This is a genomic window from Actinomycetota bacterium, from assembly GCA_018333515.1.
Lineage (GTDB): Bacteria > Actinomycetota > Aquicultoria > Aquicultorales > Aquicultoraceae > Aquicultor.
Genome location: JAGXSZ010000023.1, coordinates 56,520 through 114,190, shown reverse-complemented (window position 1 = coordinate 114,190; position 57,671 = coordinate 56,520). Strand labels below are relative to the sequence as shown.

The 57,671-nt window shown below is 50.4% G+C and carries 58 protein-coding genes (2 of these 58 cut by a window edge); 53 read left to right on the top strand and 5 right to left on the bottom strand.

The window, feature by feature from the left end; translation table 11 throughout:
- The 4 genes from KGZ93_06100 to KGZ93_06085 all read left to right on the top strand — a co-directional run.
- Positions 1–343: the final stretch of a class I SAM-dependent methyltransferase gene (locus KGZ93_06100; GenBank protein MBS3909181.1), read on the top strand. Its footprint begins 521 nt before the window's first position; only the last 343 of its 864 coding nucleotides appear in the window; the start codon falls outside the window, past its left edge; its stop codon occupies positions 341–343.
- A gap of 215 nt (positions 344–558) precedes the next feature.
- Positions 559–1,770 (top strand): glycosyltransferase family 4 protein, encoded by a 1,212-nt coding sequence (locus KGZ93_06095; GenBank protein MBS3909180.1) that lies wholly within the window; start codon positions 559–561, stop codon positions 1,768–1,770.
- 1 nt (position 1,771) lies between these two features.
- Positions 1,772–2,686, top strand: a complete 915-nt coding sequence (locus KGZ93_06090) for a glycosyltransferase (protein MBS3909179.1) — start codon at positions 1,772–1,774, stop codon at positions 2,684–2,686.
- 53 nt (positions 2,687–2,739) lie between these two features.
- Positions 2,740–3,876: a glycosyltransferase family 4 protein gene (locus KGZ93_06085; protein ID MBS3909178.1), complete on the top strand. Its 1,137-nt coding sequence runs from the start codon at positions 2,740–2,742 to the stop codon at positions 3,874–3,876.
- A gap of 258 nt (positions 3,877–4,134) precedes the next feature.
- Here the strand turns inward: KGZ93_06085 and KGZ93_06080 are convergent, their stop codons facing one another.
- Positions 4,135–6,336, bottom strand: a complete 2,202-nt coding sequence (locus KGZ93_06080) for a hypothetical protein (protein ID MBS3909177.1) — start codon at positions 6,334–6,336, stop codon at positions 4,135–4,137.
- Between the two features lie 639 nt (positions 6,337–6,975).
- Here KGZ93_06080 and KGZ93_06075 point away from each other — a divergent pair.
- The 10 genes from KGZ93_06075 (at position 6,976) to KGZ93_06030 (ending at position 17,066) form a co-directional block, all read left to right on the top strand.
- The gene (locus KGZ93_06075) at positions 6,976–7,989 is read left to right on the top strand and encodes a kinase (GenBank protein MBS3909176.1); all 1,014 of its coding nucleotides are present in this window, start codon (positions 6,976–6,978) and stop codon (positions 7,987–7,989) included.
- Positions 7,986–9,146 (top strand): DegT/DnrJ/EryC1/StrS family aminotransferase, encoded by a 1,161-nt coding sequence (locus KGZ93_06070; protein ID MBS3909175.1) that lies wholly within the window; start codon positions 7,986–7,988, stop codon positions 9,144–9,146. The genes KGZ93_06075 and KGZ93_06070 overlap by 4 nt, the downstream gene beginning before the upstream one ends.
- A 15-nt stretch (positions 9,147–9,161) precedes the next feature.
- Positions 9,162–10,100: an NAD-dependent epimerase/dehydratase gene (locus KGZ93_06065; GenBank protein ID MBS3909174.1), complete on the top strand. Its 939-nt coding sequence runs from the start codon at positions 9,162–9,164 to the stop codon at positions 10,098–10,100.
- Complete coding sequence (locus KGZ93_06060; GenBank protein ID MBS3909173.1) at positions 10,093–11,037, top strand: GDP-L-fucose synthase; 945 nt, start codon at positions 10,093–10,095, stop codon at positions 11,035–11,037. The genes KGZ93_06065 and KGZ93_06060 overlap by 8 nt, the downstream gene beginning before the upstream one ends.
- Before the next feature lie 10 nt (positions 11,038–11,047).
- Entirely contained in the window at positions 11,048–11,881 is an 834-nt protein-coding gene (locus KGZ93_06055; GenBank protein MBS3909172.1) for a transketolase, read from the top strand.
- Positions 11,878–12,846 (top strand): transketolase, encoded by a 969-nt coding sequence (locus KGZ93_06050; protein MBS3909171.1) that lies wholly within the window; start codon positions 11,878–11,880, stop codon positions 12,844–12,846. Before KGZ93_06055 ends, KGZ93_06050 begins: the two co-directional genes overlap by 4 nt.
- A gap of 5 nt (positions 12,847–12,851) precedes the next feature.
- Positions 12,852–14,324, top strand: a complete 1,473-nt coding sequence (locus KGZ93_06045) for a cobalamin-dependent protein (GenBank protein MBS3909170.1) — start codon at positions 12,852–12,854, stop codon at positions 14,322–14,324.
- 7 nt (positions 14,325–14,331) lie between these two features.
- On the top strand, positions 14,332–15,216 hold the full coding sequence (locus KGZ93_06040; GenBank protein ID MBS3909169.1) for a hypothetical protein: 885 nt from the start codon (positions 14,332–14,334) through the stop codon (positions 15,214–15,216).
- A 214-nt stretch (positions 15,217–15,430) separates the two neighbouring features.
- A complete protein-coding gene (locus KGZ93_06035; GenBank protein MBS3909168.1) occupies positions 15,431–16,396 on the top strand; it encodes a glycosyltransferase family 2 protein in 966 nt (321 codons plus the stop codon).
- Between the two features lie 139 nt (positions 16,397–16,535).
- A complete protein-coding gene (locus tag KGZ93_06030) occupies positions 16,536–17,066 on the top strand; it encodes a TVP38/TMEM64 family protein (GenBank protein ID MBS3909167.1) in 531 nt (176 codons plus the stop codon).
- A 74-nt stretch (positions 17,067–17,140) separates the two neighbouring features.
- On the opposite strand, the gene KGZ93_06025 is transcribed toward KGZ93_06030, so the two are convergent.
- From KGZ93_06025 to KGZ93_06015, 3 genes are read right to left on the bottom strand one after another with little or no spacing between them, the layout of a single operon-like run.
- The gene (locus KGZ93_06025) at positions 17,141–18,082 is read right to left on the bottom strand and encodes a GDP-L-fucose synthase (protein MBS3909166.1); all 942 of its coding nucleotides are present in this window, start codon (positions 18,080–18,082) and stop codon (positions 17,141–17,143) included.
- A 32-nt stretch (positions 18,083–18,114) separates the two neighbouring features.
- Positions 18,115–19,047: a GDP-mannose 4,6-dehydratase gene (locus KGZ93_06020; protein ID MBS3909165.1), complete on the bottom strand. Its 933-nt coding sequence runs from the start codon at positions 19,045–19,047 to the stop codon at positions 18,115–18,117.
- Positions 19,048–19,084: 37 nt separating this feature from the next.
- Complete coding sequence (locus tag KGZ93_06015; protein MBS3909164.1) at positions 19,085–20,059, bottom strand: GDP-mannose 4,6-dehydratase; 975 nt, start codon at positions 20,057–20,059, stop codon at positions 19,085–19,087.
- Between the two features lie 148 nt (positions 20,060–20,207).
- Here KGZ93_06015 and KGZ93_06010 point away from each other — a divergent pair, with 148 nt between their 5' ends.
- The 24 genes from KGZ93_06010 to KGZ93_05895 all read left to right on the top strand — a co-directional run bounded on the left by KGZ93_06010 (position 20,208) and on the right by KGZ93_05895 (position 46,103).
- Entirely contained in the window at positions 20,208–21,344 is a 1,137-nt protein-coding gene (locus tag KGZ93_06010) for a glycosyltransferase family 4 protein (GenBank protein MBS3909163.1), read from the top strand.
- A gap of 532 nt (positions 21,345–21,876) precedes the next feature.
- Positions 21,877–23,319, top strand: a complete 1,443-nt coding sequence (locus tag KGZ93_06005) for a mannose-1-phosphate guanylyltransferase/mannose-6-phosphate isomerase (GenBank protein MBS3909162.1) — start codon at positions 21,877–21,879, stop codon at positions 23,317–23,319.
- Positions 23,320–23,623: 304 nt separating this feature from the next.
- On the top strand, positions 23,624–23,833 hold the full coding sequence (locus KGZ93_06000) for a type II toxin-antitoxin system HicB family antitoxin (protein ID MBS3909161.1): 210 nt from the start codon (positions 23,624–23,626) through the stop codon (positions 23,831–23,833).
- 70 nt (positions 23,834–23,903) lie between these two features.
- On the top strand, positions 23,904–24,086 hold the full coding sequence (locus KGZ93_05995; GenBank protein MBS3909160.1) for a hypothetical protein: 183 nt from the start codon (positions 23,904–23,906) through the stop codon (positions 24,084–24,086).
- Between the two features lie 116 nt (positions 24,087–24,202).
- Positions 24,203–25,336 (top strand): glycosyltransferase family 4 protein, encoded by a 1,134-nt coding sequence (locus KGZ93_05990; protein ID MBS3909159.1) that lies wholly within the window; start codon positions 24,203–24,205, stop codon positions 25,334–25,336.
- 21 nt (positions 25,337–25,357) lie between these two features.
- On the top strand, positions 25,358–26,044 hold the full coding sequence (locus KGZ93_05985) for a nucleotidyltransferase family protein (protein MBS3909158.1): 687 nt from the start codon (positions 25,358–25,360) through the stop codon (positions 26,042–26,044).
- A 309-nt stretch (positions 26,045–26,353) separates the two neighbouring features.
- Positions 26,354–26,989, top strand: coding sequence for a D-sedoheptulose 7-phosphate isomerase (locus KGZ93_05980; protein ID MBS3909157.1), 636 nt, complete (start codon positions 26,354–26,356; stop codon positions 26,987–26,989).
- Positions 26,958–27,551 carry a D-glycero-beta-D-manno-heptose 1,7-bisphosphate 7-phosphatase gene (gmhB, locus tag KGZ93_05975; GenBank protein MBS3909156.1) on the top strand — a complete coding sequence of 198 codons (594 nt, stop codon included), beginning with the start codon at positions 26,958–26,960 and terminating at the stop codon, positions 27,549–27,551. Before KGZ93_05980 ends, gmhB begins: the two co-directional genes overlap by 32 nt.
- Before the next feature lie 215 nt (positions 27,552–27,766).
- Positions 27,767–29,032, top strand: coding sequence for a glycosyltransferase family 4 protein (locus KGZ93_05970; GenBank protein ID MBS3909155.1), 1,266 nt, complete (start codon positions 27,767–27,769; stop codon positions 29,030–29,032).
- A 19-nt stretch (positions 29,033–29,051) separates the two neighbouring features.
- Entirely contained in the window at positions 29,052–30,461 is a 1,410-nt protein-coding gene (locus tag KGZ93_05965; GenBank protein ID MBS3909154.1) for a phosphomannomutase/phosphoglucomutase, read from the top strand.
- 297 nt (positions 30,462–30,758) lie between these two features.
- Positions 30,759–31,577, top strand: coding sequence for an FkbM family methyltransferase (locus KGZ93_05960; protein MBS3909153.1), 819 nt, complete (start codon positions 30,759–30,761; stop codon positions 31,575–31,577).
- Between the two features lie 185 nt (positions 31,578–31,762).
- Complete coding sequence (locus tag KGZ93_05955) at positions 31,763–33,790, top strand: hypothetical protein (GenBank protein MBS3909152.1); 2,028 nt, start codon at positions 31,763–31,765, stop codon at positions 33,788–33,790.
- A gap of 173 nt (positions 33,791–33,963) precedes the next feature.
- On the top strand, positions 33,964–34,254 hold the full coding sequence (locus KGZ93_05950) for a type II toxin-antitoxin system prevent-host-death family antitoxin (GenBank protein MBS3909151.1): 291 nt from the start codon (positions 33,964–33,966) through the stop codon (positions 34,252–34,254).
- Positions 34,251–34,685 carry a type II toxin-antitoxin system VapC family toxin gene (locus KGZ93_05945; GenBank protein MBS3909150.1) on the top strand — a complete coding sequence of 145 codons (435 nt, stop codon included), beginning with the start codon at positions 34,251–34,253 and terminating at the stop codon, positions 34,683–34,685. The genes KGZ93_05950 and KGZ93_05945 overlap by 4 nt, the downstream gene beginning before the upstream one ends.
- A gap of 220 nt (positions 34,686–34,905) precedes the next feature.
- On the top strand, positions 34,906–36,033 hold the full coding sequence (locus KGZ93_05940) for a glycosyltransferase (protein MBS3909149.1): 1,128 nt from the start codon (positions 34,906–34,908) through the stop codon (positions 36,031–36,033).
- A gap of 60 nt (positions 36,034–36,093) precedes the next feature.
- Positions 36,094–37,455: a sugar transferase gene (locus KGZ93_05935; protein MBS3909148.1), complete on the top strand. Its 1,362-nt coding sequence runs from the start codon at positions 36,094–36,096 to the stop codon at positions 37,453–37,455.
- A gap of 147 nt (positions 37,456–37,602) precedes the next feature.
- Entirely contained in the window at positions 37,603–39,624 is a 2,022-nt protein-coding gene (locus KGZ93_05930; GenBank protein MBS3909147.1) for an O-antigen ligase family protein, read from the top strand.
- Positions 39,625–39,838: 214 nt separating this feature from the next.
- On the top strand, positions 39,839–40,471 hold the full coding sequence (locus KGZ93_05925) for a redox-sensing transcriptional repressor Rex (protein MBS3909146.1): 633 nt from the start codon (positions 39,839–39,841) through the stop codon (positions 40,469–40,471).
- 127 nt (positions 40,472–40,598) lie between these two features.
- On the top strand, positions 40,599–41,315 hold the full coding sequence (locus tag KGZ93_05920) for a hypothetical protein (protein MBS3909145.1): 717 nt from the start codon (positions 40,599–40,601) through the stop codon (positions 41,313–41,315).
- On the top strand, positions 41,308–42,273 hold the full coding sequence (locus KGZ93_05915) for a polyprenyl synthetase family protein (protein ID MBS3909144.1): 966 nt from the start codon (positions 41,308–41,310) through the stop codon (positions 42,271–42,273). The genes KGZ93_05920 and KGZ93_05915 overlap by 8 nt, the downstream gene beginning before the upstream one ends.
- A 121-nt stretch (positions 42,274–42,394) precedes the next feature.
- Positions 42,395–43,753 carry an amidohydrolase gene (locus tag KGZ93_05910; GenBank protein MBS3909143.1) on the top strand — a complete coding sequence of 453 codons (1,359 nt, stop codon included), beginning with the start codon at positions 42,395–42,397 and terminating at the stop codon, positions 43,751–43,753.
- Positions 43,754–44,035: 282 nt separating this feature from the next.
- Entirely contained in the window at positions 44,036–44,584 is a 549-nt protein-coding gene (locus tag KGZ93_05905) for a hypothetical protein (protein ID MBS3909142.1), read from the top strand.
- A gap of 196 nt (positions 44,585–44,780) precedes the next feature.
- Complete coding sequence (locus KGZ93_05900; GenBank protein ID MBS3909141.1) at positions 44,781–45,350, top strand: tetratricopeptide repeat protein; 570 nt, start codon at positions 44,781–44,783, stop codon at positions 45,348–45,350.
- Positions 45,351–45,353: 3 nt separating this feature from the next.
- Positions 45,354–46,103, top strand: a complete 750-nt coding sequence (locus KGZ93_05895) for an N-acyl homoserine lactonase family protein (GenBank protein MBS3909140.1) — start codon at positions 45,354–45,356, stop codon at positions 46,101–46,103.
- A gap of 54 nt (positions 46,104–46,157) precedes the next feature.
- On the opposite strand, the gene KGZ93_05890 is transcribed toward KGZ93_05895, so the two are convergent.
- On the bottom strand, positions 46,158–46,808 hold the full coding sequence (locus KGZ93_05890; protein ID MBS3909139.1) for a DUF72 domain-containing protein: 651 nt from the start codon (positions 46,806–46,808) through the stop codon (positions 46,158–46,160).
- 381 nt (positions 46,809–47,189) lie between these two features.
- Here KGZ93_05890 and KGZ93_05885 point away from each other — a divergent pair, with 381 nt between their 5' ends.
- The 15 genes from KGZ93_05885 to selB form a co-directional block, all read left to right on the top strand.
- A complete protein-coding gene (locus KGZ93_05885) occupies positions 47,190–47,846 on the top strand; it encodes a hypothetical protein (protein ID MBS3909138.1) in 657 nt (218 codons plus the stop codon).
- A gap of 276 nt (positions 47,847–48,122) precedes the next feature.
- Positions 48,123–48,341, top strand: a complete 219-nt coding sequence (locus KGZ93_05880) for a hypothetical protein (GenBank protein MBS3909137.1) — start codon at positions 48,123–48,125, stop codon at positions 48,339–48,341.
- 227 nt (positions 48,342–48,568) lie between these two features.
- Complete coding sequence (locus KGZ93_05875; GenBank protein ID MBS3909136.1) at positions 48,569–48,856, top strand: hypothetical protein; 288 nt, start codon at positions 48,569–48,571, stop codon at positions 48,854–48,856.
- A 143-nt stretch (positions 48,857–48,999) separates the two neighbouring features.
- Entirely contained in the window at positions 49,000–49,161 is a 162-nt protein-coding gene (locus KGZ93_05870) for an Em GEA1 (EM1) (protein MBS3909135.1), read from the top strand.
- Positions 49,162–49,272: 111 nt separating this feature from the next.
- Entirely contained in the window at positions 49,273–49,602 is a 330-nt protein-coding gene (locus tag KGZ93_05865; protein ID MBS3909134.1) for a general stress protein B, read from the top strand.
- Positions 49,603–49,647: 45 nt separating this feature from the next.
- The gene (locus tag KGZ93_05860) at positions 49,648–50,277 is read left to right on the top strand and encodes a phosphoribosyltransferase (GenBank protein ID MBS3909133.1); all 630 of its coding nucleotides are present in this window, start codon (positions 49,648–49,650) and stop codon (positions 50,275–50,277) included.
- Between the two features lie 237 nt (positions 50,278–50,514).
- Positions 50,515–50,862 (top strand): STAS domain-containing protein, encoded by a 348-nt coding sequence (locus KGZ93_05855; GenBank protein ID MBS3909132.1) that lies wholly within the window; start codon positions 50,515–50,517, stop codon positions 50,860–50,862.
- 3 nt (positions 50,863–50,865) lie between these two features.
- On the top strand, positions 50,866–51,294 hold the full coding sequence (locus KGZ93_05850) for an ATP-binding protein (protein ID MBS3909131.1): 429 nt from the start codon (positions 50,866–50,868) through the stop codon (positions 51,292–51,294).
- Positions 51,295–51,369: 75 nt separating this feature from the next.
- On the top strand, positions 51,370–51,591 hold the full coding sequence (gene tatA, locus KGZ93_05845) for a twin-arginine translocase TatA/TatE family subunit (protein ID MBS3909130.1): 222 nt from the start codon (positions 51,370–51,372) through the stop codon (positions 51,589–51,591).
- A gap of 43 nt (positions 51,592–51,634) precedes the next feature.
- Positions 51,635–52,342: a twin-arginine translocase subunit TatC gene (tatC, locus tag KGZ93_05840; protein MBS3909129.1), complete on the top strand. Its 708-nt coding sequence runs from the start codon at positions 51,635–51,637 to the stop codon at positions 52,340–52,342.
- Positions 52,342–52,686, top strand: a complete 345-nt coding sequence (hypA, locus tag KGZ93_05835) for a hydrogenase maturation nickel metallochaperone HypA (protein ID MBS3909128.1) — start codon at positions 52,342–52,344, stop codon at positions 52,684–52,686. The genes tatC and hypA overlap by 1 nt, the downstream gene beginning before the upstream one ends.
- 103 nt (positions 52,687–52,789) lie before the next feature.
- Entirely contained in the window at positions 52,790–53,452 is a 663-nt protein-coding gene (hypB, locus tag KGZ93_05830; GenBank protein ID MBS3909127.1) for a hydrogenase nickel incorporation protein HypB, read from the top strand.
- A 253-nt stretch (positions 53,453–53,705) separates the two neighbouring features.
- Complete coding sequence (gene selD / locus KGZ93_05825; GenBank protein MBS3909126.1) at positions 53,706–54,686, top strand: selenide, water dikinase SelD; 981 nt, start codon at positions 53,706–53,708, stop codon at positions 54,684–54,686.
- Between the two features lie 252 nt (positions 54,687–54,938).
- Positions 54,939–56,348, top strand: coding sequence for an L-seryl-tRNA(Sec) selenium transferase (gene selA / locus KGZ93_05820; protein MBS3909125.1), 1,410 nt, complete (start codon positions 54,939–54,941; stop codon positions 56,346–56,348).
- On the top strand, positions 56,345–57,671 hold the 5' portion of the coding sequence (gene selB, locus KGZ93_05815) for a selenocysteine-specific translation elongation factor (protein ID MBS3909124.1). It continues 578 nt past the right edge of the window; the window shows 1,327 of its 1,905 coding nt (coding positions 1–1,327); it begins with the start codon at positions 56,345–56,347; the stop codon falls past the right edge of the window. Before selA ends, selB begins: the two co-directional genes overlap by 4 nt.

Sequence of the window (57,671 nt, the reverse complement as noted above, 5' to 3'; positions counted from 1 at the left end):
CGGTTTCGAAAGAGTAAAGATATTGAGGCTGCAGGAGTCCGCGGAACTCGCCTGCAATAAGGCGCCATCGCTACTCGACGTGCTCAGTGGCGTAAGTCCCGATTATGCCGTTGTGGCGCAAAAAGCCGGCTCCGAAGAAATCATTGCCGCGACAAAACCAGCTTTTGATGCTGAATATGGTCTAACGCTAGAAAGCCTGGCCGGTAGATATGACCAGCACGCCGAAGCCCGCGCCACCGAAGCCGAAGCCCGCGCCGTTGATTTGATAAACAGTACGTCTTGGCGCATCACCGCGCCTATGCGCCGGATGGTGTCGATCCTGCGGAGGCTGGTCTCACCGTAGACGGGAGATGTGCTAGAATATTTAAAACAGCTCGAAGACGACTTTCTGGGAGGCATTTTTATGGGGCAGGTTGTTGAGGATCATATATAGCGCCAATTATCGAATTTGAGGAACCATTGATCGATTGAGGCCTGTTCGGAAATGATGCGTTGGTTTTGAAGAAGTATAGGATTGATTTCAGGGCTGAGGGATAGCGCGTAGGAGTGTGGCGGCTGATGCGAATCGGCATTAATCTTATACCATTGTGGCCCGGTAAGATCGGTGGCATGGAGACGTATATTCGAAATCTACTCGACCATATCGCTGCTTTGGACAGGACAAATGAATACTTTCTATTCACGGCCGATTGGAATGACGATACGCTCGATTTTGCGAATCCTAACTTCAAAAAAGTGCTAGTGGAAAAGGAGATACCCCAGTTTGCGCCTCGGGAGATTAGCCGATTTGAGCGCAGTATCTATAAGATACGCTACGTTCGGTACCTCTATAAAACCCTGCGACGGGTAAAAACCGGTAAACTAACTAAGATCATAAGGGATTTATCCATAGATGTTTGGTTCTGTCCTTTAATGAGCCTTGATCCCAGATACTTACGCATTCCAGCCGCGATAACCATACCCGATGTCCAGCAGGAATATTACCCTCAGTTCTTTACCGATAAGGAACTATTCAATCGCGCAACGAATTGGAGGCAGTCATGTCATGAGGCGACAAAGGTGTTGACCATCTCTGAGTTTTCCAAACGAAGTCTCTGCGATAAATACCACCTGTCACCGGATAAGGTAGAGGTAACGCTTCAAGCCGTCGGCGACGAGTTCCTTTCAACCGATGGTGCCGGCGATAACCGGATAGCAGAGAAGTATTCCTTGCCTAAAGCGTATGCGTTTTATCCGGCTAACACCTGGGCGCATAAGAATCACCAGCTACTCATCATGGGTTTTGCGCTATTTAAGAAGCGCAGCAACAGTAACCTGAAACTGGTTCTGAGTGGCGTGAGCGATGCCCGCGAGCAACTCCAGGCACTAATCGATCGCTACAATTTAGTCGACGATGTGGTGTTTTTGGGGTATATCCAGCGCGCTGAGATGCCAGCCGTTTACCGGAGCGCAAGCTTCATGATCTTTCCATCGCTTTTTGAGGGGTTTGGCATACCGCTACTTGAGGCGATGGCGTCAGATTGTCCGATTGCCGCGTCGAAGATGACTAGCATACCAGAGGTTGCAGGGGATGCAGCTCTTTATTTCGACCCGAGGAATCCGGAGGCGATTGCCGCGGTGATCGAGAAAATGGTGGATGATGCCGCGTTACGGCATAATCTGGCGCAGGCCGGGCGAAAACAACTTAAAAAGTTTTCCTGGGATAAAACGGCGCAACGGACCTTACATGTTCTTGAGGAATTATATCGAGAAAGTAAGAGCAGAGGCTAAGATGAGCGATAGCTTGCAGTCAAACAATGGATACCCTTTGGTTTCGATTGTTACTCCATCATTCAATCAAGGCAAATATATCGAGGCGACCATCAACAGCGTGCTCGGTCAGGATTACCCTAATATTGAGTACCTCGTGTTTGATGGGGGTTCGACGGACAATACGGTTGAAATTCTGCGGAAGTATGAACGAAAGCTTACCTGGGTTTCGGAAAAAGATCGGGGACAATCTGACGCCGTAAATAAAGGCTTTAAAGCGGCGAGAGGCGAGATTCTCGGCTGGTTGAACTCCGACGACACGTATGAGCCAGGTGCGATTAGGGCTGCGGTTGAGTTTTTTATTAAGCATCCGGGCGTTAAGATGGTCTATGGAAAGGGTGCTCATATCTATGAAAACGGCGAATTTATGGAATGGTATCCTACCGAGCCGTTTGAGCTGCAGCGATTATCTGAGACCTGTTTTATATGTCAACCAGCCGTTTTCTTAAAAGCAAGCATCTTTGATGAGATTGACATGCTTGATGTTGGCCTACATTACTGCATGGATTATGACCTTTGGATTAGAATTGCAAAGAAGTTTAAAGTCGAGTATCTGCCTCTGCATTTGGCAAATACGAGACTGTATCAGGACACGAAGACGTTATCAAAACGGGTGGAGGCGCATGCGGAAATTATTGAAACCGTTAAAAGGCATTTTAGCATCGTCCCGCGGAATTGGATTTATGCTTATGGCCATTATGTGCTAGATAGGTTATTGACGCGTGATACTAAGGCGAAATATATCGCCCATGTAGGTTTGCTGGCACTTATGGTGTTTTACTATAATTATCGTGTAAACCGTGTACTGCCGGGGTCAGCCGATCTGAAAGAATGGGTAGGAAGGTTTTTCAAACACGTTCGGTCAAAGGGGTTATGACGGGTTTAGCGTAATCCTGGATACTCGGTTATGTAGCCAAAAATGAGGATAAAATGATTGGTATTGATGTAAGCCTGGCCGTTGGCGAGAAGGCAGGTGTCGGTTATTATGCGGCTAGCCTTATTGAGGCGCTAGCGAAGATCGACAGGCAACACGATTATATGCTCTATCCGTTCTTCGGCAACACGATGCATCCCGACTTTAAGAAAGTCACCGCATTGGCCACTGGCAACTTCAGGGTCTTCATGGACTCTGCCTCGCCGTCGCGCGTGAGGTTAACGAGGATAAAGTTTGGTATCGATAATAGCCGGTATTTTAACGGTATCGATCTTTTGCATTGCACGAGTTTTTTTATCCCAAAGCAATACAGTGGTCCGATTATCTCCACGATCTACGATGTAAGTTTTCTGCTTTTCCCCGAATGCCACACCGAGGCTAATAGGCTGTACTGTCTCCAGGGTACCCTTGATGCGGCAGATCGCTGCGATAGAATCATCGCTATCTCAGAGAATACCAAGAGCGACTTGATTAAATATTTTGCCGTCGAACCCGAAAGAGTAGTCGTCACTCATCTCGCACCGCGTGATGTATTCCGGCCCATCAACGATGAGCTGATGCGCGGGACAGTGTTAAAGAAGTATGGCATTAAGGGGTCGTATATATTCTCCCTCGGTTCGATCGAGCCAAGAAAGAATCTTATTCGCCTAATTCGAGCCTACGCCCTCCTTGATGAACGGACACGAGGCCGATTTAGCCTCGTAATCGCGGGTGGTACCGGTTGGTTGAACAGCGATATATACGCCGAGGTTAAAGAATTGAACTTAAGCGATTATGTGAAGTTCATCGGCTATATCGTCGATGAAGATCTGCCCGTTCTTTATAGCGCGGCCGACATGTTTGTTTACCCGTCACTCTATGAGGGATTTGGCCTACCAGTTGTTGAGGCTATGGCCTGTGGAGCCCCGGTTATAACTTCAAATAACTCTTCGCTTCGCGAGATTGCCAAGGGTGCGGCGTTGTTGATCGACCCAATAGATGAGACGGCAATAGCCAATGCCATCCTGGACATTATAAATGATCGAGAACTCGCCAACGATTTGAGGGCCAAGAGTATTATTAGATCCTCCGAGTTTTCCTGGTTAGAGGCGGCCAGAAAAACCCTTGCTGTGTACGAAGCATGCATCAGATAGTATCGTGATTGTTTTACAGTGACTCGTATGCAATCCCTGTTCGATTATGGCGAATACTCCTTAGGCGCGGCCGTCTTCGTTTTTTGCGGCTGATAGTTCTTATGTCGGGCTGCTGAGCTGGTGATTTAGGTTTTGGCTGGGGTAAAATGCCTACTAACCGCGGAACTTTGGAATTTCTTCGGACAACAATGGGCAACTAACCTTTATACATCCGATAGTTGAGCTTGAGTGGTATAAGGTGCCACTTATACCTTTTGTTTACTGGGCCTTAACCAATTCAAGATTCACGATCATAAAAGACATAACGCGAGGGTCGGTATCGGTTACGCGAACGGGTTCCCCATCGGCGACAAATTCGATCAAGAGCTTATCGTAATTAACATCTATGGGCTCGGATATATACTCCTGCCATCCGTCCCCCATCTTGAACTCCGCTATCTTCTCATCCGCGACTTTGACCTTCAAAGTCTTACCGGGCGCCGCTGGGTTGACGGTAAATTTTAATATGGCTTTTTTCTCGTCGGTGTCGTTTACCAAAACCTTATACTCAAAGACAAGGGATTTTGAAGTCCAGTACCACCAGTTGGTCCCGTCTGTTTCGCGGTTATACCCACCGCTAACTGTGGCTAGGTAGAACATATCCCGCACGTCGCTCGCCCTTCTTAAGGCAATCCTTCCCGCACCTACGCCTTGATACCCTTCATGTGGCTCTGTAAACTCGATTACCCAGTCTGCCGTCTTAAAGGGCATTGTTCGATGTTCGGGCGGCAAATGCCCCGTAATATAACCATCATCCGTGTAGTCGCTTGCCAGCTTTCTGTCGAGCAATATATAGGCGACCATCTGGCGCAGTTTGTGGTGGCTGGGACCTAAATTCAGATATATCACCTCATCCGGGTCTATATCTTTTACTGCTTCCCTTAAGTGCAAAAAGGCGGTAAACGGCGCGCGATTATAACCCGTCTCATTTAGAAAATCCTGTGTGATATGTTTAGACACGATAAGCAAGTTTACGACAGCGCAATACATAGCTAAGAAGCCAAGAAAAATCGGCAAAAGCTTGGTGCGATACTTTTTGCTGTAAAATGCGATAGATGATCCCAGCAGAATAATAGAAAAAGGACTCGCCCACTTCGCAATCTTAAATTGCAAGAAAGAGTGGCCGACTTCGTTTGCGGTTATCGGCGCGGAAACGTATCTGAAATATAAAAATGCAAGAAAATACACGAATAGGATGGAGACATGAACGAGAAGGGGATTTGATAGCTTCTTCTTAAACGTCAGGAAGATGAAATATAAAATCGCCGAAAAGAGGGCGGCAAAGACCACGGGCGTAACGTATTTTCCGAATATCCAAAAGCCGAATGCTGTTTTAAAGCCTGATGAGAAGGCCAAGAACTCGAAAGGATTCCATAAAATCGGCCAGCCAATCTCGCCCTTGCCCGACCCTATTCCAAAAAGAATTTTTACAATGTTATTAAGGACCCTGACTGATTCAAAGTTAACGAACAGCGCGGCTTGAAAGATAACGAACACGCTGGATAGTAGCAGCTTTTTGATATTAGAAGGGTCGAAAATTATTTTCAAGAACAAAAACCCAAGCAGTGCTACAATGATAAAGGGCAACATATCGTTGTAGCAAAATACTACTATTGCAAAAAGAAGGGATATGGGTATCGCGCCAATAAACAGCTTTCCGAGTTGCTTGACTCTAGGGCTTTCATTAATGAAAGCCGCAAATAATGTCGTGCTTCCTGCCGCAAAGGCAAGGCCGAAAGTTTGTGGGAAAAACGCGTTCGTTGCGCCAAAATGCCAACCGGTAAACATCGTTGCCGCCGCCAAGGCGGTAAGAAGCGCGATTTTTCTGCTGCCCCTCATGATAAAATTAACCGCCCCGCCGATCGCTAAAGAACCTGCGATAAACGGAACGGCTATAACGGCCGGGTAGGCAAGATAAGACCAATCCAGCCCAAAAATAGCCTGCACCCAGCCCAGGAAAAAAGACCCGCCCATGCGGGATCCCGCCCCTTGGTATAAAACGACCTGGGATAAGGCTGGGTAATATCCCGAAGCGGTAACGACCTCTGAGAAGGCGTGCTTTTGCAACCACTGACTGTGAACGAGATAAGTGAATATATCGTTGAAAGAGTTATATCCGTCAAAGCGGATAAGTGGCGCAAAAATTGTCGTGGATGCTATTAAAGAGAATGAGAACAACAGCAAGTACTGGGCCGGGGGGGTCTGTCTTATATCTTTACGTAAAAAGAAAAGAGAAATCGCGACTACAAGCAGTAATTCGACTAAAACAATCAATTGACTAAATGGGGCGACCCAACCATGGATTGTGGCAACGAGTATGAATATAGCAAGCCCAAACAGCGGGCTAAAGTATAATTTCCCGAACGGTCGGAGTCGATAAGGCAGCAACTTGGCTATACTAAGCCCAACTATCGTCGCCATAAGAAGCATCGTAAGCATTATTGATAGCGAAATTATGAAAAGCACTTGGACCCTCCGTATTTAATAACGTCTGATGCGAATTAAAACACCAAGCATCTTAATGACCCGTCAGCTAAATATGGACAGTCTGCTTGGGATGCTTTAGAACAAAACCACATAGCCTCGAGTTGCCTAGAGCTGACGTAGCCAAGATAAGAAGGCAGCCTGTTGCTATTATAGAACATTTCTGTGCAGTCGGTAACCACTCAGAGAAATGTTTTGAAAAAACTCTTTTTTTAACGCCGCATAATGCCGTACAAACACTAAAGCCGGGAAAAATTGGGGGCATGGGAATCTATCCCCGCAACCTTCTTAAGGAGCTTTTGACATTTAAGAGGCGTCTTTATATAATTATTCTGACTGTGCTATATGGGATAATCACGAGAGGTATCCGGGGTAACTTCAGGTTTTTTTGATGCTTTTGCAAAACATGAAATCTGCTGCGGTAGTAATGGTAATACTTCGAAAGAATCCTCTAAAGCATTTATCACATTGTGAGCCGACTTTGGTACTTGTCCGATTAATGCGGTGTGACTTGTAGCGCTATAGCATAGTGTGCCTTTTAATATCTTGAACGGACAAGAGTGAAGGAAGAACAAGATGATTATTTCAAGAACACCTCACAGAATTTCTTTTTTTGGAGGCGGGACTGATTACCCGTCATGGTATCTGGAAAACGGAGGCAAGGTTTTAGGGGTAGCTATCGATAAGTATTCTTATATAACCTGCAGAGAACTCCCCCCTTTTTTTAAACACAAACACAGAATAGCTTATTCAAAAGTGGAGATGGTGTGCGGCGTAGATGAAATTCAGCACCCATCTGTAAGGGAAACATTGAGATATCTAAACATAGATCAAGGGTTGGAGATTCACCACGATGGTGATATCCCTGCCCGTTCAGGCATGGGGTCAAGTTCAGCCTTTACCGTGGGGCTTTTAAAAACGTTATATGCGCTTAAGGGCAAGATTATTACAAAACAGGACCTTTATAAAGAGGCAATACATATTGAGCAGAATCAAATTAACGAGAACGTGGGCTCTCAAGATCAGGTGTGGGCCGCGTATGGAGGGCTTAACACCATTGAATTCCTGCAAAACGGCGAGATTATTGTTGAACCGATAATAATGAAGGAAAGGTTTTTGAGAAGCTTTGAGAGTAAACTCATGCTCTTTTTCACAGGTATAGCGAGATATGCTTCAGAGATAGCAGAGGAACAGATACGAAATACATCTAAAAACAGAGACGAATTGGTTAAGATGAGAGAACTTGTTGACGAGGCCTATAAAATACTCATCACTGGCAACGGTGATTTCATCGAATTTGGCAAACTTTTAAATGAAACATGGAGGTTGAAAAGGAAGCTATCAAATAGAATTAGTAATAACGAGATTGATAGTATGTATGAGATCGCTATCAAGAACGGTGCGGTTGGCGGCAAGCTACTAGGTGCCGGCGGTGGAGGTTTTATGCTATTCTATGTAGAGCCAGAGAATCACAGCAGGGTTAAAGAGGCGTTAAAAGATCACCTGCATATTCCTTTTAATTTTGACTTTACGGGTTCGGAAATTATTGTATACAGGCCAAGCTATCAAGCTAATGGGGAGAGAAGATGAGTTTTGAGCTTGCAAGCTCAACATGGGCTGAGGAAGAGAAAAACGCGATACTCGAAGTAATCAACAGCGATAAATACACGATGGGGAGAAATGTAAAAGATTTTGAAGAGAAGTTTGCAAGCTTTTTCGGAATGAAGCATGCCGTTATGGCAAACTCAGGCTCTTCGGCTAACCTGATTGCGGTTGGCTCTTTGTTTTATAGGAAGGATAAGCCTCTCAAGAGGGGAGATGAAGTAATAGTACCGTGCATTGCATGGTCGACAACTTATCATCCCTTACACCAGTACGGTTTAAGGCTAAAATTCGTTGACATTGATTTACATACGCTGAACTACGATGTAAATGAACTCAAGAAAGCCATAACTAAAGATACCAAAATGATAGTCGCGGTCAGTATTCTAGGTAATCCCTGCCAGTTCGATGAGATAACGAGCCTCTGCGAAGAGAATAATATTATCCTTTTTGAAGATAATTGCGAGTCGATGGGTGCGGAGTTGAATGGTAGGCATACCGGGACGTTTGGGCTTGTAAATACCTTTAGCACATTCTTCTCGCACCACATCTCAACGATGGAGGGGGGGCTCGTCTTAACTAACGACAAAGAAATCTACAATATTTTAAAAGCGCTTCGAAATCACGGTTGGACGAGAGACCAGGATGAGGATAGTCCGATTTTTGAGAGAAGGGATGATGATTTTTTTGAGGCTTACAGGTTTATTCTGCCGGGATACAATTTAAGACCTACTGAAATTCAAGGTGCGATAGGAATAAGGCAGTTAGATAAGTTAAAGGGTTTTCTAGAGATCAGAAGGCGGAATGCTGAGCATTTTGTAGATCTTTTCAAGGATGACGCGAGATTTATAATTCAAAAGGAGATTGGAAAAGGTTCGTGGTTTAGCTTTACGATGATTGTAAATCCTGAGTCGAACATCGTGAGGGATAAAGTTCTTCAAAAGCTAAAGGATGCAAATATTGAATACAGGATAATAACGGGCGGAAATATATTAAGGCATGATGTCATTGAATACTATGACTACACAGTTACGAAATCGACGAATGCCGATACGGCTCATTACAATGGGTTTTTTATCGGAAATCACCCCCACGATGTAAGGGATAAAATAGATTATTTATATGAAACGCTAAAAGACCTATAAGGAAAGAGTGATCAGGTGAGCTATAAAATATTGGTTACTGGTGGTGCTGGTTATTTGGGTTCGACGCTTGTTCCCAGACTGTTGGAGTTGGGGCACAGGGTAACTGTGCTGGATAATTTTATGTTTAAACAGAATTCCCTGCTTGATAGTTGCGCTTCCGAGAATTTTGATGTTGTCCGGGGTGATGCGAGGGACGAGGGTACTTTAAAACCGCTCTTGAAAGATGTGGATTACATCATTCCCCTGGCGGCGTTAGTGGGCGCACCGCTATGCAATAGGGATAAGTCGGGTACCGTAAGTACTAACAGGGATGCGGTAATCTCTGTCGCTAAGCTTGCCTCAAAAGAACAGAGGATTGTTTATCCATGCACAAATAGCGGATATGGCGTTGGGCAAAAAGGCATCTATTGCACGGAGGAAACACCTTTAAACCCGATATCCTCTTATGGAAAAACAAAGGTGGAGGCAGAGAGTTTTCTACTTGATAGGGGCGACGCCATAAGTCTGAGGCTTGCTACGGTTTTTGGCATGTCTCCGAGGATGAGGCTTGATCTGTTAGTTAATGATTTTACCTACAGGGCTGTTAAAGATCGTTTTATAGTTGTTTTTGAAGGCCATTTCAAGAGGAATTACATCCACGTTCGTGATGTTGCCAGAGCCTTCATTCATGTGATCGATAACTTTGAGGCGATGAAGAATGAGTCATACAATGTGGGGTTATCCGATGCCAATCTCTCGAAACTCGAGCTTTGTTCCAAGATAAAGGAGCAGGTTCCCGATTTTACGATTATGGAAGCCCCGATAGGTGAGGACCCCGATAAGAGGGATTATATCGTCTCAAACGAGAAGATTGAAAGCACGGGTTTCAAGCCCACACACTCCCTGGAGATGGGGATAAAGGAACTTATCAAAGGTTACGCGATAATTACAAATAGCAGTTACAGCAATGTTTAAAGATTCAAGGATTTATGTTGCGGGACATACCGGTCTTTTGGGTTCGGCGCTGGTAACAAAATTAAAATCCGCCGGTTATCAGAACATACTCACGAGGACCCACAGTGAGCTTGATCTTACAAATCAGGGGGCAGTAGCCGACTTTTTTCAGAGAGAACGACCCGAGTACGTTTTTCTTGCCGCTGGACTAACCGGGGGCATTGTAGCTAATAAAACCTATCCAGCAGATTTTTTGCATGTCAACATCGCAACTCAGGATAATGTTTTTCAGGCGGCACAGGAAAACGAGGTAAAACATCTTATCTTTTACGGTTCGTCGTGCGTGTATCCGAAAAACTGCCCGCAGCCTATAAAAGAAGAATATTTGCTAACCGGCGCGATCGAGGAGACTAGCGAAGCTTACGCGGCGGCAAAGATTGCGGGTATAATTGCCTGCAAGGGATACAACAGCCAGTATAAGACGAATAGGTTTATTGCGCTGGTTCCGAATTCCATGTACGGGCCTAACGACAATTATGATTTAGAGAACTCCCACGTTATGGCCGCACTTATCCGAAAGCTCCATGAAGCAAAGATGGAAGGAAGAGATAAAGTAACCCTTTGGGGAAGCGGGAGCCCGAGAAGGGAGTTTATATTCAGTGAAGACGTTGTTGGCGCCTCCGTTTTCGTTATGGAAAATGCTGAAAAATTTCAAAATAACCATTATAATTTAGGGACTGGCGCTGATCACTCAATAAAGGAACTTGCCGAGATTATATCAAGAATTGTGGGCTTTAAAGGTGAAATCTTATGGGATTTAAGCAAGCCGGATGGAACGCCGAGAAAGCTTTTAGATAGCTCAAAATTTTTAAGTCTAGGGTGGAGACCAGCTACTGCCATAGAAGATGGTATTAAAATAACGTACGAATGGTACTTAAATAATAATCGGATAGAATGAGGAACATGCTATGCCAGCGCAAAAATCTGAAGAGCTAATTAGCTTTCTGAAAGAGAAGGCTACATGGGTAAGAAAGGAAACTCTAAATATACATAGAATAGCTCAGGAAACCAGAGTTGCCTCTTCACTATCGCCTGTAGAGATATTTGTTGTTTTATATTACGGCAAGATCATCAATCATGATCCCCGGGACATCCTCTGGGAAAATAGGGATAGGTTTATAATTAGCAAGGGCCACGGTTCAATCTCATTTTACCCGATATTAGCCGATTTGGGCTATTTTGACAAACAAGAATTAAGCAGGGTATGCAAAGAAGGTTCAATCTTAGGAGGAATCCCCGACCCCATAATACCTGGATATGAAAGCATAAACGGTTCTTTAGGTCACGGATTGGGGGTTGCATGTGGTGTAACCCTGGCTTTGAAAAGTAAGAACGGAAATGAAAAAGTATTCGTACTGCTAGGTGATGGTGAGCTGTACGAAGGTTCTGTATGGGAAGCTGTCATGTTTGCGGGCGAGCATAAGTTAGATAATTTGATAGCGATAATCGATAGTAATAAAGCGTGCATGCTTGACCTTTGCGCTAATATCATAGACCTCGAACCGCTTGATGAGAAATTCGAGGTATACGGGTGGAAAGTTAAAAGGGTCGATGGCCATGATATCGGGTGCCTATATGATGCGTTAATAGAGCTGAAAGAGGATAAAAGCAACAAGCCAAAACTATTGATCGCAGATACGATAAAAGGAAAATGCGTTCCAAGCTTAGAGAAAGACCCCTTGAGCCATATTAGGAGCTTAAGGGAAGAAGAGATCGATTTGATAATTGCGGGGTTGAAATGATAATAGAGACGAGAGTTGAAACAAAAACCATGAGGGATGCGCTCATAGAAAAAATTTATGAGCGCATGCATGAAGATAGTAGCCTATTCTTTCTATCCGCAGACTTTGGGTCTCCTAAGCTGGATAAACTAAAAGAGGATTTTAAAGACAGGTTTATAAATGTTGGGATAGCTGAGCAAAACCTCATCAATGTAGCGACTGGGCTTGCGCTAGAAGGTTATAACGTATACGCTTACGCGATTGCGCCATTTTTGACGATGAGGGCTTACGAACAGATAAGGAACAACCTCTCGCTGCTATCACAGGTAAAGACAGTCAACGTAAACCTGGTGGGGGTTGGCGCGGGACTAAGTTATGATGTATCTGGTCCGACGCATCATTGTTTAGAAGATATTACTATAATGAGGACATTGCCAAACGTTACCGTATTCTCCCCTAGCGACTGGGTGCTTGCTGAAAAGTTTTTGGACTATTCGATAGATGTTAAAAAACCCAAGTATATGAGGTTTGACAGTAAACCATTGCCGCGAATCTATCCGAATACAGCAAACATCGATTTTCAGAAAGGATTTTGTGAATTAGCAGAAGGGGAGGGATGCTGCTTAGTTTCAACCGGTTTTATGACGCATACCGCGGTAAAAGCAGCGGATAAATTACTGAACGATGGTATAAAAATCGGGCTTATCGATATGTTCATGCTGAAGCCTTTTGATAAAGATTCATTTTTTGAATCTTTAAACAGATACGAGGCTGTAATAACTCTTGAAGAAGCTTTCATAAACACAGGGGGGCTGGATAGCCTCGTCTCTACCATACTAGAAAACAAAAACCCTAAGATCGGGCTTAGAAGAATGGGATTTGGGGACGAATATGTTTTTGAAATGGGCGGTAGGGAGCATTTACATAAATTAAACAATTTGGATGAGGGAAGTATCGCAAAGGCTATCAGAGAAGTGTTAAAGTGAGCTTGATGAGTCGGACAGTAGATTTAGTATTAATTAATCCCGGGGACAGGAAGCAAGTCTATCAGGACTTAGGAAGGGATTATTCCGCAATCGAACCCCCATTCTGGGTGGCAGTGCTAGCCGCTTATCTTAGGAACAGTGGATTGAATGTGTCAATAATTGATGCAAACGCTGAAAATATTTCTCCAGGTGAGACCGCAACAAGGGTTAATGAATTAAACCCAATACTATCCGCCGTGATAGTTTATGGTTCCCAACCCTCCGCATCAACACAGAACATGACGATTGCGGGAAAGATATGTAAGGCTATAGAGGAAAACACGTCTTCAAAAGTGGCCATTGGGGGGCTTCATCCCTCGGCATTGCCTCAACAAACACTCCAAGAGGAAAAGGTTGATTTTGTAATAGAGGGTGAGGGGTTTTATACTCTCACAGGCTTAACGCAGGCCTTAAAATCAGGAAAGAAGGAATACTCGCATATACCAGGGCTTTGGTATTACGAGGATGGCGCCATTAAAAATAACCCGAGAGCCCCGCTTGTTAAAGATCTGGATAAAATGCTTTCTGTTGCCGCATGGGATTTGCTTCCAATGCAAAAGTATAGAGCGCATAACTGGCACTGTTTTGATGATTTAGAGAATAGAATGCCTTATGGTGCCGTATATACAAGTCTCGGTTGCCCTTATTCTTGTGTCTTTTGCTGCATAAATGCACCTTTTGGAAAGCCTGGCATAAGGTATAGGAGTCCCGAATTAGTTGTAAAAGAAATCGAATTGCTAGTGAGCGAACACGGGATAAGGAATGTTAAGATTGTTGATGAGTTGTTCGTTCTAAGTGATAAGCATTACATGACAATCGTTGATTTGATAATAAGAAGGGGTCTCGATTTAAATATCTGGGCATATGCGAGGGTGGATACCGTAAAAGAGGATAATTTGAGGCGCATGAAAGAAGCTGGGATTAACTGGCTTGCGCTAGGGGTCGAATCGGCTAATCCTGATGTAAGAGATGGCGCCGAAAAAAGAATGAGAGTAAATGATGTAAAGAGCGTGGTACGGGCTATCCATGATGCCGGTATTCGAGTGATAGGGAATTATATCTTTGGCTTGCCGGATGATAACCTAGAAACAATGCAAGAGACATTCGATATGGCCACAGAGTTGAATTGTGAATTCGCAAACTTTTACTGCGCCATGGCCTATCCGGGGTCGAAATTATACGCCATCGCGGTTAAAGAAGGATGGGTGCTCCCAGAAAAGTGGCACGGATTTTCGCAACATTCGTATGATATGCTCCCCTTGCCAACGAAGCATATCAGCGCAGCGGAAGTGCTGGCATTCAGGGATGATGCGTTTCACCGGTATTACGAAAATGCGGGTTACTTAAATATGATCGAGGAAAAGTTCGGAAAAAACGTTAAGGGGCATATACAAGAGCTAACGAAGACTAGGTTGAAAAGAAAGATACTAGAAGGCTGATTTTAACTTGCTCTACATCTCAACGTCTTCAATCCAAACGAACAATATTTTCGAAGCGATACGCCAATTATTAGGAATAACGCGGAATATTGAACTATCCGGCGGTTGCCTATATGATGATAAGCTTCTTCAGAAACTGATAAAGGTTAAGCAGCAAGAGGGTATCAATTTTTTAGTACACGGTTATTTCCCGCCTCCACCAGAGCACTTCATTTTGAATTTTGCCGATACAAGCAAAAAAACGAGGGTGTTTTTAACAGAGACAATGAGGTATGTCAAGTCGTTGGGTATCGGTTATTACTCCATCCATGCGGGGTTTAAGAGAACGTTCGACTTCGAGAACGAGCTTCTTTTTGAATCCGGTGATAAAAAAGTTTTTCTTCTAGAAAACATAGAAAGCAATATCGAGTGGTTTGTAAGAGAGTTTTCGGACACAAAGATAGCAGTCGAAAACCTGTACCCGAACAACAGAAACAAAGAATGCTGTTTTATGATGCATGTGGACAAAATTGTCCTGATGATGGAGAGATTTTCTCAGATGTACTTATTACTAGATCTGGGGCACTTGAAGGTCTCATCAAGGCTCTTGGGCTTTGACTACCTGGAGGCGGCAGGGCTTTTGTTTGAAAAGTATAGCGATAGAATTGTAGAAATTCACCTCTCCGAAAATGATGCTATTAACGATAGCCATTTCCCAATCTACTCGGATAGTGCTCAATACGCTATCATAAAAAGATATGCTGAGCTGATTAAACGAAATAAAATCAACGTTACGATAGAAGCAAGGAATTACTCATCAGTTCAAGAACTCTTAGATAGTTATTTGCTGGTACATGATGTGTTAACCAAAAACTCACCTTCCACGGAACACAAGTCCAAGTCCACCCGCTAAAAGACAACCTGAATAGCTTCTTTTAATAGGTCTATCTGGCGGAATCGTGTTCGCTTAAGTCTTAAAGTCCTGTTTGACAGGGAGTAGGTTGTTATCTAAAATGAGCGATGTGAGGGGGATTCTAATTTTAGCCATAACGATACCATTTGTAGATTCTTAAAGTCATGCGGTCTATTGGGAATTCCTCCGAAATTTCAATGGAAAGGGTCTTTTTGTGAATAAAGAAATAAAGGTATTGTCTGTCGTGCTTTCATTTTATAATGAGGAAAACGTTATCGAGGAACTCGTCAATAGGCTTGAAAATGTGTTTAAGAAAGATTTGAAAGGGGTCGTTAGTGACCACGAACTTATCTTAGTGAACGATGCGTCGACCGATAAGTCGAAAGAAATCTTGATAAGATTATCAAAAAACAACAAAAGTATAAAGATAGTCAACATGTCGCGAAACTTCGGCGTCTCTCCCTGCGTCCTTGCTGGAATGGCGTTTTCTTCTGGCGATGCTGTTGTTTATATGGATGCCGATTTACAGGACCCGCCTGAGGTTATTCCGGAAATGGTAAAGGTCTGGTTAAACGGTGATGCAGATATAGTTGATACTAGAAGGGTATCTAGAGCAGGCGAATCAAAGATTAAGTTACTAATTACTAAAATCGGTTACCTGACTCTAAATAAGGTTTCTAGCGTCAATATAGAGCCGGAAGTCGGGGATTTCAAGTTACTTTCAAGAAGGGCTGTGAACGAATTAATAAAGCTAAAAGAAAAGAAGCCGTTTACGCGGGGATTAGTCAGATGGATTGGGTTCAAGCAAGAAACTATCTACTACAATAGGGACGCTCGTTATGCTGGGGAGACTAAGTTTAAAGTATATGGGCGGAAAGTGATTAGCAATTTCTTAGACTCTGCTCTAATTTCATTCTCAAGCATACCTTTGAAAGTTTCTTTATTTATCGGCTTTTTAGTATCAGCTGGCGCCTTTTGTTTTTTGATTGTGATATTCATTATGAAGTTCCTCCAACTTTCTTTGCCGGGTTGGTCGGCCATAATGGCAACTATACTCATGCTTGGCGGCATTCAATTGCTCACAATTGGAATGCTCGGGCTATATATAAACTCTATATTCCTCGAAACAAAGGGAAGACCGAACTATATTGTTGAAAGTACCCATGGCTTTAATGAATAACCGGATCAACTGGAGATCAATACTTAAATTATCGCTCATAATCATAATTATGGTTTGCATAGTCACCCTTTTTTTTCTGAGGTCGAACGGATACATTTCGACCGAAAATATAGTGCATGCTATCAAAAGCAACGCCAGTATGGCCCCGTATATCATGCTGTTTTTATACCTTGTCTCGCCAGGTATTTTCCTACCCACTTTTTATCTGGCATTACTTGCAGGAATGTTGTGGGGCCCTTTCTGGGGGGTGGTTGTTGATGTGAGCGGTGCTACTGTCGGTTCAACGATAGCTTTTTTAATTTCAAGATATACCGCCGGTGATTTTATTAAGGCTAAAGTAAAGAATGAAAAGTTTAACCTATATTTAAAAAAAGAGGTTAACAAAGGTTGGAGGTTAAATGCATTTCTACGCTTGAACCCGATATTTCCATCTTCACTTATAGGTTATTTTTTTGGGGTAACTTCAATTGGGCTGGCTGAGTTTTCCATCTCAACCTTTGTCTTTCTTATTCCTGCCTCCATTGTTTTCGTTTCTCTGGGGAGTTCATTTACGGAGTATTTTATAAATAATAGCGTAGAAGGCGTATTGATAAAGATCTCTATGTTCGCGGTATCGATAGCGTTCTGGTTATTCCTGCGAAACCTTAGTATGAAGAGAAATAAAGAATAGTTAAATTTTGCAGTTCATGGGATTGCTATCTACTTGTAAATGATGTTTTGCCTAGTCTATAGCCGTACACGGTTTTATAACCCACGCAGTTGCCCATACCACTCAATCGTTTCCTTTAAACCCTTCTCAAAGTCTGTCTTTGCCTTAAAGCCAAACTCCCTCTCGGCCCTTGTCGTATCGAGACACCTTCTGGGCTGCCCATCAGGCTTGGTGGCATCCCACATAACCCTGCCACTAAAGCTCGTAAGCTCAACGATTAGCTCTACCAGGTCTTTAATTGATATTTCAAAGCCGGCCCCGAGGTTTACCGGATTGCTTTTATTGAAGTGCTCAGCCGCTAGAAGGATACCCTCAGCACAATCTTCCACATAGAGGAACTCGCGGGTTGCCGAGCCTGTGCCCCAGACGATGATTTCATCATCGTCGTTTTCGATCGCATCGATGCATTTTTTAATGAGTGCGGGGATAACATGCGAGTAATTGGGATCAAAATTATCCCTCGGCCCATAAAGGTTGACTGGAAGGAGAAAGATTGAATTAAAACCGTATTGGTCCCGATACGCCTGAGATTGTACGAGAAGCATTTTTTTTGCCAGACCATAAGGGGCATTTGTCTCCTCGGGATACCCGTTCCAAAGGTCTTTCTCTTTGAAGGGGATTGGCGTGAATTTTGGGTATGAGCAAATGGTGCCAAGGGCAACGAATTTTTCTATGCCGAACAGGCGTCCCTGCTCCATCAGCTGGACACCCATCATCAGGTTATCGTAGAAGAATTTGCCCGGATTTACCCTATTGGCACCAATCCCGCCGACCACAGCGGCCAGGTGGATGACTATATCGGGCTTAACATCGGCATAAAGTTGCTTCACAGCCTGGTTGTCAACCAGGTCATAATCTTTACTTCTAGGCACGAATATTTCAGCACAATTTCGTTTCTTCAGTTTATCGACCACATACGAACCCAGAAACCCTGCGCCGCCTGTTATAATTACTTTCTTATCGTCCCAGAATCCCAATTAAACGACCCCCTTAACCGCTATTCGTTGTCCTAGCATTTATTAATTATCTTCCGCCAGTAATTAAGCAGGTCCTCCATCATCTTCTCAAATAGTATAGTTGGCTCCCAGCCTGTTGCCGCCCTAAACTTGCTATAATCGCCTAAAAGAATTTCGACGTCAGATGGCCGCATTCTCGATGGGTCTTGCCTTACTTCCACCTTTATGTTGCTCATGCTAAGTAGAAGATCGAGCATCTCCTGGACCGTTCGCGTTACTCCGCTCGCGATAACATAGACATCGCCGGGCGTGCACTTATTGACGGCAAGCCAGTAGCCTCTGACGGTATCGCGCACATCCGCCCAATCGCGCTTAGCCTGAAGGTTTCCCACCTCAATAACCGGCTCTTTCTTACCGGCCTCTATCTCGGCAATTTGCTTGGCGAAATTGCTGGTTACAAAGACGTCGCCGCGCCTCGGGCCTTCGTGGTTAAACGTGCGTGTTCTGATTACTTTTAAGCCATAACTTTGGTGGTACTGATACCCCAGCATATCCTGTGCCACCTTACTTACCGCATAAGGGCTTAGCGGCCGCAGTGGATTGTCTTCATTGATTGGGACTTCATCCGGTAAGACCAGACCATACTCTTCGGATGAGAGCGCGATCTGAATAGTCGGATCAATACCCGCTTCGCGAACCGCTTCGAACACGTTTACCTGCATCGTGATGTTATCGCTGAGCGTTGCTGCAGGAGAGACCCACGAAGTTGGAACATAGCTCTGTGCGGCTAAATGAAAGATAAAATCGGGCTTGACCTTTCGGATAACCCCCAGAACATTTTTATAATCCGTTAGATCACAATCATGCAGCGCAATCTTGTTCTCGATATGAGCAATATTCGCAGGGTTACTGCGCCATCTTTTAGTGCCATGCACCTCGATATCGCCTAAGTCGAGTAGGTAATCGGCAAGATGACTGCCGGCCATACCGGTTATTCCTGTAATAAGCGCTTTTTTATTCAAATTAATTCCCCTTTCGTAATTTAATAAAATGTCGCCAGTAGTCTAAAGTGTCTGCCAGCGTCTTGTCTAGCGGTATCTCGGGCTGCCAACCTGTCAGTTCTCTAAGTTTACCGGCATCGCCAAGGAGGCATGGCGTATCAATGCCTCTAACCAACTTTGGATCGATTCTAACTTCGATTGATGCCTTCGAATGCCGAAGCAGGAGATTTAGAATTTGAGCTATAGATTGCATTTTTCCTGAAGCGACATTATATCTTTGACCGGGTATTCCTTTATTGAGAGTAAGCCAATATGCTTTTACAACATCTCTTACATCCAAGAAATCACGCTTTGCCTGTAAGTTTCCTACACGCATTATTGGTTTCCTTAATCCGGCCTCTATCTCGGCAATTTGCTTGGCGAAACTAGGCACTACGAAATTACCATGCTGCCGTGGACCTGTGTGATTAAACGGGCGCGCAAAAACCACAGGTATATTATATGCTGCGTAGAATTGATAACCCAAAAACTCTTGCCCCAATTTACTTACTGAATATGGATTATTTGGGCGAAGGTCACTTTTTTCCGATAAAGGCAGCTCGTCCTCAGACGCGCTTCCGTACACCTCGCCCGAGCTGATTATGAGCACTTTTGCCTTTGGCGATATGCTCTTTAACGCATCCAATAGGTTTAGTTGGCCAATTATATTATTGGTGATAACATATTCGGCGTTCTCTAATGTATCAGCAATCGAGGCGATACCCGCTAAATGAAATACCAGATCAGGCTTGGCGATCTCAACGAGTCGCTTTGCTGCATCGCTTTTCGTTAAATCGCAACCTATGACTGTTACATTAGAATTGGTGTTTAGCTGATCAAAGTATTCAGGGGTGGCTCCAAAGGCGCTTCCATATATTTCGACGTTTGGGATTGCGTGTAAACATTCAATTAAATGACCACCGACAAAGCCGGTGATACCGGTTACTAGTATCCTCATAGAACCCCTTAAAACATAAGTTAATTGATGTAAGCTTGATTATATCATAGAATTAATTAGCTATTGTAGGTAGCTGCATTTGAAATGTAGATACCATTTGCGAAGAGAGGAAAACATGTGGTCAATATCTCCTTAAGGGGTAAGAATCTTGAGAATCGCAATTGATGCAAGCCCGGCGATTCCGCCAAGAACCGGTATCGGCTGTTATGCGTATCAGTTAATTCGACATCTTGCCGGCATCATAAACCAAACCGACGATGAGCTTTTGCTTTTCTATAACTATTTTAGACATGGCAAGGCGCTTCCGGCTGAATTAAATGAGCTAGGTCGCGTTAGGGTTAGTCGCATACCTTGTAGGGTGCAGAGAATGCTGCATAATAGTATTGGTATCCCAATAGAGCCCTTCATCGGCAAAGCAGACGTATTCCATTCATTGAATTATATGGTACCGCCCACACTTTTTGCCAAGCAAGTCGTATCGATTCACGACTTGACATTTGTCTTCTACCCGGAAACTATGCCGGCTGGAGACGCGGCATACTTTAACAAGTTCGTGCCGGTTGCGGCTCGCAGAGCTGATAGGGTCATAACGATCTCGGAAAGCAGCAAGCGTGATTTGGTGACATTGTTAGGGATAGATGAGAGCAAGATTGTGGTCACCCACATGGCTGCGGACTGTAACGTTAAACCGATCGAAGATTCATCTATTTTGGACACCGTCAGGAACACATATGCATTACCGCAAGAATATATTCTCTATGTTGGCACGTTAGAGCCGCGCAAAAACATCCCGTTCCTCATCGACGCGTTTTCCGCACTTAAACAACAGCATCTTATACCACATAAACTGGTGATAGCTGGTAAGAAGGGCTGGCTTTATGGAGAAATCTTTAAGAAAGTGACGGAAATAGGTCTCGAAAATGAGATTGTTTTTACCGGCTTTGTTGAGGATGTTGACCTAGCAGCCCTGCATAGTGCTGCTTCGGTATTCGTTTTTCCGAGCCTTTATGAGGGCTTCGGTATTCCGCCGCTTGAGGCTATGGCATGTGGAACACCAGTGGTTGTTTCAAATACGTCCTCGTCACTTGAAGTTGTGGCAGATGCGGGTATTTTGCTCGAGCCTCATGATGTGGGTGCTTGGGTGGAAGCGATATATGCGGTAGTAACTAAGCCAGAGCTTGCCGCTGGTTTGAAAGGGAAGGGAATAGAGCGTTCAAAGCTTTTCTCATGGGATAAAACCGCGCAGCTTACGTATGACGTGTATCGCAAGGTTTGCGGATGCTAATTGAAGTAGCTCTTTCCTGTGCGCAAAAGATTGCTTTCGTAAAGATAAATAGCAGGGGCGCAGGAAAGCTGTCTTATAAGGAGGCAAATTCTTCTTTGATAGTCGAAACAGGCAGTAATGGCTCAAACCTGTATCTTGCGAACAAGGGTAAGGTGACTTGAAATAATAAAATAAATCAAAAGCGGCGGGAAGGTTGACCGGTTGTTGGTCGATAAAGTAAAGTTGCGTCTTATCGCCATAGTGGTAGATGCAGATCGGGCGAGGCGGTTGAGGCATTTAAGATTAAGGAAGCCTGGTGCGCTGCGTTTGTCTGATAGGCCAATACCTGTGGATGGTTACAGGGTCGGGAAAGATATTTGCTTACAAGTTATGACGAGGTGGCCCTCGGTAAGGCGACTGCGATACAAGCACCGCCTATGCAACGCTATAGCATCTAAGGATTCTTGATTACTGCCTTTAAATGCAGGTAAAATACAATCAATGCGATATAGCATTACGCAAGATGATGTTTGCATCTGGTAAGGAGTTTTATATGGTAACTTCGAAGAATTTGTACGGCGTTATTCTAGCAGGCGGCGCCGGGACAAGGTTCTGGCCCCTGAGTCGAGAGATGAGCCCAAAGCAGTTGCTCAGGGTGTTTGGTGCCGAAAGCTTGATTTGGCAGACTATTAAGCGTCTGCTGCCGCTCATACCGCAAGAACAGGTATATGTGGTCGCCAACAACAAGCTTGTCGAAGAAATAAGAACTCATCTTATCACGGAAAAGGAGCCCTTCAAGAACGTGGGCTATCTTGTCGAGCCCCACGCCAGAAACACGGCGCCTGCGATTGGCCTGGCCGCCGTTCATCTTTTAAACATAAATCCAGACGCCGTAATGGCGGTTCTTCCATCCGATCACCTACTGGGCAATCCCGACGAGTTTTTATCGGTGCTTACAAGTGCCGAAGAACTCGCGAGCGCGGGTTATCTCGTTACGCTGGGTTTGAAACCTAGTCGTCCCGAGACCGGTTTCGGCTATATTAAGCTGGGGGCGAGGCTTCAAGGGCATGGCGAAACCTACCCATCATATGCCGTAGAGCGCTTTGTTGAAAAACCGGACAGAGAAACGGCCGAGCTGTATGTGCGGGCGGGCGATTATTTTTGGAACAGCGGTATGTTCGTTTTTAAGGCGAGCACCGTTTTAGATGAGATCGAGCGGTTAATGCCGGAACTGTACAGTCTTTTGATGCGGTTCAAGGAGCTTTCGCTCAATGAGTGGAATTCAGAAAAAACAAAAGAGCTTTTCTGCGAGGCCGAATCAACATCGATCGACTATGGCGTAATGGAGAAATCCGATAAAGTCGCCGTGGTGCCGGTGGAGCTTGATTGGGTGGACGTCGGGAGCCTGACGGCAATCGGCGATTTCTTGAAGAAAGATGAGCGCGGCAACGCCATTGCGGGCAATGTAATCGACATCGATTCCGAAGACTCGATCGTCTTTGGGGAGAACCGGCTGGTCGCTACCCTCGGGCTGAAAGACACGGTCGTCATCGACACGCACGATGCGACGCTCGTGTGCTCTAAAGACAGGGCGCAGGATGTGCGCAAGGTCGTCGATGTGCTCAAGGCCCGAAATGCCGAGGAGTACTTGGTGCATCGCACGATGTACAGGCCGTGGGGCTGCTATACGCTGTTAGAGCGGGGGCCCGGCTTTAAGATAAAGGTCATCGAAGTCAAACCCGGCGAGCGGCTGAGCTTGCAGATGCATCACCATCGCAGTGAGCACTGGGTGGTAATAGCGGGTACGGCGACGGTAACGCGCGGCGGCGAAGTCTTCAATGTGCATGTCAATGAGAGCACGTTCATACCGCCCTCCACGATGCATCGCCTGGAAAACCCGGGGATGATACCGCTTAAGATAATCGAGGTGCAAAACGGCGAGTATCTCGAAGAGGACGACATCATGCGGACCGAGGATGACTATGCCAGACAGTAGAAAGGTCTTTTCTTTTGAAAATCGTTCAGCAGTTGATAAAATAGGGTAGCTAGAATGACACGTGACGATAAAGTTTTAATCCTAATATTGTCTGGCAAATCTGATGCAAATATTTCTTTTGCCGACTTACGCAGTCTACTAATCAGGCTAGGCTTTTCCGAGCGAATTCGCAGTAGTCATCATATTTTTACTAAAGACGGGGTTGAGGAAATATTAAACTTACAACCTAAAGTCGGTAAGGCTAAGCCTTATCAGGTAAAGCAAGTTCGAAATGTAATCTCAAAATATAGATTGGGTGATTCTGATGGTTAAGTATGAAGTGATTATCTATTGGAGCGATGACGACCAATCGTTTATTGCAGAGGTTCCGGAATTGCCGGGCTGCATGGCTGATGGCGAGACCTATCAGGAAGCACTGGCAAATGTTGAGGTAGTAATCCAGGAATGGCTTGACACCGCAAAAGAACTCGGGCGACCTATTCCTAAACCTAGAGGGCGCTTAATGTTTGCCTAAGTGCCTTTAGTCCGTGATAGAGAGCGCTGTATTCCATAGGAATAGCCGGGGACAGCAGGGAGATAATAACTTGCAGAAAAGAACTTTGGAAGAAACCATGTTTCGCGAATACGACCTGCGGGGCGTATTCGGGCAAGAGCTGACGATAGGTTTTGCAAAGCGTCTCGGCGCTGTCTGTTGCGCATGCCTGCGTGAGCGTCTCGGTAAGGAGAAGTTTGTAACAGCGTGGGCCGGACACGCTTCACGCATTTGAGGTGAAAGTCTCTTACGTACCCGGCAAGCGCCTTTTCTATTTTATGGAGGGGGTTTGATGGGGTTACCGGAAACCTATATAATCAAGATAAAATTTCCGGAAAGGCTCTATTTTTCATGAAAATCGGCATTGATGTGTCTTCAGCTGTCAACCAGACGGCGGGCATTGGGAGATACACTGGTGAGTTGGTTGCGAAGCTTTTGGAAATGGACGGGAGAAACGAGTACGTCCTCCATTCTTTCTTCGGAGACGCGTCGGATTTGGCTGCACGCCTCGGTCTGCCCTTGTCCCGAATATATGTGCATGGTTTTAACGGCAGGGCGCTGCGTTCTTATTTATTAGGCTTAAAGCTTATTGGCCGCACGCCAAACCACCTGATACGGAAGGTAGACCTCTTTCATGTTCCCGATTTTTCCTTTCCGGCGCCAAAGGGAATACCAAGCGTTCTTACTGTGCACGATTTGATATTTCTACGCTACCCGGAATACTTTACATGGGCCAACCGTACATTTATGCGGCAAATAGCAAAGTTTTCGGCGCATAATGCGAGTGCCGTAATAGCCGATTCTTACAGCTCCAAGCAAGACATTATCGAATACCTGTCAATTCCCGAGGACAAGATATCGGTTATCCATCTTGCCGCGGGTAGCCAATATGTGCCTGCCGCTAGGCAACAGATAGATACTGTTTTGGGGGGTCTTGGGATAACCGAACCTTATCTACTATATGTCGGCACTATGGAACCGAGAAAGAATATTGCAACTCTACTTAAGGCATTTAGTTACTGCATTGGAAGTATGCGTGATTTTCCTTATCGCTTAGTAATTGCCGGTAGCAAGGGTTGGTTGTATGACGATATCTTTAAACTGGTAGAGGAATTGAAACTTAACGAAAAGATAATTTTCTTAGGCTTTATTGAAGACAATATTTTACCAGCGCTTTATAGCGGCGCGGAAGCTTTTCTGTACCCATCGATTTATGAAGGTTTTGGCTTGCCCGTACTAGAGGCAATGGCTTGCGGAACGCCTGTTGTATGCTCCGATGTGTCGTCATTGCCGGAAGTTGCGGGTGACGCGGCTTTGCTGTTTGGTCCGCGCGATGTAGAGCAATTGGCCGCGCATATCTTGAGCGTTATTGAGAACAGTCAACTCCGCAGCAGTATGATTGAAAAGGGACTGGTAAACGCAGAGCGATTTTCCTGGGAAAAGACAGCGTCCGATACGTTGCAAGTATATGAGAGGTTGGGTTAGCATTAGATGAGGGTAGTCATATTGGCTGGCGGACTTGGCACTCGCTTGAGAAGTAAGGTTTCAGATTTGCCAAAACCAATGGCTCCGGTTGCCGGCAGGCCATTTTTGGAATGGCAATTGATGGTGTTAAAGGCGCAGGGGTTTTGCGATATCGTGCTTTGCACCGGATATCTTGCGGACAAGGTCGCCTTGTATTTCGGCGATGGTTCGAATTTCGGGCTAAAAATTGACTATTCGGTCGAAAAAGAACCGCTTGGTACTGCTGGGGCGGTATTAAATGCTGCTAAATTTATTGACGGCACGTTCTTGCTGCTAAACGGCGATACTTTTTTCGACCTCGATTGTCGGGGGCTTCTCGATTTCCACGAGGGAAAAGAGGCGGGGCTTAGCTTGTCTTTAGTTATGGTAGACGATGCAGCCCGTTTTGGCTCAGTCGCTATAGATTCAAATAACCGAGTTTTAGGCTTTAGGGAGAAGGGTTCGGATACGCAAGGATTTGGTCATGTAAATGCCGGCATTTATGCAGTTTCGCCCGCCGTGTTAGACTACATTGCACCCGGAAAGCCCGTTTCTTTGGAAAACGATGTAATTCCTACCATAATTACTACAGGTTCGGTTTTTGGCTATGTTTCGGATGGCTACTTTATAGATATCGGGACGCCTGAGAGCTATGAAAAAGCTCAAGAATACTTTGTCCGTTACTTTTAAGTTGCCTAGGTTTTAAGCATCTATCCGAGGCAAGGCTGAGCTTAAGATAGGTTTTACGGTAAGGGACATCGGCCCGCAAGCTTGTCACCATCGGCGGGATTTCACAAGCCGCGGCACAAGGACGCCGATTAGCATCGGTTATTTCAATGAGCTATAATACTTACAAGAGTTTAATGAACTATATGATTGGTCGTTTACTTCGCGTTTGGCCTTAAAGAATTGTAACGTGGCGGGCGGTCGTGTTGGAGCTGTTGCCAGGTAAAGGAGAGACGGATGGATGGCGTTGCCGGCGATATGAAAGTGCAGCTAATGGGCAAAATTCGCGATCAGATTGTCGATAGCATTAGTGTAAAAGAGGCACTGGTCAAAGGTGAAGGGCACCTATCGGTTATCATGGAAATCGCTAAGAAGATCATCGAATGCTATCAAGTAGGCGGTAAAGTTATTTTCATGGGGAATGGTGGCAGTGCGGCCGATTCACAGCACTTGGCCTGCGAATTCGTGAGCAAGTTCCAGATGGAACGTAGAGCTCTGCAATCGATTGCTTTAAGCGTTAATACCTCGATTCTTACTGCAATCGGCAACGATTACGATTTTGACCGGGTCTTTGCCCGTCAGATCGAAGCCTGGGCAAGGCCGGAAGATGTTGTTGTTGGGATAAGTACCAGCGGAAATTCTAGCAACGTGGTAGCGGCGATAGAAAAGGCCAAAGAGATCGGCGCGGTAACTGTTGCTTTTACCGGCGAGGGTGGCGGAAAGCTTGCGCCGATGGTAGATATATGCTTTAAAACCCCTTCTGTTAGCACGCCCCGCATACAGGAAGCCCACATAACCGTCGGCCACATAATCTGCGACATAGTCGAGAAGGCCATTTTTGATGAATCTTTCCTCGGAGGTCTGGGCGAGAGCCATGATGTTTTACCGGGGAGGTCGAGTGAAGAGTAAGGCGGTTTTTATAGATCGCGATGGCACGATAAACGAAGAAGTCGGTCATCTCAGGGAAGTAAGCAGGTTCGAATTCTATCCCGATTCGGCTAGGGCTATTCGAATTCTTAACAAGGCCGCATATAAGGTGGTCGTCGTTACCAATCAGGCCGGTGTAGCGAGAGGCTATTTTAACGAAGAAAGAGTAGAAGAGATACACTCCCACATGAGGTTCGAGCTTGCTAAAGAGGAAGCATGGATAGATGCGATCTATTACTGTGTTCACCACCCCGAATTCGGCGACGAAAACTATGGGCGGGCTTGTTCGTGCCGAAAGCCTGAACCGGGGATGATATTTCAGGCCGCTAGCGATTTAGATATTGATCTTTCCTATTCCTATATGATTGGCGATACGGTGAAGGATATGATTGCGGGCAAGAGGGCCGGGTGTAAAACGATTCTTGTAACTACCGGCCATGGGGCAGAAGAGGTGAGTTGTATACCGAGTGAGTTTGCGCCGAATTTTGTAGCTAAGGATTTGTTTGTTGCGGTAAATTGGCTAATACTTCAAGATCAGATCTAGCTTAACCCGCACGTTCCTTGCTCCTCGCTAGGGCAAAATCGGCTCTTTTTACATCCAAAACACGGCATAGAGTTCGGTCGGTGATTTACTCAAAACATAGATTGGGTGATTCTAATGGTTAAGTATGAAGTGATTATCTATCGGAGCGATGACGACCAATCGTTTCGCAAAAGAACTCGGGCGACCTATTCCTAAACCTAGAGGGCGCTTAATGTTTGCTTAGAAAGATTTATATCGGCGCTAGAAAAAGCGCTAAATTTAGCGGTATGGTCATACTATTTGCCACCGACATTTTGCGGGAAAGAAAGGGCGAGGAGTTTATCGGCGAGGTCAAGTGCTCAAGTTTTTGCGGGCGGATAGCGGGAGTTGCCATGCGTGTAGGAATTGACGCTCGAATGATAGGCTGGAGCGGCATTGGAAGATATACCGATCACCTAATCAAAGGCATTACGGAATTTGGCGAAGGTGTCGAGCCGGTTCTTTTTTGTGACCGCGATAATGCGCATGAAATTCCTGGTAAATCAAATCTTGAGCGGCATTATCTGCGAACCAAAGTATTTTCGTTAAGCGCGCCTCTAAAACTAAGGCGCGAATTCGCGCAATACGGCTTTGATATTCTGCATACTCCTCATTTTGTGTCGCCTTTAGGACGAACGACGTATCCGGTTGTTATAACCATACATGATTTGACCCCGATTATTATTGGGGGCACCATGCCGAGCCTGGTGCGGAAGGCCTACTATTACCTGTACAATTTATTCGCCGCCCGAAACGCGAAGGCCATAATTGTGCCGTCTAATAGCACAAAAAACGATGTTGTAAAAATGCTTGGCGTTGCACAGAGTAAGGTCGAGGTTGTCTATGAGAGCGTTGACGAAATATTCGGCAGAGTCGATAGCGACATCGTTCTTCGCACCAAAGAAAAATTTGATATAAAAGGCGAATTCATTTTTGCGCTCGGCAATCAAAAGCCCAACAAGGGGCTCGAATACTTAATCGACGCGTATTATGAAGTTATCAATAAGCACCAGTTGAGGCATGAACTCGTTCTTACGGGCACGCCGAGTAGTAAATTTAAGGGCGTGGCAGAGCGAATAGGCAAGTATGGGCTTGAACAGAAGGTAAGGTTTATAGGCGGAACAACCGATGATGAGCTGGTTGGCCTCTACAACGGGGCAAGCGTCTTTGTGTTTCCCTCGCTTTACGAGGGCTTTGGCTTGCCGCCGCTTGAGGCCATGGCATGCGGAACCCCGGTTATCGCCTCAAATAGGTCATCGGTGCCGGAGGTGGTGGGTGACGCCGCGGTAATTGTCAATCCGCTCGATGTAGGCGCATTAGCCGATGCTATAGTCGAGGTTGTTACAGATGAAGACAAGAGGTCGAGCCTGGTAGAGAGAGGGCATAGGCGGGTTAATGATTTTTCGCTGGAACAGTTCGCGAGAGAGACCCTCGATGTTTACAAACAAGTCCTAGGGAGATGATAACTTGCAGAAAAGAACTTTGGAAGAGACGATGTTTCGCGAATATGACCTGCGCGGTGTTTTTGGGCGGGAGTTAACGGTTGAGTTTGCGCGGCGCTTAGGCGCTGTTTACTGTGAATATGTGCGCAATAGAACCGGAAAGAGCGAGCTTGTGTTGAGCGTAGGCCGCGATGTGCGGCTCAGTTCGGATGACCTCTCAGCCGCCTTGATAGAGGGCATGACAAGTCAGGGGGCACACGTGTATGACCTTGGGCCGTGCCCGACACCCCTGTTATATTATTCGACTTATCATCTCGAAGTCGACGGCGGCATCATGATTACCGGCAGCCACAACCCCGCGGAATACAACGGTTTCAAGATATGCGTGGGGCACGACACCATCCACGGGCGGGAGATACAGCGTCTGAAAGAGATTTACTACAACGCCGAGCTTCCGACTATCGATCGCGGCAGTGTCGCCGAGTACGAAATCATCCCGCCCTATATTGAATACATCAGACACGCCTTTAGTGACATGGTCGAGCTTCCCCGGATAAAGATAGCCGTCGATGCGGGCAACGGGGCGGCGAGCCTCCTCGCCCCCGAGTTGTTCAGGGCGCTCGGCTGCGAAGTCGTCGAGCTGTATTGTGAGCCCGACGGGCGCTTCCCGAACCACCACCCCGACCCCACAGTCGAAGAAAACCTCCAAGACCTTATCCGTATGGTCGTCGATGAGGGGTGCGATTTCGGCATCGCGTTCGACGGTGACGCGGATAGGCTCGGCGGCGTCGACGAGAAGGGCGACATTCTCTGGGGCGACAAGCTGATGATTTTATTTGCCACCGACATTTTGCGGGAAAGAAAGGGCGAGAAGTTTATCGGCGAGGTCAAGTGCTCTCAGGTGATGTACGACGAGATTGCGCGCCTAGGCGGCGTCCCCATTATGTGGAAGACGGGCCACTCGCTCATCAAGGACAAGATAAAAGAGGAAAAAGCGGCGCTCGCCGGCGAGATGAGCGGACACTTTTTCTTTGCCGATAGGTATTTTGGCTACGACGACGCGCTATACGCCGCGTGTCGCTTGATTTCGATTGTTAAGAGAAAGCGGGCGCAGGATGACGGTTTCACCGGCGTCGGCAGTCTCTTCGAGGGCTTGCCGCAGACTTTTGTTACGCCGGAGCTTCGCGCCGACTGCCCCGAGGACAAGAAGCGCGAGGTCGTCGAGGCGCTCAAGCGTGTGTTCGAGGAGCACCGCGCGAGCGGCGCCGAGCCGCGAATAAAGGACATAATCACGATAGACGGCGTACGGCTGATTTTCGAAGACGGCTGGGGCCTGGTTCGGGCATCCAACACGCAGCCGGTACTGGTGCTGCGCTTCGAGGCAAACAGCGCCGAACGCCGCGACTACTTGAGAACTTTTGTTGAGGGTCAATTGAAGCTGCAATGCTAGTACCACTACACCTTAATTCTTGTGTCATTCTGAGCTTTTCTCTGTCATTCTGAGCGAAGCGAAGAATCTCAATATCATCTCCTCGATAAAGTAAAAAATCTTCATAATACATAAAGGTATATTTGCACAAATATAGAATAAGACAAGCGTATATATGCGCTTGTCTTTTATTTTAGGGCACCATTTCTTCGTTTCAACGCGCACCTACCAAAAGGGGCCTGAAGTGCCGAAAAATCGAGCGCTCACAGCGGCTTGATCGCCTATCCGGCAGGCGGTCGGTTTGGATGAGGAGGGCTCGTGAACAGGCGGTTGCAGGTACTCTTACATTGGCTTTCCGGGCGCAAAAACGGGGTCTCGACAACGGAGATGATTAAATTTTTATTTGGGCGGAGATGTGAGCGGAAAGCAAAACCAAACATATGGCGCGTTGCTGAAGACGGCGATTATGTATTGGTCTATCTGAACGGCCTTGAGCGCCCGCTGTATTACCCGAAAGAATTTGCGATAGGCTCGCTGTACCAGGTGATAGCGGAGTTAAGTTACCCCCAGGATTGGCATTATTACGAGATCGAGCAGACGCGGGTTGCGCCGGGGGACGTCGTTGTCGATTGCGGGGCGGCCGAAGGATTGTTTAGCCTGCTGGCGGCCGACAGGGCCGCTAAAGTCTATGCGATAGAGCCGATGACAAGATTTGTCGAAGCCATGCGGCTGACCTTTTCCGGCTTTGACAATGTGGAGGTATTGCCGATGGCGCTCTCCGACCAAGAAGGAACGGCGCACATATCGGAGCGCGGCATCTCGTCGGCCCTGAACACCTCCGGTGACGGCGCCCCGGTCGAGGTTGCAACGCTGGATACCCTGTTCGTCGAGCGCGGCATCCCCGTCTCTTACATCAAGGCCGATCTGGAGGGTTACGAGTTCTCCATGCTAAAGGGCGCAAGGGAAACCATAAAGAAGCAGTCCCCGAAGATAGCTATTACTACGTACCACGTGGCGGGGCATGCCGAATCGATTGCCGGTTACTTAACGGATATAAATCCCCGGTATCGTATCGAGGTGAAGGGGATAGAGGAACGGGCGGGCGGGCCGGTCATGCTCCACGCCTGGGTTGAGTAGGGGTCTTGGTATCTATCTCACTTCCTAAAACAAAATTTAATTTACTTAAAGGAATATAAGCACAAATGTTGAAATATGCAAGTGCGTAGTTATCGCTTGTTTATTTTATTCCAAGGGAGGTGAAGACCTATGGCCACAGCAAGCGCTACGTCGCGCCATATAACATTTATTGGAGGGGATGATTCTTGAATATCCACAAAAGGGCTATCAATATAGCGATTTTAGTTCTAACGATTGTATTGTTCGGTGGGATGTCGAATACGGCTTATTCCAGCGGATTAAGCGGGTTATCGGAGGCAGGGGGCGGCGGCTGGGCGCATTCGGCGGTCGTTCGGGTCACGGAGCCCGCCGGGATTAAAAGGACCAATGAGCCGGTCGAAGTCGTTCTTGTATCGGATAAGGTAAAACCCCGAGGCGAGGACATTCGCATAACCGGCACCGGCGGCGCCGAGATACCTTGCCAGGTAAGCGTAAGCGACGCCCACATCTACAAGATTTCTTTTTTCGCCCAGGCCGATGCGGGCGGCACCGGCGAATACCGTCTTTACTACGGCAACCCGAGCGCGGGCAAGCCGAATTACGGGGTTCTAAATTCCGTGGTCAACGACTACGGTAAGTTTTGGCAAACAGACGGCGTGTATATCGGGTGGGGCGGAAGAGCCGGTTTCGACATTTCCGGCAAGAACGCCATTACGGACTTGAGGTTTGACGGCAACAATGATAAGAACTTGACCAACGACCCCGATTGCTTAACCGATGAGTCTACGTGGTCGTGGTTTTACGGCTTTTTGGGCTCTGATTCTAACGGAGTAAACCCCGGTGATTTCGGCGCCGCGCAAGCCCGACTCGTCGAAAGCGGTCCGGTATTTTCGGAGATAGCGCTTGGCGCCGCCAGGCTTCGCTATTACAAGGATCAGAAGTGGATTATGGCAAACGGCGCCGTTGACGGCATGCTCTGCTTCAATAGGAATTATCAGTTTATGAAGAACGGCCTCGGTGACGAGGTATCTATAACTAATTTGGGCGTGAGCGATATCGGGCCTTGGTTTACCGGGTACGATAGCGCCGGCGTTAACCCCAAGTACCTGGCATTTAGAAATCCGAACAACGGCGTCGTCTTTGGCGCCATCGCTAAAGATGTCGCGCGGTGGTATGCGGCGGCCAAGTGCTCGGGCGCGTGGGACAGGATAATCTCGTTCGACGATAGCTCGGGTAGGGCTAACGCCAAGATATACTGGTATTCCGATACGTCAAATAGCTATGCGGGTATTGAAAATCTCTCGAAGTCGTTGCTGAGCCCGCTACAAGTCGAACTCATTGCCGACACCGAGCCGCCGGTGACGCGTGTCTCGGTGACACCGCCGGCCCCCGATGGGCAAAACGGCTGGTATGTCACGAGGCCGAAGATCGCTCTCGAGTCTAACGAAGCGGGCAAGACCCACTATCGCTTCGCGGTCGGCCCCTACAATCTCTACGACGCGATTCTTGCGGTGCCCGCCGGCGCGCATGAGTTTTCATATTACTCTGAAGATGCCGCCGGCAACCGGGAGCAGGTGCGCGGCCTTTCCTTGAAGGTCGATTGCGCTAAGCCGGAAGTGACGGCAAGTCTCCGGCCGTTGCGCGCGAACAATCACTACCTGGTAAATGAGCCGATAACCTTCACCTTCGATGTTACCGATACGGTCTCCGGGGTCGGCTCGTTTGCCGGAGGCGTTGCCGGCAAAACCGTTCTCAGCGGCGGGTCGCTGGTTTTCAGTACGCCCGGCGAGCAAACCCTCGATGTGCGCGCGACCGATACGGCCGGCAACAGCGCCTTAAAATCGGTGCCTTTTACCGTCGGCTATGATTTTGGCTGGCTGAGGCCGGTGCGGCGTCCAGGCGACCCGGCGGACAAAACCTATGTCGCAGACGGCTCGTCGCGCATCCCGTTGCGCTTTGCGGCGCGCGACGGGATGAGAAATTTTGCGACCGATAAATCGGTGCGCGTACTCGTCTCGACTGGGGAGAGTTCGGCGGTCTTCGTTTACTCGGGCAAGTCGGCCGACAACGTGGTTCGAATCAATTCCTGTGATAAGAAATACCTGCTCGACATCGACCCGAAAAGCTACCCCTGGCTGGCGCCGGGCGGGCGATATGAGGTGCGCGTGTACTTCGGCGGCGCGTATCAGCGTCTCGGCGTACTTCACGGCCAGACCAGACTCGAGCTTCAATAGGTATGCCTTGCCGGCAGAGGGGGGCGCTAAAAGCGCCCCCCGCACCTGCCTTACACGCGCTAGCCGCAGAGCTTACTGTACAGCCTTGCGCATAAGATGCCGATAAAAATATCTACCGTTAAGCTAGAAAATAAACTATAATAGTCATAAAAATATGACTATTGAGGTTAAAAATGAAAAAAGCAGCTGTATCAAAACTCAAGGCCTCGCTAAGCGAATATTTGAAAAAGGTCAAAGCAGGCGAAGAGATTCTTATTACTGAGCATGGAAAGCCGGTGGCAAAAATGGTGCCGATAGCGCGTGAAGATGCCGTGCCCGAAAGATTACGTGAGCTGGAAAAGCAAGGGCTTATTAAGCTAGGTCATAACAGACTACCTGACGGATTTTGGGATATGCCGAGACCCCTAGACAAAAAAGGCATTGCCTTGAAAGCATTGCTTGAGGAGCGGGAGGAGAGCCGTTGAAGTTTTGGGATGCGTCCGCTATTCTTCCACTTTGCTTCAAGGAGTCACACACTCGAGCGATTGAACAACTAATCGTAGAAGATGAGGCTATGGTTGCCTGGTGGGGCAGCTTGGTCGAGTGCTACTCGGCATTAGAGCGCTTAAGACGGGAAGGTAGTCTAGACTTTCTGTCGGAAGGGCAAGCTAGCCATATTCTTAAAGCGCTGGCCTCGGGATGGACAGAGGTTGAGCCCACCAATGAGGTCAGACAGATTGCTCGGCGATTATTAAGATTGCATCCGCTACGCGCTGCCGACTCCTTACAATTAGCTGCGGCTTTGATTTGGGCAGAAAAAAATCCATTTAATCATGGCTTTGTATGTCTCGACGAAAGGTTGAGAGAAGCTGCTAAGAACGAGGGTTTTTTTATTTACCCGAGCAATGTTTCATAAAGTTCGCGAAAGTCCGCGCACGTTTCGCACGCAATTCTTCTCCATCCTAAAGGTTTTCGAAAAAACCCGCTTCCTATATAATAAAAGCGCGGGTGAAAATCCGCACAAAGAACCTTAGGTATTATAAGCGTTTGAAAAGAATCTTGAGTCTTGGGAGAGAGCCGGGTCGCGCCGGGCAGCGCCGGGCAGCGCCGGGCAGCGCGCTCCGGGCCGGTATCGTATGAAAGTTTTGCAGGTTAACAAACTCTACTATCCCCACATCGGCGGCGTCGAAAACGTCGTCCGTATGTTTGTGGTCGGGCTCAAAGACAAGGTCGATATCGAGGTGCTCGCCGCCAACGAGGCGCCGCGCACCGTTGTCGAATACACCGATGGGGTAAGGGTTACAAAGGTCGCGAGCCTTGGCCGTCTGCGGTCCACGCCGATGGCGCCCGGTTTCATCCCGGCGCTCAAAAAGAGCACGAGCGACATTTATCACCTCCACTTTCCGAACCCGACCGGTGAGCTGGCGTATCTTATCGCCAAACCCAAGGGCAAGCTTGTCGTATCCTACCACAGCGATATAATAAGGCAGAAGACTCTGCTCAAGTTCTACCGGCCGTTTCTGGAGAAGTTTCTCGACCGCGCCGACCGGATAATAGCGAGTTCTCCCAACCTTATCGAGAATTCGCCGTTTTTGCGGCGGGTCGAGGATAAATGCACGGTCATACCGTTTAGCGTGCCGACCGATTGGCTCGCGCTCACACCGCAAGTCCGAGCCAGAGCGGATGAGTTGCGCGCGCGGTACGGCCCGAAGATAGCGTTTTTTCTGGGGCGCCTGATTTATTACAAGGGCGTCGATTATTTAATAAAAGCGTTCAAAGAGGTCGACGCGGTGCTCGTAATAGCGGGTGAAGGGGACTTAGAGCCGGAACTCAAGGCGCTCACCGAAGAGCTGGGCATCGCCCGCAAGGTCGAGTTTGTCGGCCCCTTGCCGCCGGCGGAGCTTGCCGCCTTTTACCACGCATGCGACGTCTTTGTGCTGCCGTCGGTCGAGTCGAGCGAGGCGTACGGGTTGGTCCAGCTCGAGGCGCACGCTTGCGGCAAGCCGGTCATAAGCACGAATCTCCCGACGGGAGTGCCCTTTGTCAATAAAGACGGCGTATCCGGCCTTGTGGTGCCGCCTAAGGACGTTGCCGCGTTAGCCGATGGATTAAACAGGCTTCTCGGGGATGACGAGTTACGCTTGAAGCTGGGCGCTCAAGCTAAAGAGCGGTTCGAGAACGAGTTCGCGATGGATGTCATGATCGAGCGTTTGCTCGACGTTTATAAAGAGGTCTTGCATGGAGAGGTCTTGCGACAACGATAGGCAGCGCGAAAGGCGGCATGAAAGGCGGCATGAAAGGCGGCATAGGAGAAACGCGGCGAAATGAATAGACGCCAATGGGTTCTGTTCTCTATCTTAAACGACATACTCATCATCAACCTCGCCATTATCGGAGCGTTTCTAATCCGTTTCGCAGGGAAACTGCCGTACTTTAATTTCCAGGCGTATACGAGCCTCGCCGTCTTTATCACGATTGTAAGCATCGTCGCGCTATACATCTACGACCTCTACGATGTCGAGACGGCCGGCGACGGCTGGGATATCGTCGCGGGCGTAACCAAAGCGGTGACCCTCGCGCTCGTCCTCAACGTCTTCTTGACCTTCTTCAGCGGGTTTTTCTCGTTCCCGCGTCCGGTATTTATCATCTCGTGGCTGCTCCAGATTATTCTGCTGAGCGGCTGGCGTTTCGCGGCGACTAGGGCGCTGAAGATAAAGTGGCCCACGCAGCGCGTCCTCATAGTCGGCCACGGCGAGCCCGCTTTCGAAGTCGTAAACGAACTCCAATCCCGGTCGGCCTGGGGATATGAGGTAATCGGAACGATATGTCCGGATTCCGGCCATGTCGGGCAAGCGTTCGAGGGCGTCGAGGTTTTAGGGACGCTCGATGACCTGGTGCCGCTGATCCGTTCGCGCGGAGTCGATCGCGTCATTATAACGTCACCCGTCGCCCACCGCGAGATGCTCGAGGAGCTGGCGTACTCGTCGGCGACGGACGTAAAGCTCGAGGTGATACCGGAGCTTTACGAGATCTACATAGGCCGGGTCGACCACACCCTTATAAGCGACATACCGCTCGTACAGCTGACCAGAGAGCCGGCGCCGGACTGGGTCTACGCGCTCAAGCGGCTCTTAGACATTGCCGGGGCGGTCGCCGCGCTCGTCGTCGCCTCGCCGGTAATGCTCGTCGCGGCAATCGCGGTGAAGCTCTCATCGCCCGGGCCGCTCATCTACAAACAGGTTCGCGTAGGCAAGCGCGAGAAACCCTTTGATGTCTACAAGTTTCGCACGATGGTCGAGAATGCCGAGGCCGTGTCCGGGCCGGTGTTCGCGACCGAAGACGACCCCCGGATTACGCCGGTCGGGCGCTTTCTGAGAAGATATCGAATCGACGAGTTCGCGCAGCTCATAAATATTCTAAAAGGCGAGATGAGCTTTGTCGGCCCGCGGCCCGAGCGCCCGTTCTTCGTCGAGCGGTTCAAAGAGGAGATATCGGGCTACGGCGAGCGCTTCAAGGTAAAGCCGGGCGTGACCGGCCTGGCCCAGATAAACGGCAGTTATACGACGAACCCGCGGAACAAGCTCAAGTACGACCTCATCTACATCTATCACCAGTCGTTATTCCTGGATTTGAAGATTGCCCTGGAGACGGTAAAGGTGCTGTTGACGGGGCGCGGCGCGCGGTAGACGCCGGACTAGGCTTCTTCTAGACTGCGATAACGCTTAATGGTATGTTAAAGATGTCGGCCGACGGCCCTTGCGGTAGCCGTGACCGGCGTCGCGTATCCACCGCGAATTACTTGACTTAAACGATACAGGAGCACAGGTTAGAGTATGAGCAAGAACAGAAAAAAAGTAGGCCAAGCCCCTCTTCCCGCACAGTTGGACACATGGGTATTTTACAGCTTTTTAGCGATAGCGATTACGCTGCCGCTCGCGATGTCGCGTATAACCTTCGATCAGTTCGATATCGCCAAGATATTCACGCTGCGACTGCTCACCCTGGCGGCGCTGGCGTTTTGGGTCGGGAAGATGCTCACCGCGCGCGACCCCGAGTTTCGCTGGACCAAACTCGATTTTGTCCTCGTCGGCTTTTTGCTGCTCGTCTTTGTCTCAACCGTGACCTCGATACACTTTCCGACGGCGGTTCACGGCAAGTTCAAGCGCTACGAGGGTCTGCTGACCTTTCTAAATTACGGCATCCTCTACCTGCTGGCGTTGCAGACCTTCCGCGGTTTCGACCGGCTGTCCGCACTGAGCAAGACCTTGACCTATACCGGGGCGGTCGTCGCGTTCTACGGCGTCATGCAGTATATGGGCCTTGATGTTTTCAGCTGGGCGACGCTCCCCTTCGAGGAGAGGCGGAGCTTTTCCACCTTTGGCAATCCCAATCTGTTAGGCGGCTTCCTCGTTATCGTCACACCTATCGCGCTCGCGGAATTCTTGCGGGCAAAAGACCTCAAAGGCAACCTGCTGATGGGCGCGAGCCTCTTTTTGATATTGCTCTGCCTTTTGACCGCGTTCACGCGCGGTGCGTGGGTTGGCGCCGCGGTCGCATTCCTGTTCTTCGCGGTCGTCGCGGCCAAGGCGATTATCGCGCGGCCAAAAAAGCTCATCTTCGTCGGCGCGGCGTTTATAGGGATTTTCCTGGTCATCGCGGGTTATTCCGCGGTCGCCGGCCACGAGGTCATGAACCTGGTCAAGCGCGTCCAGTCGATGACCCAGATAACCGAGGGGAGCGCGGGTTCTCGTCTCGAGATATGGAAGGCCGGTTGGAGCATGGTCGAGGAAGACCCGATTCTCGGTCTCGGCCCCGACACTTTCAGGCTCGGCTCGGAGCGCTATGAGACGTTCGAGTATGTGCGGATGAACGCCGGGCGTTCTGTTGCGGACAATGCGCACAACTGGATAATCCAGCTCGCGGCGGGCGTCGGCATACCGGCGACCCTGCTGTTCCTGCTGTTCTTTGTGCTTGTCGTGGTTTTAAGCGTGCGCTATCTGCGAAAGCGCGATAGCGAGGAGCGCCTGGTCTACGCCGGCCTGACCGCGGCGATCGTCGGCTATTTGGTGCACCTTGCTTTCGGTGTCAGCATATCGGGCAGCACCACGATCTTCTGGCTCATCATGGGGGCGCTGATGGCTTCTGTGGGCAAGGTTAGGGTCGCCGCGATTGTACCCCGGACAAACAGCGACATCTATTCGAAGGCCGCTATGGGCGCCCTCGCGCTCGTCGCGCTCGTCTCGGCATATTTCGGCGTGACGATGTACGTCGCCGATTTCCATTACGCGAACGCGCTTAAGTCGGCCGGCAACGGTCAATACAATGAAGCGATTGCCTGCTTCGAAAAAGCGATTATCCTTTATAAAAACGGCAGGTATTACGATGGGTACGGCATGTTCCTCGAGCAACTGGGAATGTCTCCGAACAATAGAAGCATACTCGACAAGGCGATAGCGATATATGAAGAAGGAGTATTCCAGGAGCCGCTCGAAGCGGACCACTATATATTCCTGGCGAGCGCTTACAGTAAAATCGCGTCGACTCCGGACGACCCCGCACTCGATCTCGCTGAGCAAGAGCTTATGAGGGCCATAGCTATCAGGCCGAACGCGTTCTCGGCGCGCTTGCTCCTTGCCAACATATATAACTACAGGGCAAAACATGTCGAGTCCATCGAGCTTCTCGATTTCGTTTTAAAGGTCGAGCCGGGCAATGAGACCGGTCTTCGTCTCTTGGCCCAGGGCCAAAAGGCCGTTGGCGAGAGCGAGAAGGCCAGGGCCGCGTATGAGAGGCTCTTAGCCGTCAAGCCCGACGATGCCGAAGCCAAAGCCGCGCTTCAGGAGCCGGCAAAGTAGCCCCAAAGTAACTATATCTCGCGCAACCCCGACGTCTCTATGGCGACCCCGGCGGACTACGGCCTTAATAAGCAGTGAATTGATTCGAAACTACAGAATTATGTTTGCCGTAGACAAACGCGCGTCTGTTAGGTAGAATTCAAGAGAAAGTTCTCATAATCACAAAGTATTGTGAGCGAAAGAGCATCTCGACCGATAGGAGCAGACGAAAAGCGTGAAAAAACATAAATTACCCCAAACGACAATAGCACGCTTGCCCGTGTATTTGCGCTCCCTCGTAATGCTGGCGAATAAAGGGGAACGGATAGTATCCTCGGAGGGCTTGGCCCAGATAGCCGGGACCAACGCCGCCCAGCTTCGCAAAGACCTCTCGTACCTCGGCGAGTTCGGCACGCGCGGCGTGGGCTATGAGGTAGACCAGCTCGTAAACGAGGTCTCGAAATGGCTCGGGTTATTGCGCGACCGTACCGTCATCATAGTAGGTCTTGGCAGATTAGGCGGCGCGCTCGTCGGGTACCAGGGTTTTTCGCAAAAAGGCTTTAAGGTGGTAGGCGCGTTCGACCGTGACCCGGCGATAATCGGCAAGAAAGTCGACGGTCTTCAAGTCCAACATATCAATGAGATCAATGATTTTGCGCGCAACCTTCCCGGCGGTGTCGATATCGGCATAATCGCCACCCAGGCGCCGTCCGCCCAGGGTGTGGCCAACAAGATGGTCGAAGCCGGGGTGCGCGCGATAATCAATTTCGCGCCTATAACCATCGACGTCCCCGACGGGGTCGTCCTCCGCCAGGTCGATCTCTCGGTCGAGCTGCAGATACTCTCGTATTATCTGCAGAAGCGATAGCGCCAACGGGTAGCCGCCGCGACACTGCGCCCCATGTCCTTATTTGCACCGAGAACTATTTTACCCCACGATTGACCCTTGATATCCGCTGGATTATGGCTGCGCGCTCCTGTATTCTTGAATAGATATGGAGACCCAAAAATCGGACGCCATGGCCAATAAGATAAAATCGGACCTCGATGAGACGAAAGAGCGCCTCGCGGTCTATGCTTTCTCCGACCACCGGCTGCTGGCGGAAGCGGAGCGTTCAATAATCGATACGCCGGTCGCGGCATTGCTCTTTGTCACGGCTAGCATGGGGAGATACCGTTCGGATGAGCTGGTCCCGGCCGGCGCCGGGCTCGAGCTGTTGCGCATGGCGGTGGCGGCGCATTATCCCGATGAAGTAAACATCGCGGACGGTCGGCAGGCATTTCGCCTCATAAGCGCGGACTATTTTTACGCGCGCGCCATATTTGTCGCCGGCGCGCTCGACAATGGCAGGGTAATCGAGTACATGGTCCAGGCGATAGCGGATGTGGCGGCCGAGCATGTTCGTAGACGCGAGCCGGACGTCGACGACGGTGCGGCCGGCGGTAAACACGCGAGCCTCTTTAAGGCCGCGGTGGCCATAGGGGCCCTGTTATCGGATTGCCCGGCCTCGGTACTAGCTCCGCTCGACGTTTACGCCGAGGCTTTGAGTCGCATCGATGAGGCGGTGCTCAGCGACGAAAACGGCGAGAAGGTCGGCGGCAAACCGCGGGGCGGTGAGTCTTTGGCGGAGCTTAGGGCGCGCGCATTCTTGGGTCTCGCCGCTTTCCCGTTACCCCTGTCGCGCTTGCTCGAAGGGCTTGCCTATGAGTAAAACCTACCCGATTCCGCCGCATATTCTTCAAGATTTGGCGGTGGTCGAAAATGAACTCAACAAGGCGGTTTCGGCGGCCGACGGTGTTCTGGCAGAGGCGTCCACAGCCACCCTCAAAGCCGGCGGCAAAAGGCTCCGCCCGGCGCTCGTTTTGATCTCCGGGATGGTCGGCGCATACGACCTTAAGGCGTTTTTGCCTGCCGCGGTCGCCTCGGAACTTATCCACATGGCGTCGCTCATCCACGACGACATCTTGGACGACGCCAAGACACGACGGGGTTTTCCGACGGTGTACTCGTTGTGGGGGGAACGCACTGCCGTAGCGGCCGGGGATTTTCTCTTTGCGACGGCGTTCAAGATATTGGCGCGATCGGAGATGCGCTCGGTCGAGATAATGGTAAAAGCGGCGCTCGATTTGACGCTTGGCGAATTCGACCAAATGGTGACGGCGCATGTCGTCGAGCAATCGTTCGATGATTATTTGCGGAAGGCGAAGCGCAAGACGGCGGCGCTTTTTACGGCGTGCTGCCAAGCCGGCTCTTACTTGTCGGGGGCGCCCGCCGCTGAAATCGACGCGCTCTCACGCTACGGCGAGAACCTCGGCGTGGCTTTTCAGATATATGACGACGTGCTCGATGTGGCGGGCGGCGCGGAAACCGGAAAAGCGCTCGGGGTCGACGTACGCGACGGCACGGTGACGGTACCGGTACTCTACGCCCTGGAGTATTTTGGCCGCGACAGCCGCTTTGCCGAACTCGTCGCGACGCAAAACCCGAGCGACGAAGAGGTGCGCGAAGCGATTTCGCTTATCGGGCGGAGCGACGCGATAACGAGGACGAAAGAGACGGCGCGTTCCTACGTAGACGATGCGATTCGCGCGCTCGGCGAGTTGACCAACGCCGAGGCGGTAGCGGTCTTTACCGGTATCGGCGAGTTTGTCGTCGACAGGTACCACTAGCGTGGACGGAAGCGTAGCTCAGCTCTTTAGGGCTGATTGTCAGGGCTAAAGCCCTGAGCTACGAGGAGGCGCTATCCGGTATCAATTGTGAACCGATAATAGTCAACTATAGAGGTGAGGCATGCTTTTAAAAGCGCAATGGGTACTACCGATAAGCAAGAAACCGATTGAAGACGGGGCGGTCGTAGTCGAGGGCTCGAAGATAAAAGCCGTCGGCAAGTACAAGCGTCTCTTGGGCAAATTTCCAGACGAGGAAGTAGTCGATTTCGGCAAGGCGATAATCTTGCCGGGCTTCGTCGACCTCCACACGCATTTGGAATATAGCATCTTCCGGGGGCTCTTGGACGACTTGAGCTACGCGGATTGGAAGATACAGTTGACCAAGAAGAGCGGAGCCTTAAGGAAAGGTGATTGGGAACTCTCGGCATATATCGGCGCGCTCGAGTCGCTCCAGTCGGGCATTACGACTATCGCCGATATCACCGGCTCCGGCGCGAGTTTACGGGCCGCAAAAGACGCCGGCCTGCGGGGGCTCATCTATTACGAGGTGGCCGACATGGACCACACCAAGGTGCCCGAGATAATCGCTGAAGCCGAAAAGACTATCGCCCGGTGGGCCGATAAGGTATCCGGGACCAACCTCACCATAGGGCTCGCGCCGCATTCGCCATACACCGTCTCACCGCCGCTCTATAAGAAGGCGTCCGAATGGGCGCGCCGGAACAAGCTTAAGATCTGCACCCACCTCGCCGGCTCCAAAGCGGAGTACGATTTTGTAAAGTTCGGCTCGGGTGTTCTGCCAAACGAATATTGGGACTTGGTCGGCTGGGGTGATATTTTGTGGCAGCCTACCGGTGTGAGCCCGGTGAAGTATTTGGAGGAGTGGGGCGTCTTCGACGGCGGTGAAGTGCTGGCGGTACATTGCGTTCAAGTCAACGAGGCCGACATCGATATTTTGAAGAAATATAATGTCGCGGTCGCGCACTGCCCGCGCTGCAACGCCAAGCTCGGAATGGGGATTGCGCCGCTTCCCGGTTTCGCACAGCGCAACCTCAAGGTGGGCCTCGGCACCGACAGCCCGGCCAGCAACAACACGATGGATATCTTCGATGAGATGAGGATAGGCGTTTTGCTGCAGCGCGGTATCAAGGGCTCTTTCGACTTTACCGCTGAGGATTTTGTCCGCATGGCGACGCTCGGCGGCGCCGAGGCTATCAATATGGAGCATGAGGTCGGCTCACTCGACCCCGGGAAGCAGGCGGATATAGCGGTGGTAGACATGTCGCATAGCCACCAGACACCGGCTCGCGAACCCTATTCGGCGCTGGTGTATACGGCAAACCAGGAGAATGTGATGTTGACCATGGTGGCCGGCAAAATACTCTACCGGGATGGCGTTTACGCGACGCTCGATGAGCAAGCGATACTTAAAAAGTCCGAGCCTATCCGCAAGCGGCTAAAGCTGGAACGAGAGGGTTAAGCGCGATTTATGTTTCGGCGGCGGTTTGCGCGGGACACGGGCGCTTTTTTTGGGCGGGGCACATCCCATGCGCTTAAAAGCCCTAGCATACCTGCGAAAACTACCGATTGTGCAGTAAGGAAATATTGTACACTTTTTTCACAAGTGGCTCGAAATAGTTGCTTCATTGACGACAAGGCGCTATCATTAAAAATTGGCGGCACAAATTTCTTGCCGCCCATAGCTCGGCGCCGATTGTTGAGCGCCGATGCTGTTTTAGCTAGCAGAAAGGAGGGTAACTCGATGGGAGACGATTTCTTTGAGGATCAGCCAGTCGAGGCTCCCAGTGAGAAGAAAACTCCTCAAAAGAAAAGCGGTTCCGCTAAGAAAGCGCAGGCGAGCAAAGCTACCGGCACCGGTGGCGGCGCGCAGGACAATCCCGCTGTCGAGACTGGGATACCTCAGTCCGTAGATTTGGTGTGGACAGTCGCGTTTGTGGTAGTCGCTTTTGTAGCGGGATTTTTTATCCGCGGGGTATTCATGCCCGCGACCACGGCGTCACCGGGTTTGAGCGAGACGTTCAACACCGCGCCCGGCGCGCAGGGCATGCCGCAGGGCGGGCAAAGCGCTCCGGCGTTAAGCGAAGACCAGGTGCAGCAGGGCATTCCGCAAGGCCATCCGGATATTGGCGGAGAGACGACGCCGTCCGGCGCCGCGCCCGACGGGTTTATGCCGCCCGGCGGTAAAGGCGGCATGGGCGACGTCAAGAGCGATGTGCCGGCAACCGGAGACTTATCGGGCGATGGACAGTCGGTAGAGGTTCCGCCGGACAAGAAAGACGGGAGTCCATAGGCGGAACGACCCGCTTATGGGTATTTGAACGACAAACAATAAGTGGATTCTGCCGCCGAATGGGTTTAATTTCAGCGCGATCTTTGCTAAACTTAGAAGGTGACAGGCAGTATGCTGAAAGCAAAAACCGGCGGAAACAGCGTGCGCTGTTTCCGCCGTCTTGCTTAGGCAATTAAGATGTAAGGAGAAGGCGAAAGTGCTTCTAGACAAGAAGAGAGTCAAGACGTTTACGAAGGTCGGCGCGGTTTTCATTGCTCTCACGTTTATCTTGGCGTATATCCCGATGATAACAGGGGTCATGGATCCGGCCGCAAACACTCCGGCGGCTCAGAGTCAGAGCCAAGCTAATGCGGCGGCGCGGATTGCGGCTTTGGAAAAGACCGTCGAGGCGAACCCGAAAGACCTCGCTAACTTGATATCGCTCGGAAACGCTTACCACGGCCAGAAGATACACGATAAAGCGATAGACGCCTATTCGAGGGCGCTCGAAATCGACCCCAAGAACGTCGATGTGCGGATTGACAGGGCGACCAACTATTTCTATTCGGGCCAGGTTGAGACGGCGACCGCGGAGGGGTTAAAGGGAATCGAACTCGACCCTAAACACGCCAACGCTCGCTTTAATTTAGGCATATACTACAGTGCCCAAGGGAAAAACAAAGAGGCCATCGAGTCCTTTAAGGCCTATGTAAAGCTGGAGCCCAAAGGTGAAGGCGCGGCTAGGGCTAAGGCTCAAATCGAGGTCTTAGAGAAGGCCGCGAAGTAAGTTATGGCAAAGTACAAGATCCACCCGATTGTGGTCGGTAGCAAGGTCATCGATAAGGGTATCATGACCTACCAGCATAATTACGGCACCGAGTTTCATATCCCGGTATACGTATGGTATCTCGAAGGCGGCGACAAGAAGGTCCTGGTCGATACCGCGCTGATGGGTGTTCTCCCGTCGAAAGAGCGAGAAGAACGCATCGGCGGGAAGATACACACCTTCGAAGAGGGTCTGGCTAAGTGGGGCCTCAAGCCGGAGGAGATAGACATCGTCATACACACGCATCTCCACAACGACCACTGCGAAAACGATATCAAGTGCGCGAACGCGAAATTCTATATCCACAAACTCGAATTGGAGCGGATTCACGACCCCAAACCGCTTGATTTCCGCTATGAACTCGAGTTCATCGAAGGAATCGAGGCCGCGGGAAAAATAGTCGTCGTAGACGGTGACGAGATGGAGATTGTCGAGGGCGTGCGCGTAATACATACGCCTTCGCACACCCCGGGTTCGCTGACCATCCTGGTCGACACCGAAGAGGGCCTTGCGGCAATCACGGGGTTCTGCGTCATCAATGAGAACTTCGACCCGCCGCCGGTGATAAAAGCGATGGAGATGGAGGTCTTGGCGCCGGGCGTTCATGTCAACGCTTATGACGCCTACGAGCAGGTAATACGCGTGCGCGACCTCGCCGACATAATATTGCCGCTCCACGAGCCGAGCTTCTCCTCGGTCGACACGATCGGATAGAAGAGACGGCCGCAAAGCATAAAGAAACGCCGGCATCCGCCGGCTTTTTTTATGTTAGGCACCTAGTATATTCTTCAACCGCAGGGCGTTTTTGACTGCATAACCTTGCGCGTCGTTGTTGAAGTATACGAAGACCTCCAACTGCTGCTCCGCAAACTGTTCGATGAGCCTAGCCCACTTGTTAAGCTCGCCCTCGGAGTATTCTGAACCGTAGAGGACTCTGCCGCCATGCAGTCGTATATAGGCGAAGGGCGCGGTCGTCTCTAGCGAGGTCGACCAGGAGGGTGCGTCAGAGATGCAGAAAGCAAGGCCCTTGTCTCTAAGGAGCCGGTAAACATCCCCGCATAGCCAGCTGTCGTGGCGAAATTCGAAGGCGTATTGGTAGCCGGGGGGTAGCGATGCCGTGAAATCGGCGAAGCGCTCCAGGTTTAGATGCCAGTTAGCGGGTAGCTGGAAGAGAATCGGCCCGAGTTTAGTCCCGAGCCCGCGAGCATTGTCCAGCACCCTGCGAACCGCGTCTTCGGTGCCGCTAAGTTTCTTGAATTGTGTTATGTAACGGCTTGCCTTAACGGCGAAGGTAAAATCGTCCGGCGTTGCCGTCGACCAGTTGGCGAAGGTCTCTCTTTCGGGTAGGCGGTAGAAAGAGTTGTTTATCTCGACTGTCGAGAAGTGCTCCGCATAAAAGGCCAACCAATAGCGCGGCATAACGCCGCGCGGATAGAAGGAATCCTGCCAGTGGCGGTAGCTCCAACCGGATGTCCCGATATGAAGTTTCTTGCGCGTGTACTCATCGTGCACTATGGTCTCCGCTGTCGCGGTATTCCCCGCATATTGTTCTTACCCATATCTCATCGCGGAGTTCGCGATGTTGTATAACCACAGGTCTGCCAGGTCGTAGCGCTGCGCGATTCGATGTTTTTTGCCACTGTTGCCCGTGATGGCAGTTTAACCCTCAGTTAGAAGGGTATTAAGTAGCGGAATGTGGGATTTATCTTAGGCATCGATGTGGGAGAAGCAGGAGCCGGGCTCTAACGCCTACACGAGGCTAGAAGTCAGCGTAGAGCCCGTCTACTGAGGGAGCGCGCTTTGTATCGTATAGGGATTGTGACGAGCACCTTCGAGACCGACGGCACGGCCAGGGACCTCTTCGAAGCTGCAGCGCGTGTTGCAGAGGCGAAGGTCGTCGACCCCATCGAGTTCTCGGTAGAGCTTGACGGGCGCCGCGCGATAAAAATCGGTGCGCTTGAAGGCACCTATTTCGATTCTCTGGTGGTGCGGGGGCTCGATTTTCGCGGTGATACCGACTTCCAGTTTGAGATTTTCGAGCAGCTCGACAAGGCGGGGGTCATCATCGTCAACTCGCCGGCTGCCCTGCAGATCGCCGAGAGTAAGTTCTTGACCAGCTATATGCTTCAGGAGCACGGCCTTCCGGTGCCGACCGGTATAATCGCTCAGACGATGGAATATGCCGAGGGATTTCTGAGCGCGCACGATGATGTCATTGTGAAGCCGATATACGGATTTCAGGGCTACGGGGTCATCCGGGTCAATAGCTCTGCCCGCAGTGCCGGGGCGCGGGTTAAGCGTATTCTCGATGAGCACAAGGTAATATACCTCCAAGAATACATATCAAACCCCGGGCGCGACATCCGTGCGTTTGTCGTCGGCGGCGAAGTCGTCGCATCTATTTACCGGCCGGGACGTCGCCAAAGACATCATAGAACATATATTACGCCGGCTTGAAGGCATGCATACCGCGTACAACCGGCCGGATGCTAAATAGAGACCGGATGTTTTAGCTTGGCAATGGTGATATCCTCAAAGCTTTCCAGCACTCCAAGTTATTTTTAAATATTTTTGTGATTTGGCGATTGACTGATGAAAAAAGGGGTAAAAGAAAGATGGTGAGATGTAAAGCAGGCAATGTACTACACGAAACCATAAGGAATTAGGCTGGCTTGAGCTGGGAACATGAGTCGGGAGAGACGGTCTTGAGTCCACAAACGGGAGGTGAAAGGTATGGCCAAAGAAAAAGGTAAGATGACGGTGAGCGAGGCAGGTCGCAAAGGCGGGATGACTACATCCAAGAAATATGGCCCGGAATTCTACGAAGAAATCGGTAAAAAGGGTGGCGAGACCACCTCGAAGAAATATGGCCCGGAATTTTACGAAGAAATAGGCCACAAGGGCGGCCAAAAAGTAAAGAGACTAATCGAAGAAGGTAAGAAGAGAGCCTAGCTGACACGACCCCGCTCAGAAGGGCAGCGAATCGCTGCCCTTTTTTAGTGGTGCGCCCGTTTTAGTGGTGCGCCCGGCGGGGCGCACGTATCCGATGGCCCTGACTTGAAGTGGTTTTCAAGGGTAGGTTAAAGGGTCTGACTCTTGGGTAGAACTTTGAAGAACGGATGCAATCTATTCGGTACCGGGGCAAGACCCTGCGGGAGGTGAGGACGGTGCCGGAAGACATGGCAAATAAGGCGGACCGGGCGGAGCGGGAAGAGGCGGAAGAGCGGGCCGATAAAGGTAAGATGACGGTGAGCGAGGCCGGCCGAAAAGGCGGCAAGGCTACATCCGAAAAATATGGGCGGCAATTTTTCGAGGAGATAGGCGAAAAGGGCGGAAAGATAGGGGGGCCCAAAGGCGGGAGAGCGACTAAAGAGAAGTACGGGCACGGGTTCTATGAGGAGATAGGCCACAAAGGCGGACAAGCGGTGAAGCGCTTGATTGAGGAGGGAAAGAAAGCGGAGGAATAATTCCTTTGCGTCGATTTAGCTCACGATTCTCAGCTGCGATTACGTCTTTTAAACCTCGCGGTCTGCGGCAGTTGCAGTTTAAGAGGTTTGTACACGGGGTACAAAACAAGTGCCAACGGCTTATCCTAAAGGAGGTGACGCAGATGGCGGAGGAAAAAGGCAAGATGACGGTGAGCGAAGCGGGCCGCAAAGGCGGAAAGACAACCGCTAAAAAATATGGACGTGAGTTTTACGAAGAGATCGGCCACAAGGGCGGTCAGAAGGTTAAGGAGTTAATCGAGCGCGGCAAACAAGCGTCACGCTAAGCCTACCCGATATCTTTCGCGTATGATACGTTAGGAGCGGCAGCGAGCGCGCTGCCGCTCCTAATTATTTTCCGGCGACGTTCGGGCGCACAGCGCCCGGCGTTTGCGAGCATGGAGTGCTTGCCTTGTTTCGTCGGGCAGACATCTAAGTGTTTCGTGTTTAGAGAGGTCTTCGCCAGGGTATTTAATGCCCGAAAGGGGGCGACGTTTGTGTCTGATGAAAAAGGTAAAATGACGGTGAGCGAGGCGGGCCGCAAAGGCGGCCACACTACCTCGAAGAAGTACGGCCATGAGTTTTACGAAGAGATAGGCCACAAGGGCGGCAAGAAAGGCGGCCAGACGACCAAGGAGAAGTACGGCCATGAGTTTTACGAGGAGATCGGCCACAAGGGCGGCCAAAAAGTCAAGAGTTTGATAGAGAAGGGCAAAAAGGCTATGTAGGGCCGCCGTTCAGGGCTAAAGCCCTGAGCTACTATAAGGTGAGGCATGTTTAAAGACAGAGTCGACGCGGGTCGGAAACTCGCCATGAAGCTGCTCGAATACAAAGATACCGACGCGGTCGTATTAGCGATTCCGCGAGGCGGAGTCGTTGTCGGCTATGAGGTCGCTCAGGCGCTCAACCTCAAGCTGGATGTAGTTATCCCGAGAAAGATCGGCGCCCCCGGCAACCCCGAGCTGGCCATAGGGGCGGTGCTCTCTCGCGACCATCCGATGATAAACCGGACGCTAGTCTCGCAGCTGAATATCCCCGCTTCCTATATCGAGCAAGAGATAGACAATCAGCTCCGAGAGATAGAGCGCAGGCGTCAACTCTACGTGGGCGCCCGCCCGCCCCACGGGGTTCAGAGCCGGGTCGTTCTGCTCGTCGATGACGGGCTGGCCACCGGATATACGGCGCTCGCGGCTATCCGAGCCGTCAAGCAAGAAGACCCCGGCGCGCTTGTGCTCGCGGTGCCGGTCGCACCGCGCGACACCTATGAGATGCTCAAAAAAGAGGTGGACGAGATAGTCTGCGTCGAGGTCCACGAGCGATTCTTCGCGGTAGGCCAGTTCTATGAGGTCTTTGAGCAGACGACCGATGCGGAAGTCACTGAAATACTAAGCGAACATCGTTAATCTAATGTTTGATTGTAAAGCGCTTGCTTTTTACATAGAATGATATGAGCGGCAAAGTTTAAGGCAGCGCTTGTTTGGGAAAAATAATTGGCGCGATGACTTTTCGTAATAAATCGCCTTTATGTTTTTTTGTTTGAATAGCGATTTAGCGCTAAATAGCGTCGGAGTTTGGCCGGGCTTTCCGTGTGGTATAAGCGTGTTGAAGCGGTTTAAGGCTTACTATTTTGGAGGTGGCGCGTGGATTTGAAGATCGAGAGCAAAGAAGTCGAAGGTGTAGGCGTTATAATCCTCGAGGGAGAGGTTGACGTATATACCGCTCCAAAGTTGAAGAGCAGGCTCATCGATATCGTCGACGAAGGGAAATTCAATATCATCATCGACCTCCAAAAGGTGGAGTTCATGGATAGCTCGGGTCTGGGCGTGCTGGTCGGCGGTCTCAAGCGCGTTAAGTCCCATCAGGGGTCGATTCTATTGGTCTGCACGCAGGAGAACATCCTGAAGATATTTAGGATTACCGGGCTGGTTAAGGTATTCCCGATTTTCTCGTCTGAAGAAGAAGCTATAAACAGTATCAAAGGGTCGTAATAAGTGGCCCATTTCGACCAACCTACGTTAATCACAATACCGGCCAAGCCGGAGTATGTCAGTGTGGTGCGCCTTGTCGTGGCCGCGTTCGCGGACTTGCTTGACTACGATGGTGATGCCGTCGAAGACATCAAGCTCGCGGTATCCGAGGCTTGCACCAACGCCATTCTGCAGCTCCACAAGCAGGCGCCCCCCGATAAGCATCTGCTGACAATGAGCGCATACATCAAAGACGAGCGCATGCTCATAGACATCATCTATTTTGTCGGCGAAGAGGCGGGCGCCGAGTTCGCGAGCCGCCAACTCCATGAACGTGATTTAGGGATGAGCATACTCGTGAGCATTATGGATAAAGTAGAGATCGCGAGGGCGAGCCCGGACGGCGTCATCATAAGGCTTACGAAGAATGTCCCGGCCCGGCTCCCCGAATAACGCGCTGCCCATAACACCCTCAGAGCCCTAGACTTCGACGAGTGCGGTTGTTACTATGTTTTTTAGAGGAAGTATATGTTTTTAGGTTTAGGACCGACTGAATTAATATTCATATTGGCTCTTGCGTTGATTGTCTTTGGACCGAAGAGGTTGCCGGAGATGGCTAGGTCGTTGGGTAAAGCTCTGCAGGAGTTGAAGAAGGCATCTCAAGGGATTCGAACCGCGGTTCAAAAAGATCTGGTCGAGCCTATCAGCACTCTGGGCAAAGAAGACAAAGGGGATAGCGAGTCGGCTTAATCCCCGGCGCGTTCACTGTTGTCACGGTTTGGAGGTATAGTGTTTGAGCGACGTTGAGATGTCCTTCTTGGAACACCTGGATGAATTTCGGCGCAGGCTGATATCGTCCGTCTTGGTATTGGTAGTCGCGACGCTTGCCTGCTATCTCTTTTTTGAACCGATACTCGATTTCATCAAGTCGCCGCTGCCGGACGAGTTAAAGGACTTGCAGTTTACAGTCTTCGGTTTCATGCAGGTCTTTATGGTCCGGTTCAAACTGGCGATTATCGGCGGCTTTATCCTTACTTCACCATACATCATATACCAGGTACTCGCGTTTTTCGCGCCGGCTTTCCAGGAGAAAGAGCGAAAATACGTCTTCACGATATTGCCGGTTATGGTCACGCTCTTCTTTTCCGGTGTGGCCTTCGCTTTCTACGTAGTCCTGCCCGCCGCGATAACCTGGCTCTACGGCCAGGGTCAGGGCCAGCTCGAATTCCTCATGAAGGCCGACGATTATATCGGGTTCGTCTCGCTCTTTCTGATATCTTTCGGGGTGGTCTTTGAGGCCCCGCTCGTCATTGTGCTCTTGATAAAGCTCGGGATAGTCGAGCGCCGCAAACTCCGCGAGAATTGGCGAATCGTCTACGTGGCGAGCTTCGTCATCGCGGCGATTGCGACCCCGGATTGGAGTATCGTCAGCATGAGCATACTCGGCGTCGTCCTGGTACTTCTCTTTGAGCTGAGCATGTTGTTTACACGGTGGTTGTAGTGCACGAACTCGGGCTGACCCAGAGTATTCTCGAGATAGCGTTGGAAAACGCCGCCAAAAACAACGCAAGCCGCATCCTTAAAGTCAAAGTCGTGGCGGGTGATTTAACGGGCGTCATCGACGATTCGCTCCGGTTCTACTTCGATTATTTGGCGCGCGGCACCGCGGCGGAGGGAGCGGAACTCGCAATCGACCACCCACCGGTTATAATAAAATGCGCGGCGTGCGGGGGAGAGAGCCGGGTCGGCGGGGAGCAGGCCTTTGCCTGCCCCGAGTGCGCCGCGCTCACGGTCGAACTACTCTCGGGCCGCGAGTTCTATGTCGACTCTATTGAGATTGAATAGTAAAGAGGGGGACGTTGCTACGGATATTACGGATTCTTTTGTCTTTTGCGCATCGCACCGCTCTTAGTTGCGTAACCGTATAAGAGACGAGAAAGGACCTCTCTTGGAGATAAAAATAATGCAGGACGTTCTCGCCGCCAATGAGAACACGGCGGAAGAGAACGCCAAGCTCTTTAGGGATAAGCGCGTATTGGCTGTAAACCTTATGGCCTCGCCGGGCGCGGGTAAGACGAGCTTTATTTTGCGCACGATAGCCGCTTTGCGCGACGCGTACAACATAGCGGTCATCGAGGGAGACCTCGCCTCCAAAGTAGACGCCGAAAAGATAAAGGCGCAGGGGATACCGAGCATCCAGATAAACACGGGCGGCGGCTGCCACCTCGAAGCGAGCATGATACGCCAGGCGGCGGACTGCCTCGACCTCGACGACGTAGACCTCCTTATCATCGAAAACGTCGGGAACCTGGTCTGCCCGGCTGATTTTACCCTGGGCGAGTCGGCGCGGGTCTTAATACTCTCGGTCCCCGAGGGTGACGACAAGCCGCACAAATACCCGTTCATCTTCAAGGGGTGCGACATCTTGATAGTAAACAAGGTTGATATGCTGGAGCTGACCGATTTTAGCATGGAGCGCCTCGAAAACGTCGTCTCAAGCCTCAACCCCGATGTCAAAACAGTACCGCTCTCCTGCCGTACCGGCGACGGTTTCGATGTGTGGCTCAGCTGGATAAAAGAGCGCTTGGCGGATAGCCGCTCGCGAATGTAGCTCAGACTCGCTCGGGGCTTTAGCCCTGAAAAGAGCGGTCTTTAGTATGCGCCCGTCATCCGCCAACCCCTCCGGTCACAACTTATGATTTGGGCCGCGACATCACCTTATTGCCGCTTTCTTAAAAAAAAGCTATAATTGTTATGTTAATATGTTATTTACCCTGTAATACCGGGCTTTTTTTGAAAGGACAGTTGTGAGCGAGCCGATACGTTTAACGCAATACGCGACGAAGAGCGGTTGAGCCGCCAAGATGGGTCCGGGGGACCTCAAACAGGCGCTAAGCTGGCTGCCGCCGGAGGAGGCCGAGGAGTTGCTCGTCGGCTTCGATACCTCCGATGACGCCGCCGTTTATAAATTCGACGACACCTACGCGCTTCTGCAGACGGTCGACTTTTTTCCGCCTGTCGTCGACACGCCGTACCTTTTTGGGCAGATATCCGCGGCGAACGCGCTAAGCGACATCTACGCGATGGGCGGGAGACCGCTGACCGCGCTAAATCTTGCGGCGTTCCCGTGCAGCCTCGGCCTCGACCACCTCGGAGAGATACTCAAGGGCGGGCACGACAAGGTCAAAGAGTCGGGCGCGGTCATCGTCGGCGGGCATACGATCCAAGACAACGAGCCGAAATACGGGCTTTCCGTGACCGGCATCGTTCGCTTAGATGAAGTCGTTACCAACAGTAACGTCAAAGCGGGGGATGTTCTCGTATTTACGAAACCGCTCGGCATGGGGATTCTCGCGAGCGCGCTGAAGCGCGGCATAGTCACCGAAGACGACATCATGCCCGCCATCGAGACGGCGGCGACGCTCAACCGCGCGGCGGCGGAAGCGATGATGGAGGTCGGCGTCAACGCTTGCACCGATATCACCGGCTTCGGACTCTTCGGGCACCTGAAAGAGATGATAGCCGTAAACGGGCTTAAAGCGACGATTGAGGCCCAGAAGATTCCGCTCTGGGAGCTGGCGATAGAGATCGCGATAAAGGGGATTATCCCCGGCGGTGCGCGGGACAACCAGGCGTACCTGGGCGACTCGGTTGTCTTCAGGACCAAGACCGCCTACCCGCCCGAGATGCTCTTCGACCCGCAGACCTCCGGAGGCCTGCTCATAAGCGTTCCCGAAGCTAAGCTCCAAGCTCTGCTCGCGGCGCTCGAGGTGCGCGGGGTCGGCACGAGGGCGGTCATCGGCGGAATCGATGAGGGCGCACCCGGCATCATCGAGGTCGTGTAGCTCAACGTCCACGTGAACGCCCAAGCCCATCTTTATTTGAATTTGAAATTTCCGCGAAAAATCTATTTAGTAATTTAGTAAATTAAAAAGTAAAGACCTGACCCCTTTTTCTTTTATTTGAAATTTCCGCTAAAAACCTATTTAATCGTATTAGGTACATTAGGTACATTAATGTTTCACTCGGCGCGAGCCTGCGCCGATGTTACCCGTATACCGATACCGAATCATTTCGACGCTGTGGAGTGAACCTATTTGTCTAAGAATAAATATTTAAGGCAGTTGCCCAAGGTCGACGAGTTCCTCGATTTTCCCAAGGTAAAAGAGTTCTCGGCGACCTATCCCAGACCCCTGGTGGTGGAGGGCGTGCGCAAAGTCATAGACGACAAGCGCGGCCTGATATTGGCCCTCTCCGAAAAGGACCTGGAAGAGTTCGACCTATCGGTAATGTCATACTTGGATGAACTCGAAGCGTGGCTGAGGCGGCAATACGCGCTCAGCCTGAAGCGGCTTATAAACGCGACGGGCGTCGTCATCCACACCAACCTCGGCCGCTCCATATTGAGCAAATCGGCCATCGAGGCGGTCGTAAACGCGGCTTCCAACTATTCGAACCTCGAGTTCGACCTGGAGAAAGGCGCGCGCGGCTCCCGTCACAGCCATATAGAGAAAATCCTGGTCAAGATAACCGGCGCCGAGGCCGGCATGGTCGTCAACAACAACGCCTCAGCGGTCTTTTTGGCGCTGACCGCGCTCGCCGCAGGCAAAGAGGCGATAGTCTCGCGCGGCCAGCTCGTCGAAATCGGCGGCTCGTTTCGCATCCCCGATGTGATGAGCCAGAGCGGGGCGATTATGCGCGAGGTCGGAACGACCAACAAGACCTATATCCGCGATTATCGCGCGGCGCTCACCGATGAGACCGCGCTTTTGCTCAAAGTCCACACCAGCAACTTTAGAATCGTCGGGTTTACGCACGAGCCGTCGCTCGAAGAGCTGGTCGAACTCGGGCGCGAAGTCGGCGTGACCGTCATGGAGGATTTGGGCAGCGGCGTCCTCATCGACCTGTCGCGTTACGGCGTGGAATACGAGCCGACCGTCCAGGAGAGCGTGCGCGCCGGCGTCGACATCATCACCTTCAGCGGCGACAAGCTACTCGGCGGTCCGCAAGCAGGCCTCGTCGTCGGCAAGGCCGAGTACGTCGAACGGATGAAAAAACACCCGCTCGCCCGCGCGGTCCGCGTCGACAAGATGACGCTCGCGGGCATCGAGGCGACCCTCATGGACTACCTCGATATGGACAATATCCGCGCGGTAAACCCGACGCTGCGCATGATAACCTCCCCGGCTGAAGAACTCAAAGCGCGGGCCAAGAAGATAGCGCGGCTGCTCGCCTCGAACCTGGGCGAGACCTTTACCGTCACGACGGAGCCGGAGACTTCGAAGGTCGGCGGCGGCTCGCTCCCGCTTGCCGAGCTTCCCACTACGGTCGTCTCGATTACGAGCACGAAAGCGAGCGCCAACCGCTTAGAAGAGATGCTCCGCGCGAACGAGCCGCCTATCATCGTGCGGATAAAAGAAGACGCGGTCTTGCTCGACCCGCGAACCATCCAAGAGGGCGAAGAGCGCGAGATTCTCGAAGCGCTCAAGCGGGTGGAGGCGAGATGAAACCATTGATTCTGGGAACCGCCGGCCACATCGACCACGGCAAGACGACGCTTGTTAAGGCGCTAACCGGCATCGATACCGATAGGCTCGAAGAAGAGAAGAAGCGCGGTATCTCAATCGAGCTGGGGTTTGCCCAGTTCGAGCTGCCAAGCGGCCAGAAGCTCGGCATCGTCGATGTCCCCGGCCATGAGCGCTTCGTCAAGAATATGCTGGCCGGCGCGACCGGCATAGATATAGTCCTCCTTGTTGTCGCGGCCGACGACTCGGTCATGCCGCAGACCGAGGAGCACCTCGCCATCGTCGACCTTCTCGGTATCAAAGAAGGCGTCATCGCGCTGACCAAGGCCGACATCGTCGACGAGGATTGGCTCCCCTTGGTAGAAGAAGAAATCCGGGGCGTTATCTCAAAGACCAGCCTCAAAGACGCGCCTATCGTGCCGGTCTCGGGCAAGACGGGCATGGGTTTGGAGCAGCTCAAAGAGGTAATCGACGGGATTGCCCGGAACATACTGCCGCGCAAGGACAAAGCCCCGTTTCGCTTGCCCGTAGACCGGGTTTTTACGATGTCGGGCGCGGGAACCGTCGTTACCGGGACGCTATGGTCGGGCGAGATACACCCCGAGGACAAGGTACACGTCTATCCCGCCGACAAAGAGGCACGGGTACGAAATGTGCAGGTACACGGGAGCAAAGAGGGTATCGCTATCGCCGGTCAGCGCGTCGCGCTAAACCTCGTCGGTTTGGAAAAAGACGATATCGAACGCGGCGACGTCGTGCTGGCGCCGGGCTTTCTGACCCCGTCGTTTATGCTCGATGGGCAGTTCAAGCTGCTGGAGAGCGCCCCTAAGGAGCTGAAGAACCGGGCGCGCGTCAGGGTCCACCACGGTACCAGCGAGGTGCTCGGCCGGGTCGTACTGACCGACCGCGAGGTCTTAAAACCCGGGGATACGGCCTTTGTCCAGTTGCGGCTGGAGCAGCCGGTCATCCCGAAATATAACGATAACTTTGTCATCCGCAGCTACTCGCCTGTCCAGACCATAGGCGGCGGCCGGATTCTCGACAGCCACCCCGTGAAGTTTAGGCTGGCTAATAAAGACGATTTCACACACCGCTGCGAGATATTCTTGATTGGGGAGAGCGTCGACGTCATCCGCCTCTACCTTGCCGAAGCAGCCGGTTTTATGACCGAGAAACAACTCTGGGTCCGCTCCGAACTCGATGAGGAGCGCGTGAGGGAAGGCCTCGGCGCGCTCAAGGAGAGCGGGGAAGTCTTCGTGATGACCATCGACAAGAGCGACAACTACATCCTCAAGGACAAGTTCG

What these genes read in the sequence shown, in the direction of transcription:
- KGZ93_06095 (MBS3909180.1), top strand. Translation starts at nt 559, where the DNA reads ATGCGAATCGGCATTAATCTTATACCATTGTGGCCCGGTAAGATCGGT.
- KGZ93_06090 (MBS3909179.1), top strand. Translation starts at nt 1,772, where the DNA reads ATGAGCGATAGCTTGCAGTCAAACAATGGATACCCTTTGGTTTCGATT.
- KGZ93_06085 (MBS3909178.1), top strand. Translation starts at nt 2,740, where the DNA reads ATGATTGGTATTGATGTAAGCCTGGCCGTTGGCGAGAAGGCAGGTGTC.
- KGZ93_06080 (MBS3909177.1), bottom strand. Translation starts at nt 6,336, where the DNA reads ATGGCGACGATAGTTGGGCTTAGTATAGCCAAGTTGCTGCCTTATCGA.
- KGZ93_06075 (MBS3909176.1), top strand. Translation starts at nt 6,976, where the DNA reads ATGATTATTTCAAGAACACCTCACAGAATTTCTTTTTTTGGAGGCGGG.
- KGZ93_06070 (MBS3909175.1), top strand. Translation starts at nt 7,986, where the DNA reads ATGAGTTTTGAGCTTGCAAGCTCAACATGGGCTGAGGAAGAGAAAAAC.
- KGZ93_06060 (MBS3909173.1), top strand. Translation starts at nt 10,093, where the DNA reads ATGTTTAAAGATTCAAGGATTTATGTTGCGGGACATACCGGTCTTTTG.
- KGZ93_06055 (MBS3909172.1), top strand. Translation starts at nt 11,048, where the DNA reads ATGCCAGCGCAAAAATCTGAAGAGCTAATTAGCTTTCTGAAAGAGAAG.
- KGZ93_06050 (MBS3909171.1), top strand. Translation starts at nt 11,878, where the DNA reads ATGATAATAGAGACGAGAGTTGAAACAAAAACCATGAGGGATGCGCTC.
- KGZ93_06045 (MBS3909170.1), top strand. Translation starts at nt 12,852, where the DNA reads ATGAGTCGGACAGTAGATTTAGTATTAATTAATCCCGGGGACAGGAAG.
- KGZ93_06030 (MBS3909167.1), top strand. Translation starts at nt 16,536, where the DNA reads ATGGCCCCGTATATCATGCTGTTTTTATACCTTGTCTCGCCAGGTATT.
- KGZ93_06020 (MBS3909165.1), bottom strand. Translation starts at nt 19,047, where the DNA reads ATGGCCGGCAGTCATCTTGCCGATTACCTACTCGACTTAGGCGATATC.
- KGZ93_06015 (MBS3909164.1), bottom strand. Translation starts at nt 20,059, where the DNA reads ATGAGGATACTAGTAACCGGTATCACCGGCTTTGTCGGTGGTCATTTA.
- KGZ93_06005 (MBS3909162.1), top strand. Translation starts at nt 21,877, where the DNA reads ATGGTAACTTCGAAGAATTTGTACGGCGTTATTCTAGCAGGCGGCGCC.
- KGZ93_06000 (MBS3909161.1), top strand. Translation starts at nt 23,624, where the DNA reads ATGGTTAAGTATGAAGTGATTATCTATTGGAGCGATGACGACCAATCG.
- KGZ93_05990 (MBS3909159.1), top strand. Translation starts at nt 24,203, where the DNA reads ATGAAAATCGGCATTGATGTGTCTTCAGCTGTCAACCAGACGGCGGGC.
- KGZ93_05980 (MBS3909157.1), top strand. Translation starts at nt 26,354, where the DNA reads ATGGGCAAAATTCGCGATCAGATTGTCGATAGCATTAGTGTAAAAGAG.
- gmhB (MBS3909156.1), top strand. Translation starts at nt 26,958, where the DNA reads ATGTTTTACCGGGGAGGTCGAGTGAAGAGTAAGGCGGTTTTTATAGAT.
- KGZ93_05950 (MBS3909151.1), top strand. Translation starts at nt 33,964, where the DNA reads ATGAAAAAAGCAGCTGTATCAAAACTCAAGGCCTCGCTAAGCGAATAT.
- KGZ93_05940 (MBS3909149.1), top strand. Translation starts at nt 34,906, where the DNA reads ATGAAAGTTTTGCAGGTTAACAAACTCTACTATCCCCACATCGGCGGC.
- KGZ93_05935 (MBS3909148.1), top strand. Translation starts at nt 36,094, where the DNA reads ATGAATAGACGCCAATGGGTTCTGTTCTCTATCTTAAACGACATACTC.
- KGZ93_05930 (MBS3909147.1), top strand. Translation starts at nt 37,603, where the DNA reads ATGAGCAAGAACAGAAAAAAAGTAGGCCAAGCCCCTCTTCCCGCACAG.
- KGZ93_05920 (MBS3909145.1), top strand. Translation starts at nt 40,599, where the DNA reads ATGGAGACCCAAAAATCGGACGCCATGGCCAATAAGATAAAATCGGAC.
- KGZ93_05915 (MBS3909144.1), top strand. Translation starts at nt 41,308, where the DNA reads ATGAGTAAAACCTACCCGATTCCGCCGCATATTCTTCAAGATTTGGCG.
- KGZ93_05910 (MBS3909143.1), top strand. Translation starts at nt 42,395, where the DNA reads ATGCTTTTAAAAGCGCAATGGGTACTACCGATAAGCAAGAAACCGATT.
- KGZ93_05905 (MBS3909142.1), top strand. Translation starts at nt 44,036, where the DNA reads ATGGGAGACGATTTCTTTGAGGATCAGCCAGTCGAGGCTCCCAGTGAG.
- KGZ93_05895 (MBS3909140.1), top strand. Translation starts at nt 45,354, where the DNA reads ATGGCAAAGTACAAGATCCACCCGATTGTGGTCGGTAGCAAGGTCATC.
- KGZ93_05890 (MBS3909139.1), bottom strand. Translation starts at nt 46,808, where the DNA reads ATGCCGCGCTATTGGTTGGCCTTTTATGCGGAGCACTTCTCGACAGTC.
- KGZ93_05880 (MBS3909137.1), top strand. Translation starts at nt 48,123, where the DNA reads ATGGCCAAAGAAAAAGGTAAGATGACGGTGAGCGAGGCAGGTCGCAAA.
- KGZ93_05875 (MBS3909136.1), top strand. Translation starts at nt 48,569, where the DNA reads ATGGCAAATAAGGCGGACCGGGCGGAGCGGGAAGAGGCGGAAGAGCGG.
- KGZ93_05870 (MBS3909135.1), top strand. Translation starts at nt 49,000, where the DNA reads ATGGCGGAGGAAAAAGGCAAGATGACGGTGAGCGAAGCGGGCCGCAAA.
- KGZ93_05865 (MBS3909134.1), top strand. Translation starts at nt 49,273, where the DNA reads ATGGAGTGCTTGCCTTGTTTCGTCGGGCAGACATCTAAGTGTTTCGTG.
- KGZ93_05860 (MBS3909133.1), top strand. Translation starts at nt 49,648, where the DNA reads ATGTTTAAAGACAGAGTCGACGCGGGTCGGAAACTCGCCATGAAGCTG.
- tatA (MBS3909130.1), top strand. Translation starts at nt 51,370, where the DNA reads ATGTTTTTAGGTTTAGGACCGACTGAATTAATATTCATATTGGCTCTT.
- selD (MBS3909126.1), top strand. Translation starts at nt 53,706, where the DNA reads ATGGGTCCGGGGGACCTCAAACAGGCGCTAAGCTGGCTGCCGCCGGAG.